The 49,643-nt window shown below is 42.1% G+C and carries 49 protein-coding genes; 45 read left to right on the top strand and 4 right to left on the bottom strand.

The features are described from left to right. The 35 genes from BOD01S_RS23510 to BOD01S_RS04965 all read left to right on the top strand — a co-directional run. Positions 1-221, top strand: a 221-nt coding sequence (locus tag BOD01S_RS23510; RefSeq protein ID WP_218016438.1) for a hypothetical protein, incomplete at its 5' end; no start/stop codon positions are given. Between the two features lie 42 nt (positions 222-263). Next, complete coding sequence (locus BOD01S_RS05130; protein WP_036150843.1) at positions 264-836, top strand: thymidine kinase; 573 nt, start codon at positions 264-266, stop codon at positions 834-836. Between the two features lie 259 nt (positions 837-1,095). After that, complete coding sequence (prfA, locus tag BOD01S_RS05125) at positions 1,096-2,172, top strand: peptide chain release factor 1 (RefSeq protein WP_036150841.1); 1,077 nt, start codon at positions 1,096-1,098, stop codon at positions 2,170-2,172. Next, positions 2,165-3,019: a peptide chain release factor N(5)-glutamine methyltransferase gene (prmC, locus tag BOD01S_RS05120; RefSeq protein WP_036150839.1), complete on the top strand. Its 855-nt coding sequence runs from the start codon at positions 2,165-2,167 to the stop codon at positions 3,017-3,019. The genes prfA and prmC overlap by 8 nt, the downstream gene beginning before the upstream one ends. A gap of 44 nt (positions 3,020-3,063) precedes the next feature. Then, positions 3,064-3,612, top strand: coding sequence for a stage II sporulation protein R (locus tag BOD01S_RS05115; RefSeq protein ID WP_036150836.1), 549 nt, complete (start codon positions 3,064-3,066; stop codon positions 3,610-3,612). 95 nt (positions 3,613-3,707) lie between these two features. Then, on the top strand, positions 3,708-4,739 hold the full coding sequence (locus tag BOD01S_RS05110; protein WP_036150833.1) for an L-threonylcarbamoyladenylate synthase: 1,032 nt from the start codon (positions 3,708-3,710) through the stop codon (positions 4,737-4,739). A gap of 346 nt (positions 4,740-5,085) precedes the next feature. Then, entirely contained in the window at positions 5,086-5,526 is a 441-nt protein-coding gene (locus BOD01S_RS05105; protein ID WP_036150829.1) for a low molecular weight protein arginine phosphatase, read from the top strand. Positions 5,527-5,531: 5 nt separating this feature from the next. Next, positions 5,532-6,824: a methyl-accepting chemotaxis protein gene (locus BOD01S_RS05100; RefSeq protein WP_036150828.1), complete on the top strand. Its 1,293-nt coding sequence runs from the start codon at positions 5,532-5,534 to the stop codon at positions 6,822-6,824. Between the two features lie 360 nt (positions 6,825-7,184). After that, on the top strand, positions 7,185-7,622 hold the full coding sequence (gene rpiB / locus BOD01S_RS05095; protein WP_036150825.1) for a ribose 5-phosphate isomerase B: 438 nt from the start codon (positions 7,185-7,187) through the stop codon (positions 7,620-7,622). 6 nt (positions 7,623-7,628) lie between these two features. Then, positions 7,629-8,174 (top strand): TIGR01440 family protein, encoded by a 546-nt coding sequence (locus BOD01S_RS05090; RefSeq protein WP_036150860.1) that lies wholly within the window; start codon positions 7,629-7,631, stop codon positions 8,172-8,174. A gap of 42 nt (positions 8,175-8,216) precedes the next feature. Then, positions 8,217-9,458 carry a serine hydroxymethyltransferase gene (glyA, locus tag BOD01S_RS05085; RefSeq protein ID WP_036150823.1) on the top strand — a complete coding sequence of 414 codons (1,242 nt, stop codon included), beginning with the start codon at positions 8,217-8,219 and terminating at the stop codon, positions 9,456-9,458. Positions 9,459-9,622: 164 nt separating this feature from the next. Beyond that, on the top strand, positions 9,623-11,779 hold the full coding sequence (locus BOD01S_RS05080; protein WP_052124696.1) for a sensor domain-containing protein: 2,157 nt from the start codon (positions 9,623-9,625) through the stop codon (positions 11,777-11,779). 105 nt (positions 11,780-11,884) lie between these two features. Next, entirely contained in the window at positions 11,885-12,514 is a 630-nt protein-coding gene (gene upp / locus BOD01S_RS05075; RefSeq protein WP_036150820.1) for a uracil phosphoribosyltransferase, read from the top strand. A 167-nt stretch (positions 12,515-12,681) separates the two neighbouring features. Continuing rightward, complete coding sequence (gene wecB / locus BOD01S_RS05070; protein WP_036150818.1) at positions 12,682-13,803, top strand: non-hydrolyzing UDP-N-acetylglucosamine 2-epimerase; 1,122 nt, start codon at positions 12,682-12,684, stop codon at positions 13,801-13,803. Positions 13,804-14,325: 522 nt separating this feature from the next. Next, positions 14,326-14,697 carry an ATP synthase subunit I gene (locus BOD01S_RS05065; protein ID WP_036150815.1) on the top strand — a complete coding sequence of 124 codons (372 nt, stop codon included), beginning with the start codon at positions 14,326-14,328 and terminating at the stop codon, positions 14,695-14,697. Positions 14,698-14,727: 30 nt separating this feature from the next. Further along, on the top strand, positions 14,728-15,450 hold the full coding sequence (atpB, locus tag BOD01S_RS05060) for a F0F1 ATP synthase subunit A (RefSeq protein WP_036150813.1): 723 nt from the start codon (positions 14,728-14,730) through the stop codon (positions 15,448-15,450). A 76-nt stretch (positions 15,451-15,526) separates the two neighbouring features. Then, positions 15,527-15,751, top strand: a complete 225-nt coding sequence (gene atpE / locus BOD01S_RS05055) for a F0F1 ATP synthase subunit C (RefSeq protein WP_036150810.1) — start codon at positions 15,527-15,529, stop codon at positions 15,749-15,751. A gap of 168 nt (positions 15,752-15,919) precedes the next feature. Continuing rightward, positions 15,920-16,441 (top strand): F0F1 ATP synthase subunit B, encoded by a 522-nt coding sequence (gene atpF / locus BOD01S_RS05050; protein ID WP_036150807.1) that lies wholly within the window; start codon positions 15,920-15,922, stop codon positions 16,439-16,441. Continuing rightward, positions 16,438-16,968, top strand: a complete 531-nt coding sequence (locus tag BOD01S_RS05045; RefSeq protein WP_036150804.1) for a F0F1 ATP synthase subunit delta — start codon at positions 16,438-16,440, stop codon at positions 16,966-16,968. The genes atpF and BOD01S_RS05045 overlap by 4 nt, the downstream gene beginning before the upstream one ends. 29 nt (positions 16,969-16,997) lie before the next feature. Further along, positions 16,998-18,506 carry a F0F1 ATP synthase subunit alpha gene (gene atpA, locus BOD01S_RS05040; RefSeq protein ID WP_036150802.1) on the top strand — a complete coding sequence of 503 codons (1,509 nt, stop codon included), beginning with the start codon at positions 16,998-17,000 and terminating at the stop codon, positions 18,504-18,506. A gap of 363 nt (positions 18,507-18,869) precedes the next feature. Next, positions 18,870-19,727, top strand: coding sequence for an ATP synthase F1 subunit gamma (atpG, locus tag BOD01S_RS05035; RefSeq protein WP_036150800.1), 858 nt, complete (start codon positions 18,870-18,872; stop codon positions 19,725-19,727). A gap of 50 nt (positions 19,728-19,777) precedes the next feature. Next, complete coding sequence (atpD, locus tag BOD01S_RS05030) at positions 19,778-21,193, top strand: F0F1 ATP synthase subunit beta (RefSeq protein WP_036150798.1); 1,416 nt, start codon at positions 19,778-19,780, stop codon at positions 21,191-21,193. Positions 21,194-21,217: 24 nt separating this feature from the next. Beyond that, positions 21,218-21,625: a F0F1 ATP synthase subunit epsilon gene (locus BOD01S_RS05025; protein ID WP_036150795.1), complete on the top strand. Its 408-nt coding sequence runs from the start codon at positions 21,218-21,220 to the stop codon at positions 21,623-21,625. 279 nt (positions 21,626-21,904) lie between these two features. After that, a complete protein-coding gene (locus tag BOD01S_RS05020; RefSeq protein ID WP_036150793.1) occupies positions 21,905-22,147 on the top strand; it encodes a DUF1146 family protein in 243 nt (80 codons plus the stop codon). A 351-nt stretch (positions 22,148-22,498) separates the two neighbouring features. Continuing rightward, positions 22,499-23,797, top strand: coding sequence for a UDP-N-acetylglucosamine 1-carboxyvinyltransferase (gene murA, locus BOD01S_RS05015; protein WP_036150790.1), 1,299 nt, complete (start codon positions 22,499-22,501; stop codon positions 23,795-23,797). 321 nt (positions 23,798-24,118) lie between these two features. After that, positions 24,119-24,985 (top strand): stage II sporulation protein D, encoded by an 867-nt coding sequence (gene spoIID, locus BOD01S_RS05010; protein WP_036150854.1) that lies wholly within the window; start codon positions 24,119-24,121, stop codon positions 24,983-24,985. A 66-nt stretch (positions 24,986-25,051) separates the two neighbouring features. Next, on the top strand, positions 25,052-25,696 hold the full coding sequence (locus BOD01S_RS05005; RefSeq protein WP_036150785.1) for a M23 family metallopeptidase: 645 nt from the start codon (positions 25,052-25,054) through the stop codon (positions 25,694-25,696). Positions 25,697-25,885: 189 nt separating this feature from the next. Continuing rightward, the gene (locus BOD01S_RS05000; RefSeq protein WP_036150783.1) at positions 25,886-26,176 is read left to right on the top strand and encodes a sporulation transcriptional regulator SpoIIID; all 291 of its coding nucleotides are present in this window, start codon (positions 25,886-25,888) and stop codon (positions 26,174-26,176) included. Between the two features lie 183 nt (positions 26,177-26,359). Next, the gene (mreB, locus tag BOD01S_RS04995; protein ID WP_036150781.1) at positions 26,360-27,355 is read left to right on the top strand and encodes a rod shape-determining protein; all 996 of its coding nucleotides are present in this window, start codon (positions 26,360-26,362) and stop codon (positions 27,353-27,355) included. A gap of 24 nt (positions 27,356-27,379) precedes the next feature. Further along, on the top strand, positions 27,380-28,219 hold the full coding sequence (locus BOD01S_RS04990) for a flagellar hook-basal body protein (protein ID WP_036150779.1): 840 nt from the start codon (positions 27,380-27,382) through the stop codon (positions 28,217-28,219). Between the two features lie 13 nt (positions 28,220-28,232). Then, positions 28,233-29,063, top strand: a complete 831-nt coding sequence (locus tag BOD01S_RS04985; protein WP_036150777.1) for a flagellar hook-basal body protein — start codon at positions 28,233-28,235, stop codon at positions 29,061-29,063. A gap of 17 nt (positions 29,064-29,080) precedes the next feature. Then, on the top strand, positions 29,081-29,374 hold the full coding sequence (locus BOD01S_RS04980) for a DNA-directed RNA polymerase subunit beta (protein WP_036150775.1): 294 nt from the start codon (positions 29,081-29,083) through the stop codon (positions 29,372-29,374). 103 nt (positions 29,375-29,477) lie between these two features. Then, complete coding sequence (gene fabZ, locus BOD01S_RS04975; protein WP_036150773.1) at positions 29,478-29,912, top strand: 3-hydroxyacyl-ACP dehydratase FabZ; 435 nt, start codon at positions 29,478-29,480, stop codon at positions 29,910-29,912. Positions 29,913-30,011: 99 nt separating this feature from the next. Next, the gene (locus BOD01S_RS04970; RefSeq protein WP_036150771.1) at positions 30,012-30,395 is read left to right on the top strand and encodes a hypothetical protein; all 384 of its coding nucleotides are present in this window, start codon (positions 30,012-30,014) and stop codon (positions 30,393-30,395) included. A 94-nt stretch (positions 30,396-30,489) separates the two neighbouring features. Next, positions 30,490-30,987: a hypothetical protein gene (locus BOD01S_RS04965; protein WP_036150768.1), complete on the top strand. Its 498-nt coding sequence runs from the start codon at positions 30,490-30,492 to the stop codon at positions 30,985-30,987. 44 nt (positions 30,988-31,031) lie between these two features. Here the strand turns inward: BOD01S_RS04965 and BOD01S_RS04960 are convergent, their stop codons facing one another. Further along, positions 31,032-31,460 (bottom strand): YwpF family protein, encoded by a 429-nt coding sequence (locus BOD01S_RS04960; protein WP_036150765.1) that lies wholly within the window; start codon positions 31,458-31,460, stop codon positions 31,032-31,034. Between the two features lie 248 nt (positions 31,461-31,708). Between BOD01S_RS04960 and BOD01S_RS04955 the strand changes: the two genes are divergently transcribed. Beyond that, positions 31,709-32,149, top strand: a complete 441-nt coding sequence (locus BOD01S_RS04955) for a single-stranded DNA-binding protein (protein WP_052124694.1) — start codon at positions 31,709-31,711, stop codon at positions 32,147-32,149. Positions 32,150-32,584: 435 nt separating this feature from the next. Here the strand turns inward: BOD01S_RS04955 and BOD01S_RS04950 are convergent, their stop codons facing one another. Continuing rightward, positions 32,585-35,338 carry a DEAD/DEAH box helicase gene (locus tag BOD01S_RS04950; protein WP_036150762.1) on the bottom strand — a complete coding sequence of 918 codons (2,754 nt, stop codon included), beginning with the start codon at positions 35,336-35,338 and terminating at the stop codon, positions 32,585-32,587. Between the two features lie 17 nt (positions 35,339-35,355). Further along, positions 35,356-36,921: a hypothetical protein gene (locus BOD01S_RS04945; RefSeq protein ID WP_036150760.1), complete on the bottom strand. Its 1,566-nt coding sequence runs from the start codon at positions 36,919-36,921 to the stop codon at positions 35,356-35,358. Positions 36,922-37,258: 337 nt separating this feature from the next. On the opposite strand from BOD01S_RS04945, the gene BOD01S_RS04940 reads away from it, so the two are divergent. The 7 genes from BOD01S_RS04940 to BOD01S_RS23645 all read left to right on the top strand — a co-directional run bounded on the left by BOD01S_RS04940 (position 37,259) and on the right by BOD01S_RS23645 (position 46,987). Next, a complete protein-coding gene (locus BOD01S_RS04940) occupies positions 37,259-37,735 on the top strand; it encodes an IDEAL domain-containing protein (protein WP_036150757.1) in 477 nt (158 codons plus the stop codon). 645 nt (positions 37,736-38,380) lie between these two features. Beyond that, positions 38,381-39,649 (top strand): nucleotide sugar dehydrogenase, encoded by a 1,269-nt coding sequence (locus BOD01S_RS04935; protein WP_036150756.1) that lies wholly within the window; start codon positions 38,381-38,383, stop codon positions 39,647-39,649. Between the two features lie 123 nt (positions 39,650-39,772). Next, positions 39,773-40,492: a WecB/TagA/CpsF family glycosyltransferase gene (locus tag BOD01S_RS04930; protein WP_036150755.1), complete on the top strand. Its 720-nt coding sequence runs from the start codon at positions 39,773-39,775 to the stop codon at positions 40,490-40,492. Between the two features lie 688 nt (positions 40,493-41,180). Next, positions 41,181-44,999 carry an S-layer homology domain-containing protein gene (locus BOD01S_RS04925; RefSeq protein WP_036150754.1) on the top strand — a complete coding sequence of 1,273 codons (3,819 nt, stop codon included), beginning with the start codon at positions 41,181-41,183 and terminating at the stop codon, positions 44,997-44,999. Positions 45,000-45,458: 459 nt separating this feature from the next. Beyond that, positions 45,459-45,587 carry a transposase gene (locus BOD01S_RS22845; RefSeq protein WP_143815071.1) on the top strand — a complete coding sequence of 43 codons (129 nt, stop codon included), beginning with the start codon at positions 45,459-45,461 and terminating at the stop codon, positions 45,585-45,587. A 712-nt stretch (positions 45,588-46,299) separates the two neighbouring features. Next, on the top strand, positions 46,300-46,773 hold the full coding sequence (locus BOD01S_RS04920; RefSeq protein ID WP_052124693.1) for a helix-turn-helix domain-containing protein: 474 nt from the start codon (positions 46,300-46,302) through the stop codon (positions 46,771-46,773). Continuing rightward, on the top strand, positions 46,766-46,987 hold the full coding sequence (locus BOD01S_RS23645; RefSeq protein ID WP_322786762.1) for an ATP-binding protein: 222 nt from the start codon (positions 46,766-46,768) through the stop codon (positions 46,985-46,987). The genes BOD01S_RS04920 and BOD01S_RS23645 overlap by 8 nt, the downstream gene beginning before the upstream one ends. Before the next feature lie 204 nt (positions 46,988-47,191). On the opposite strand, the gene BOD01S_RS23205 is transcribed toward BOD01S_RS23645, so the two are convergent. Continuing rightward, positions 47,192-48,562, bottom strand: a complete 1,371-nt coding sequence (locus BOD01S_RS23205; protein ID WP_036150753.1) for a flagellin N-terminal helical domain-containing protein — start codon at positions 48,560-48,562, stop codon at positions 47,192-47,194. A gap of 325 nt (positions 48,563-48,887) precedes the next feature. Here BOD01S_RS23205 and BOD01S_RS04910 point away from each other — a divergent pair, with 325 nt between their 5' ends. Both BOD01S_RS04910 and BOD01S_RS04905 read left to right on the top strand, forming a co-directional pair. Further along, entirely contained in the window at positions 48,888-49,142 is a 255-nt protein-coding gene (locus tag BOD01S_RS04910) for a DUF1413 domain-containing protein (protein WP_052124692.1), read from the top strand. 12 nt (positions 49,143-49,154) lie between these two features. Continuing rightward, positions 49,155-49,574, top strand: a complete 420-nt coding sequence (locus BOD01S_RS04905; RefSeq protein ID WP_036150752.1) for a hypothetical protein — start codon at positions 49,155-49,157, stop codon at positions 49,572-49,574. Positions 49,575-49,643 lie beyond the last annotated feature (69 nt).

Genomic DNA, 49,643 nt, shown 5'->3' with positions numbered 1-49,643 from the left:
CCGTGCCCGGCAGGTGTTTTTGTTTCAATTTCGCCGGGGAAAGTAAGAAAGATGGATTGCAGAGGAAGGCTTCAAAAAGTATACTATCTGTAGGGGGTATACTCCGACGGATAATAGATTATAAATCAACAATGATGGCCTTGAGACCAACTCAGGGTTTTTTCATTTTATGCATAAAACGGCTTTATTCAATTGATGGGGCACCTTCAGATTATGGATAAAATGAAGGAAGGAAGAGCATCTTAGGAAAGAGGTATATTTATATGGCGCAATTATTTTTCAAGCACGGTGCAATGAACAGTGGAAAGTCTATTGAAATCTTAAAAGTTGCACATAACTACGAGGAACAGGATAAACCGGTTCTTATCTTCACTTCCGGTATCGATACAAGGGATGAGGTAGGGATGGTGTCAAGCCGTATTGGATTGCGCCGGGATGCAATTCCAGTCTTTGACGATACGGATCTGTTTGAGACAGTAAAGGCATATCCTGAAAAGCTATATTGCGTGCTTGTCGATGAAGTTCAGTTTTTGAAGAAAGAGCATGTGATCCAGCTGACACGTATTGTAGATGAATTAAATATCCCGGTTATGGGCTTCGGTCTGAAAAATGATTTCCAAAATGAGTTGTTCGAAGGAAGCCGTTACATGCTCATCTATGCCGATAAAATTGAGGAAATGAAGACGATTTGCTGGTTCTGCCATAAAAAGGCGACGATGAACCTGCGTGTCGATGAACATAAAAAGCCGGTATACACGGGTGACCAAATTCAAATCGGGGGCAATGATACATATTACCCTGTTTGCCGTAAATGCCATAACAACCCGCCGTTGTAAACTGAATACGTGATGAAGCTGAATGTAAGGAGTTGCAGCAGCAGATTATCTTTTTGCTTAAGTATGCCTGCTTCTTTCTTATGAATAATGCTAGCACGAAGGCTGTGAATTCATTATACTAATGTAGGTAGATTGAGAAGAGATAAAGTTGGTTATTTATCGTATTTGTTTGAGTGGGGAAAGGACCCGGTATAGTAAGAGAAGGGAGTTCCCACCTGTCCGGTAAAGAATGAGAGCAAAAATAAGAAGAGGTGAAACTATGTTTGATCGGTTACAAGCGGTTGAAGATCGTTACGAACGTTTAAATGAATTATTAAGTGATCCCGATATCGTGAATGATAGTAAAAAGTTACGTGAATATTCAAAAGAGCAATCAGACATCCAGGAAACAGTCGAGGCTTACCGTGAATATAAAGAGGCAAAACAGCAATTTGCTGATGCACGGGAAATGCTGGAGATTGAAAAAGATCCCGATATGCTGGAAATGGTAAAGGAAGAATTCAATGAATTGAAGGGGCAGATCGAGGAATTGGAAGAACGCCTTCGCATTTTATTACTTCCGAAAGACCCGAACGACAATAAAAACGTAATTATGGAAATCCGGGGTGCGGCAGGCGGTGATGAAGCGAATATCTTCGCAGGGGACCTATTCCGCATGTATACACGCTATGCTGAATCACAAGGCTGGAAAATCGATATTATGGAAGCAACACCGAACGCGGCAGGCGGCTATAAAGAGGTAATCTTTATGATTAACGGTCAAGGTGCTTATTCTAAACTGAAGTTTGAAAATGGCGCACACCGTGTGCAACGTGTACCGGCGACAGAATCGCAAGGTCGTATTCATACATCAACAGCTACGGTAGCCTGTCTGCCAGAGGTACATGTAGAAGAAGTAGAAATTCATGAAAAAGATATCCGTGTAGATACATTTGCTTCTTCTGGTGCAGGTGGTCAATCGGTAAATACAACGATGTCAGCTGTGCGTATGACCCACTTACCTACAGGTGTTGTTGTATCGATGCAGGATGAGCGTTCTCAAATCAAAAACCGCGAAAAGGCGATGAAAATTTTAGTAGCGCGTGTAGCAGAATTACACCGTTCGGAGGCGCAGGCTGAAATCGATTCTACACGTAAATCAGCTGTTGGAACAGGCGACCGTTCTGAACGTATCCGCACATACAATTATCCACAAAACCGTGTAACGGACCACCGCATCGGTTTAACTTTACAAAAGCTTGACCAAATCGTCGAAGGAAAGCTTGACGAAATCATTGATACTCTTATTTTAGAAGAACAGGCTTCTAAATTGGAGAAGTTAAATCAAGATGCATAAAACAGTATGGGAGGCCCTGAACGGGGCTTCTTCTTTTTTGACGGATAAAGGTCGCGATGAAAATGCTGCACGTCTGCTCCTGCAGCATATTTTACAAACAAATTATTCAGGCTTGATGATGCGTGCCCATGATGTATTGGCCGAAGAGCAGCTTGAACTGTTTCAATCGTATGTAGAAGAGCATGCAAAAGGCCGCCCTGTGCAGTACATTACAGGTATGGAGGAATTCTATGGACGCGAGTTTCTTGTGGATGAGTCGGTCCTTATTCCGCGTCCGGAAACTGAGGAGCTGATTGTCTGTGCGGTGAATCATTGCCGGAAGCTTTTTGGAGATAGGCAGTTCAAGCTTGTAGATATTGGGACAGGCAGCGGGGCAATCGCTGTCACAATGAAAAAGGAACTTCCGCAAGCACAGGTGACAGCGACGGATATTTCGCAGGCTGCTTTACAAACTGCTGTGAAAAATGCGGAAAGACTTCAGGCGGAAATTGATTTTCGGTTAGGTGATCTTACAGAGCCTATTCAGGATGAGAAATGGGACGTTGTCTTATCAAATCCTCCCTATATTGCATTTGAAGAAAAGGCGGAAATGTCGGAAGTAGTACTTGATCATGAACCGCACTCTGCCCTTTTTGCAGAGGAAGAGGGGCTGATGCTATATCGTAAGCTGGCGGAGGACTTGCCGAAGTGTATGAATAAACCAGGTTTTATCGCTGTAGAAATCGGCTATAGGCAAGGACCGGCAGTGAAAAAAATGTTTGAAGAGGCGTTTCCGGCAGCGGTTGTGGAAGTCGTGAAAGACATTAATGGAAAAAATCGTATTGTTTTTTGTGAAATAGTAGAATAAAAAAGATCCTCCTTGTCCACAATGCTAGACAAGGAGGGATTTTCATGTTAAATGATTACGAGATTAAGAGAAATGATAAAATACTAGCGGTTCTGAAATTATTGATTAGCGCACTTGGCCTATATATTATTATTAATCTATCACCTAGTTTTGTAGAGCTGCTGGACGAAAGCCGCCCGAGCTATGCGGAGGATGTAGTTGTGCGTGTCATTGCCAACAGCAATACAGAAAAAGACCAGCAGATGAAAAAACAGGTTGTCGCGGATATGCAGGATTTTTTAAAGGAATCTTCTGTTAAGGAGGAAGAATTAGTACCATCCATTCAGACGTTTATTCAGCAGCAATATCCACATGCCCCGATTCAACTAAAATCTGGGGATAACTTAATTCCGCCGAAACTAATCATGCGGACATTTTATCCACAGGTGTCAACGAATTCATTGGTTGTTGTTATCGGAGAGGGCCGTGGGGAGAATTGGTTCTGCTCAGCATTCCCAAGCATCTGTGACAAACCGGAAAAAACAGAAGAAGACGAAGAAAAACAAAAAGTACGTTTTAAATTTATAGAGTGGCTGAAGGAAAAGTTCTTCTAAAGTAGAGAGATTATCGACTTATACACACATTCTGATTACTTATTAACAGATTGTGGATTATTTACAATATTTCTTCTAAATAAAGGGGAGAAAGTATGAAAACAGAAATATTAGTTGTGGATAAGAGTGTGAATAGTAAGAAAACTTATGCACAGGCTGTGGATATGTTAAATGCGGGACAAGTGGTTGCTTTCCCAACTGAAACGGTATACGGACTCGGAGCAGTGGCCACGGATGATACGGCAGTAAAACGGATTTTTGAAGCGAAGGGACGCCCCTCGGACAATCCGTTAATTGTACATATTGGGACAATTGAAGAGTTACATGATTATATAGAAGACATTCCGCCTGTGGCAAAGAAATGTATGGAAGCATTTTGGCCGGGACCGCTTACTCTTGTAATGAAAGCGAAGCCGGGTGTTCTTGCACCGAGCGTAACTGCGGGGTTATCCACAGTAGGAATGCGGATGCCCGATCATCCGGTAGCCCTTGAACTGCTCCGCACATTGCAAAAACCGGTTGCTGCACCAAGCGCAAATCGCAGTGGTAAACCAAGCCCGACAAAGGCTGAACATGTAGCAGAAGATTTGAATGGGATCATTCCGTGTATACTGGACGGAGGTATAACAGGGATCGGTTTAGAATCTACTGTATTGGATGTAACGCTACATCCACCTGTTATTCTTCGGCCTGGCGGAGTCACAAAGGAAATGCTGGAAAATGTAATAGGGCCTGTATTGGAACCGTCACATGAAGAGCAGCGTATCGAATCTACCCCAAAGGCTCCGGGCATGAAATATACCCACTACTCACCTGAGGCACCGGTTTTTCTTATTGAAGAAACGGCCAATATCCGGGCAGCTATAGAAAATCTGCAGCAGCAAGGCCATAAAGTAGCCCTGCTGGCACCGAAAACCTATAAAGAGACAGCAGCGGATTACTTCTTTACATTCGGGGAAGAGAACAATCTGGAACAGATGGGCGCTCATTTATACGATGCCCTTCGCAGCTGTGATAAGACGGATGCCACTATTATTCTTGCGACAGCTACTTCTAAAAAAGGCATGGGCTCTGCTATTATGAACCGGCTTGAAAAAGCAGCCGGTGAAAAATGGTTTACATTATAAAAAGGAACTTCACATGAAAATGTGGAGTTTTTTTGTGTATAAATCATTTTCCTTTGCTGTATACATCTATTGTGGATAAAAATACATCATAAATAAAAGTAAGAAAAAAACAAGAAATTCATATAATGAAATTATTTGTGGCCGATAATAAAAATGTTATTTCAATTATTTGAAGATAGTATCTGCAGGGGAATTTTTGCTGAATAGGTAAAAATGAGGACCTATATCTTACCATTTGGTCACTTTTCTTCTATTCCTAAATTTGATATGCTAAGAAATGAAATAGAGCAAATAGGTCAATTAGTATATAAGTGTCGAAAAAACAACTAAAAATGGAGAGATTGGCATGAATATTTATTTTGTGTGCACAGGAAATACATGCAGAAGTCCTATGGCTGAGGCTATATTAAAAAGTAAAAAAATACCAAACATTCATGTGAAATCAGCAGGCATCTATGCATTGGAAGGGGGCGGAATGTCGGAAAATGCCCGAGCGGTTCTGATGGAAGAAAATATTCATCATGACCATGTCTCAAAACAAATCAACGAGCAGGATATTGAGTGGGCAGATTTAATTCTTACCATGACAAGTGCTCATAAGGAAATGCTCATTCGTACGTATGACCAGGCGAAGAATAAAATCTATACATTAAAGGAATACGTCGCTCCTTACAGCAGTCAGGATGTATTTGACCCGTTTGGCGGTGATATTTCGACTTATAAACAGACATATCAAGAGTTGAAGCGACTAATTGAGCAGTTCGAATCGAAATATAGAGAGGGGTAAGGTTTATGGAAGCAAAGGGGAGGATGTTTAATCTCCGGAGAAAATTGGTGTTATTTGTTGGTGTATTAGCGCTTGTAACGTATTCAACAAGCTTTGTTTTCAACGAATTCATCCAGCCGACTTTTTTTTCGTCGGTAGATCAGAAGCTTTTTGAAATTATTACATATAGTTTAGGGATTACATGGTCATGTATACTGGCAGCAATCTTTAGTATCGTCATTATTAAACCACTGCAGTTATTGGAGAAAACGGCGGTCCGTGTAGCTGAAGGAAAAATTGGCCAGGATGTGGAAATGCCAAAGTCAAATGATGAGATCCGATCTGTAGCTGAAGCTTTCCAGTTGATGCTCGTTAATTTAAGAGGAATGGTAGAAGGAATAGATCGGAATTTCCAAACGACGAACGAAACGATCCATCATCTATCGCAGCAGACAGCAGCCGCCCGCACAGAAGCATCAAATATTGCAAGCACAGTTGGGCAAATATCAAGAGGTGCTGATGCATCCGCGCAAGCCGTCCAGGATACGGCGGAAGCGATTGAAGATGTTCGCATTTTAGCGAATGAAGTAAATGATCTTGCGGTTAATTCTGCCTCGAAATCTCACATTATAATTAAAGATTTATCGCATACGACAACATCTATCCAAAGCCTGGTCGATGGTATCCAGCTTATCGCACAGGGGAATGAACAAGCGCTTGTGAACATCCGGGAGCTTGAAAGAAATGCCGAACAGGTAGAGCATATTATCGGCCTAGTCGGTGATATTGCCGCCCAGACGAATTTGCTTGCTTTAAATGCTTCTATTGAAGCAGCCCGTGCAGGTGAGCATGGGAAAGGCTTCGCGGTCGTTGCCGAAGAGGTACGGAAGCTGGCCGATGAAAGTGCGAGTGCTGTAAAAGGGATTACAGACCTGATTCAAACAATTCAGCAAAATGTTCATATAGTCGTCAAGCAAATGCATGAGCAGGTAGACTTTGCCGTGAAGGAATCAAACAGAGTGTCCGAGACGACTTCTGCTGTACAAGGGATGGAAGAAAGCGTCCATGAAATGGCGGATGCCGTTATTTATATTTCTACCCTGATCGAAAAACAAATGCATAATATTGAAATGACAGCCCGCCAGTCGCATGAAGTCGCGGCAATTGCCGAGCAAACATCAGCAAGTACGGAGGAAGTTAGCTCAGCGACAGAAGAGCAGGCGTATTCGATTGAACAAATTGAAGAGCTATCGCAAAATCTTCAGCAGCAATCCGATGAGCTGTATAAAGTCATTTTGCAGTTTGATCGAACAACTTAACGAGAAAGCTTCTAAACATCCTTTAGTAGGGGTTTAGGAGCTTTTTCTTTTAGTATACTAATTGAAAGCAGGGTTTTTCTGCTATACCAGCAGTAAAAAAAGGAGTTCGTGGTATGGTCCATGGTATTGTAGGGGAGGGAGGCGCTGTAATTAAGGATTATTAGTTTTTTGCGAAAATAGGTGAATAAATATTATTGAAAATACCTGTAATATACCTTAAAAGTGAACGATATATATAATCTTAGCTAAAACATTCGTATTTAGATGAAAAATGGTCATTTGTTTCTAGTAAAATACGTGTCAATCTGCTGTTAGAAATGGTACACTGTACATGAATATATTTGAAAAGAGGGAATCTTAGTGAAAATCGCTATTTCTTCAGACCATGGCGGTAACAACCTCCGCAAAGAGATTATGGCCTTACTCGATGAGTTACACATCAGCTATGAAGATTTTGGTCCAACGTCAAACGATTCAGTTGATTACCCGGATTATGCGAAGCCTGTTGCCGAGAAGGTAGCGGCTGGGGAATTTGACCGCGGCATCCTGATCTGCGGGACGGGAATTGGGGTTTCGATTGCGGCGAATAAAGTGAAGGGAATTCGTTGTGCACTTGTACACGACGTCTTTTCTGCAAAAGCAACACGTAACCATAATGACTCAAATGTTCTGGCGATGGGTGAACGTGTCATCGGTCCGGGTCTTGCAAGAGAGATTGTCATGACTTGGCTGAATGCAGAATTCGAAGGCGGACGCCATACGCGACGTATCGAAAAGATTTCCGAATTGGAGGGGTAATTGCGTATGACTTTACAGCAGGTGAAGCAAGATATTGCCGCATTGTTGCGTGAAGTTGAACAGCAGGTAACCTTTCAGCCGAAGCAGCTATTCGTCGTCGGTTGCTCTACCTCGGAAGTAGCAGGAGAGAGGATCGGGACAGCGGGTGCAATAGAAGTTGCACAGGCTTTATATGACGAGCTAGAACGCTTTGCCAAAAGACATGATCTTTATTTAGTTTTTCAAGGCTGCGAGCATATCAATCGGGCGCTGACGCTTGAGCGGGCTGCCGCAGAAAAATATCATTTGGAGCCTGTTGCTGTAGTTCCAGTCAGAACGGCTGGCGGCTCCATGTCCGCATATGCCTATACAAAAATGGACGAGCCGGTAGTTGTAGAAACTGTCCAAGCGCACGCGGGCATTGATATCGGCCAAACATTAATTGGCATGCATTTAAAAGTGGTAGCAGTTCCAATCCGTACGTCGGTAAAGAAAATTGGAGAAGCGGTTGTTACAGTAGCGAAGACACGGCCAAGGCTCATCGGCGGGACGCGTGCGCAGTACGAGCTGTAGCAAAGAAAGCTGAAATTTAAATTTTAGGGGGATTCACTGATTATGGCATTTGAAAAATTAGCTGCACAGGATAAGGCAGTACTAGATGGGATTTTAGCAGAGAAAAAACGTCAAAACTCGAACATTGAGCTGATTGCATCCGAAAACTTCGTATCGGAAGCTGTAATGGAAGCGCAGGGCTCATATCTTACAAACAAGTATGCAGAGGGTTATCCAGGCAAGCGCTACTACGGCGGCTGTGAATTTGTGGACGTAGTAGAAGATATCGCACGCGACCGCGTTAAGGAATTGTTCGGCGCAGAGTATGCAAACGTGCAGCCTCATTCAGGAGCACAAGCGAATATGGCAGTCTATCATACAGTACTAAAGCCTGGCGATACGGTGCTTGGTATGAATCTTTCCCATGGTGGCCACTTGACGCACGGCTCTCCGGTTAACTTCTCAGGGGAATTGTATAACTTTGTAGAGTACGGTGTAACAGAAGATACACATGTAATCGACTACAATGATGTGCGTGAAAAGGCAGTCGCGAACAAACCGAAGCTAATCGTTGCCGGTGCTTCTGCTTACCCGCGTGAAATTGATTTTGCAAAATTCCGTGAGATTGCTGATGAAGTGGGTGCTTACCTAATGGTGGATATGGCTCATATCGCAGGTCTGGTAGCTGCAGGTGAGCACCAATCACCGGTACCTTATGCTGATTTCGTTACATCTACTACACATAAAACATTACGAGGACCTCGCGGCGGTTTAATTCTTGCTTCTAAAGAATGGGAGCAAAAATTAAATAAAGCGGTATTCCCGGGCATCCAGGGCGGCCCATTAATGCATGTCATCGCTGCAAAAGCGGTAGCATTCGGTGAAGCGCTTCAGCCGGACTTCAAGGATTATGCGAAACAAATTAAGAAGAACGCTAAGGCATTGGCACAAAGCTTGATGGATGAAGGTGTCGAAATTGTTTCGGGCGGTACGGACAACCACTTATTACTATTAAACGTGAAGTCTTTAGGTTTAACAGGAAAAGTGGCAGAGCATCTGTTGGATGAAGTAGCAATTACTACAAATAAAAATACGATTCCATACGATACAGAATCTCCATTTGTCACATCTGGTGTTCGTGTGGGAACAGCAGCTATTACAACACGCGGCTTCAAAGAAGAAGATGCAACAGAGGTAGGGAAAATCATTGCTGCTGTCTTGAAGAATCCGGAAGACGAAGCAGTAAAGGTGCAGGCACGTGAACGTGTCCAAACATTAACAGACAAATTCCCGTTATATGAATAAATTCTTACTAAAGATACTTTCAACTTAGGTTGAAAGTATCTTTTTTAAAAATATAAAATAGTCAATTGTCATTTTTTTTATTGCGTCCGTCTACTAGTTTCAGTAATAATGGAAAAGAATAGATAGTTAGGAATGTTACTGGAAGAAAGGAGGGTCAAAGATTGATGGCTAACTCTCTTTGTTATGAAACGGATACCCTATTTTATATGCTGAAGGATTTAGGAGATAAGTCGGGTCGTAAGTACTTGATCTTAGATGATGCGTTAGCTGTCCTCTATATGAATGATCTCTATACAGAGCTGGCTGGTTTTGAGCTGGAGGATATTTACCGTTTTCCATTCCGTAGTCTCCTGCAGCAAAAAATACTTTACCATGAGATAGAAGAAATAGAGGAAAGGCTGTATAAGGGGAAAGTCACGAAAGCTGAATTGATGCATACTAGGAAAACCGGCATACCATTTTATGCAGGACTGGAATGCCTCCCATTTCAGGATGAACAAAATAAGACAAAGCTTGTGCTTGTTTTCGTAAAGGACGTTACCTATATACAATTGCAGAGCTTTGTTGATCGATTAGAAAAAGAGATGTTCCAGGCTATTCAAAATGAGATTTCCTTTAATGAAAAAATTCAGCTTATCTGTAATGGGATTGACCATTTATTCCATCGGGAATGCTTTACTGCCTTTGTTTGGGAGCATGAGGGGAAATGTCAGATGATTCAATCGAATGTATGGCACCCGGGAAAAACAATCCAATATACGCTTGAACAGTCTGTAGAGCGCACATGCTACGAAAAATTGATCCAGCTTAGACAAGTGGTAGTCTATGATGACTTCAGCCATTTGCATCTGCACCGCCCGCACAAAGATCTTGCATTAGAAAAGGAATTTACGCGTTGCATTTTTCTTCCTGTTGGTAAGAGTGAGGGAGAGAAACTCGGTGTAATGACGATTTACTTTAATGAACAGGATTATAAAAATGCTGTTTACAGTCATTTCTTTGAGAGAATTGTAGATTTAATCATACTTGCCTACTCCTATGAAAAGAAGCAGCAGCAAATTTATTCATTGGCCTATATGAATTTGTCTACCGGCATGGTAAACCTGAACGGGTTTATAGGAAGGTTAAAGGAATTAAAGGAATGGGATGGGGTCATTCATTTAGTGGAGCCGACGGAGTTTTCGCGTATTGTCGAACTATATGGAAGAGACAGCGGCGAGGCGCTGCTCAAGCAGATGTATGAACGCATTCTGGAAAAATGTGAAGAGAAACATATATTAGTCGGGCGTTTTGTCAGTTCCTCCATTATTTTATATATGGAGAAGGACGAGGCAGAGACAAGGCATATGACGGAATTTTTAAAAACGCTGGTGGAGCAGCCATTTATCGTCGAAGGAAGAAGTATTTACATAACGCTAAAAAGCGGGGGTGCCCCTATTCGAACAGGGCAATCTATAAAAGAAGGAATTCGCCATGCGGAAAGTGCACTGTCGGAGGCGAAAGAATCTTTTGGTACAATGGCTAGATTTTACTGTGAAGAAAAGGATGCACAGCTTGAAAAAGAGTTGCTTATTTTAAATCATTTAACAGAAGCGATTAAGCACAAGGAGATTACGGCCTTTTTCCAGCCGAAAGTCGAGCTTCGAAGAGGGCGAATTACAAGTATGGAGGCATTGGCCCGCTGGACTTCCCCAGTACTAGGTCATGTATCGCCTGCAGATTTTATTCCTGTAGCGGAGCGGGCAGGGCTCATACGGGAGATTGACCTGCAGATTATTGAACAGGTACTCAGATGGTTCCAGCGACGTCAATATGAAGGAAAGCACATTGTACCGATTGCCGTTAATATTTCACCCGAGCATTTTTATTACCCTCGCTTTGTGGAGGAATTAGAGCAGCTGATCAAAAAGTATCATGCAGATCCGAATTACTTAATTATCGAAATTACGGAAAGTCTCGGGCTTGTGGATGTGAAGCGTGCACAGGAAATTATAAAGAAGCTGTATATACGCGGATTAAAAACGAGTGTGGATGATTTCGGGATGGGCTACTCTTCTCTCAGCTATCTGCAAAAGCTGCCTTTTTCAGAGCTGAAGATCGATCGCAGCTTTACGTCCCGTATTCACGAGGCAGGAACTTTGGCTATTGTACGGTCTATCATTCAGATTGCCTACAACTTGGAAATTGATGTCGTAGCAGAAGGGGTAGAGACAAAGGAGCAGGCGGATGTATTGTACCAGCTTGGCTGTAAATGTGCCCAGGGCTACCTATTCTATCGGCCGATGTCGTTTAGAGAATTAGAAGAGAGCAATATACTATAGAAGCAATACGAATTTCAACAATAAACTGTGATATATCGAATGTTACAGTTTATTTTTTTGTGCTATACTAATTCAGATAAACAACAGTTAGGAGAGATCCACCTTATGAGTAAAGTATACGTTTTTGATCATCCATTAATTCAGCACAAGTTAACTTATATCCGTGATAAAAATACAGGGACAAAAGAGTTTCGCGAGCTTGTAGACGAAGTAGCAACACTTATGGCATTTGAAATTACACGTGACCTGCCACTGGAAGAAATCGAGATTGATACACCGGTAACAACTTCTAAAACAAAAGTGTTATCTGGGAAAAAGATTGCGATTGTACCGATTTTACGTGCAGGTATCGGTATGGTAGATGGTGTGTTAAAACTAATACCAGCAGCGAAGGTAGGACATATCGGTTTATACCGTGATCCGGAAACATTACAGCCTGTAGAGTATTATGCAAAGCTTCCAGCGGATGTAGAAGAACGTGATTTCATTATTGTGGACCCTATGTTGGCAACAGGCGGCTCAGCTGTTGAAGCAATCAATTCTTTGAAAAAGCGCGGAGCCAAAAATATTAAATTTATGTGTCTGATCGCTGCTCCAGAAGGCGTAAAAGCAATTCAGGATGCGCATGAAGATGTAGATATTTATATCGCTGCGCTAGATGAAAAGCTAAACGACCATGGATATATTGTACCGGGTCTAGGAGATGCCGGCGACCGTTTATTCGGAACAAAATAAGCAGTCTGGACGTATGCTATCTGGACGAAAGGGACAGCAGAGCGAGAGGTCAATCGGCTGATTGCGGGAAACTGCTGTCCGCTATTATAATCGTTAAGAATCATAATTTGAAAAGAGGGATGTTGCAAAAGCGACATCCCGTTTCTCATAAGAAAGGTAGAGACGAAATGACGAACAAGTTAAAGGTAATGACAATTTTCGGTACGCGACCAGAGGCTATTAAAATGGCACCGCTTGTTTTAGAGCTCCAAAAGTATCCGGAAAAGATCGAATCGATTGTGACAGTAACAGCACAGCACCGCCAAATGCTTGACCAAGTGCTGGAAACTTTTAAAATTACACCGGACTATGATTTAAATATTATGAAGGACCGTCAAACGCTCGTCGATGTGGCAACAAGCGCACTGCAGGGGCTTGATGGGGTAATGAAGGAAGCGAAGCCGGATATCGTCCTTGTGCATGGGGATACAGCAACAACTTTCATCGGCAGTCTAGCTGCTTTTTATAACCAGATTGCAATCGGCCATGTAGAGGCAGGGCTGCGGACAGGACAGAAGTATTCTCCGTACCCAGAGGAGATGAATCGGCAGCTGACAGGTGTAATGGCAGATCTGCATTTTGCACCTACAGAAGTCTCAAAGGAAAATTTACTAAAAGAAAACAAGCCTGCAGAAGCAATTTTTGTAACAGGTAATACAGCGATTGATGCATTACAGACGACAGTGAGCGAAGAATACAGCCATCCGGTTCTTGAAAAGATCGGCCAAGACCGTCTTATTTTATTAACAGCACACCGTCGTGAAAACCTTGGTGATCCAATGCGCAATATGTTCCGTGCTATCAACCGCTTATTGGCCGAACATGAGGATGTGCAAGTCATCTATCCTGTTCATATGAATCCGGCTGTGCGCGAAATAGCAAATGATATTCTAGGTGATAATCCGCGTGTGCATTTAATCGAACCGTTAGAGGTATTTGATTTTCATAACTTTGCAGCCCGTTCATTTATGATCCTGACAGATTCGGGCGGTGTGCAAGAGGAAGCGCCATCTTTAGGAAAACCGGTGCTTGTACTGCGTGATACAACGGAGCGTCCAGAAGGAATTGCAGCGGGTACGCTGAAGCTAGCTGGAACGGATGAGGAAACAATTTATAGCCTGGCGAAGGAATTGCTTACGGATGACCAAGCATATGCAGCGATGGCACATGCTTCCAATCCTTACGGTGATGGTCATGCTTCTAAAAGAATTGTGGAAGCATTGATTAATTTTTTAAATAGAAGTAAATAATAGAAGTAAAAAAATTCAAAATATATTCATTATAGTGTAGTAAAGAAAAAATTAGTATGAAATAGCTAAAAAGCGTCTAGGTGAAAAAAGCTTTAAAATCAATTGTGAATTTTCATACACAAATTTGTCAACAATTTGACAAGGACTATGACGAGTCGAAGTTTTTCCCTATAACTAATTGACATCAAATAACCCCTATTGTATGCTTACAAAGGGTAAGAATGATAAGGGTTTCATACAGTCAAAAGGTGTTGAAACACTTGTTATATCAAGTTTCTACTAGATTGACAGTTGAAACCAATAATTGTCAATTTGCAACGTTATACTGCGTCTGGATGAATGTCCATGTAAGCGGATTAGCTACCCAATGATGGGACAAGTTACGACAAAGGTCATAACATGCCAGGCGGCAGCCGCTGCTGAAAGCTATGAAGCTTGTAGTGCATTTACTACGATTTTATTTCACTTGATGGCCACACACAATTCCTTACTCGAAAAAAAGGTTCAGGAGATTAATTGCCAATGCTAGATTTGCATCTCATTTTCGCTATGCAGAAGAAAGCGTTATTTTTTTTGCTCGCTCTATGTGTTTTAGGCTGGGGATTTACGTCCTTTCAGACAATCTTCGCCGGGCTCGCTATAGGGGCATTCTTTGGCACGTATAACTTTTGGATTTTACTTCGACGGATGGAAAAGTTTGACCGTTCCATTAGTGAAGGGACAAAAGCCCCATCATTAGGGACGGCCCTGAGGTTTGGCTCTGGTGTTGCGGCAGTCGCAATTGCAATTTCGTTGCCACAATATTTTCACTTAATTAGCACGGTCATTGGACTAATGATGCCGTACATCTTCCTCTTAATAGAGCGGATTGTCCATCATGTAAAAAACCATTAATGTGCAAAAGAAAGAGAGGTGAATGCAGAAATGGATCATAAAAGTCCTGAGTGGATACTGGACCTTGGCTTTGTAACACTTATTTTTAACAAGTCTACAGTTCTGATGTTATTAGTTGCTGCTGCCATCGTATTCTTAATCGCTTTTATTTCGACACGTCGTTTAGCGCTTAAGCCAACAGGTATGCAAAACTTCATGGAGTGGGTAATGGACTTCGTGAAAGGCATTATCAGCAGTAATATGGACTGGAAGACAGGTGGCCGATTCCACGTGTTAGGAATTACGCTTATCATGTTTGTGGCAGTATCCAACTTGTTAGGTCTACCGTTCTCAATCATTTATAATGATTATCTATGGTGGAAATCTCCAACAGCTGACCCAACAGTTACTATGACATTAGCTGCCATGGTACTTGTATTGACGCACTACTACGGTATAAAGTTACAAGGTACTAGCGAATATACAAAAGGTTTCTTCCGCCCAATGTCATTCATGTTCCCATTAAAGATCATTGAGGAGTTCGCAAACACGCTGACTCTTGGTCTACGTCTTTACGGTAACATCTATGCAGGTGAGATTTTACTTGCGTTAATCGCAGGTTTAGCGACATCTGGTGCAGTAGGCTTCGTCGGTGCAATTATTCCGATGATGGCATGGCAAGGGTTCTCGATTTTCATCGGGTTTATCCAAGCTTTCATTTTCACTATGTTAACGATGGTTTATATGGCGCACAAAGTGAGTCACGACCATTAATTATAAATTCCCACGTTAACCCCGTGGTAATTTGAACCAACTATAAAAACATAATTTCCAAGGAGGATATTTTAAAATGACAGGTTCAATTGGTTTATTAGCAGCAGCAATCGCAATCGGTTTAGGTGCACTTGGTGCAGGTATCGGTAACGGTCTTATCGTTTCACGTACAGTAGAAGGGATCGCTCGCCAACCAGAAGCTCGCGGCGTTCTTCAAACTACAATGTTCATCGGGGTTGCATTAGTTGAGGCCCTTCCTATCATCGCGGTAGTAGTAGCATTCATCGTAATGAACAAATAATTTTGGTCTAGCGAAAAAAATGGCGAAGCAAACCTTCGCCATTCCTTTTGTATGATGTAGAGAGAAACTCTGCTCATTTACTTATGTAGTATTTAACACTGAAAGCAACGTTTTAAACATTATATATTTTTTGACTATTTACAAGCTCTTGAAGGGAGTGAAACAATCGTGGTATTTGTAGATAACCTAGTACTTGGTTCTGGAACAGGCCTGAACACAGGTGATATTCTAGCGACAGTCATCATCTTCGGTGTGTTGATGCTTCTTCTTAAAAAGTTCGCTTGGGGTCCATTAATGGGCGTTATGCAACAACGTGAAGAGTTAGTGGCAAGTGAAATCGATGCAGCTGAAAAAGCACGCAAAGAAACACATGCATTATTAGAGGAGCAAAAAGCTCTTTTAAAAGAAGCTCGTACGGAAGCACAAACAATCGTTGAAGGTGCGAAGAAACAAGCTGATGCAACACGTGAAGAAATCGTATCTGCAGCTCGCAATGAGGCGGCTCGCTTAAAAGAGTCTGCTGTACGTGATATTGAAGCTGAGAAAGAGAAAGCAATCGCTGCTGTACGTGAAGAAGTGGTTTCACTATCAGTTCTTGCTGCATCGAAAGTTCTTGGTAAAGAGATTTCCGAAGCAGATAACAGCGCATTAATTAAAGAAACGATTGCGAAGGCAGGCGAAGCGAAATGAGTCAAGTAGCTAAGCGATATGCTGAAGCATTGTTCCAGTTAGCGCGAAACCAACATGCTCTTGCTGACGTAAGTTCAGACTTGAAGGAGCTGACAAAGGCTTTTGAAACAACGCCGGAGTTGGTGGCATTACTGCAGGCTCCAAAAATCTCGTCTGACATGAAAAAAGCAATGGTATCAAATGTTTTATCTGGCGCTCATCCAGCAGTCGTGAATATGCTTCATTTATTGATCGATAAAAAGCGTATGAACGAAGTTTCCCTGGTAGCGAAAGAATTCCAAGCTTTAGCAGCAGCTGCTCAAGGTGCTGCGGAAGCAACTGTATTTTCAACTCGTACTTTAACTGATGAAGAGCGTGCAGAAATTTCAGCAGCATTCGCAAAGTTAGTAGGAATGGAAAAACTAGAAATTACAAACGTAATCGAGCCATCACTTCTTGGTGGCATTCGTGTACAAATCGGCAACTACATTTATGACAGCACGGTAGCATCTAAGCTAGAGGGTCTTAAGCGTACGTTAGTTGGTTAAATCTTAAGAAATGTGAGAGGTGAACATACATGGGCATCAAAGCTGAAGAAATCAGCAGTCTGATTAAACAGCAGATTGAGAATTACCAATCTGAATTACAAGTAAGCGAAGTTGGTACAGTTATCACAGTTGGTGACGGTATCGCTCGTGCTCATGGCCTCGACAACGCCATGGCTGGAGAGCTTTTAGAGTTCTCAAACGGTGTTATGGGTATGGCACAAAACTTAGAAGAAGGTAACATTGGTATCGTTATTCTAGGTGACTACCTAGGCATCAAAGAAGGCGATGAAGTTCGTCGTACAGGTCGTATTATGGAAGTACCAGTTGGTGAAGAACTAATTGGCCGTGTTGTAAACCCACTTGGTCAGCCAGTGGACGGTCTTGGACCAATCAACACAACAAAATCTCGTCCGATCGAAAGCCCGGCTTTCGGTGTAATGGCACGTAAATCAGTACATGAACCATTACAAACAGGTATCAAAGCGATCGACGCTTTAGTACCAATCGGCCGTGGTCAACGTGAGTTAATCATCGGTGACCGTCAAGTAGGTAAAACATCTGTAGCAATCGATACAATCTTGAACCAACAAGGTGAAAACATGATTTGTATCTACGTAGCTATCGGACAAAAAGAATCTACAGTACGTTCTGTAGTAGAAACTCTACGTAAAAATGGTGCATTAGAATATACAATCGTTGTGACAGCATCTGCTTCTCAACCAGCTCCACTTCTATTCTTAGCTCCATTTGCCGGTGTATCTATGGCAGAAGAGTTCATGCTGCAAGGTAAACACGTATTAATCGTATATGATGATTTATCAAAACAAGCATCTGCTTACCGTGAGCTTTCATTATTATTACGTCGTCCTCCAGGTCGTGAAGCTTACCCTGGTGACGTATTCTACTTACACAGCCGTTTACTTGAGCGTGCTGCGAAGTTAAATGAAACTTACCAAAACGGTTCGATCACAGCATTACCATTCGTAGAAACACAAGCAGGGGATATCTCAGCTTACATTCCTACAAACGTAATCTCGATCACAGATGGTCAGATCTTCTTACAATCTGACTTATTCAACTCAGGTGTACGTCCAGCAATCAACGCCGGTTTATCAGTATCACGTGTAGGTGGTTCTGCACAAATCAAAGCGATGAAAAAAGTAGCTGGTACATTACGTCTAGACTTAGCTGCGTTCCGTGAATTAGAGTCATTCGCTCAATTCGGTTCTGATTTAGATAAAGCAACTTTAGCTAAATTAGAGCGTGGTAAACGTACAGTTGAGGTTCTTAAACAAGATCTGAACAAACCACTTAAAGTAGAAAAACAAGTTGTTATTCTTTACGCTTTAACTCGCGGCTTCTTAGATGATATTCCAGTAGCGGATATCACTCGCTTTGAAGGCGAATTACTAAGCTGGTTAGATTCAAACCACGCTGGCGTTTTAGATCACATCCGTACAACGAAAGACCTTCCAGCAGACGCTGACCTTGCAGAAGCAATCAACGCGTTCAAAAAGACTTTCGCTAAATCTGAATAATCTTTAAAGATATTCGCGCTCGCACACACCCGATGGACGACGAACCCCGCATCCGTGCGGAGTCGTCCCAATGACCAACATCGTGTTGGCCTCAACCACTGGTGGCTCCTGACAAGTGTGCTTGCACACGCAGGAAGGAACCGAAGTGACGTCGAGGGTGTAGCGCGAATATCTGGATATCATTAAATGATAGCAACGCCTGCTTACATCCGAAAAGCGCTGGTGGGTCTTGACAAGTGTGCTTGCACACGCAGGAAGGGGCCGAAGCGACTCGAGGATGTGGCGTTAATATCTGGATATCTAAATATCCCAAGATAAAAGATCAAGTAAGGATATGAAAAAACAAAAGGTGGTGAAATACCAGTGGTAAACTTACGCGAAATTAAAGGTCGTATTAATTCTACAAAGAGTACACAAAAAACGACGAAAGCCATGCAAATGGTTTCATCTTCGAAATTACGCCGTGCAGAATCAAACGCCAAGGCTTATGTTCCTTACATGGAAAAAATCCAGGACGTAGTAGGCGCAATCGCAGCGGGTACGAAAGACAGCGGGCATCCGATGTTAACAACACGTCCTGTTAAGAAAACTGCTTACTTAGTAATTGGTTCTGACCGTGGTTTGGCAGGTGCATACAACTCAAGTATCCTCCGTCAGCTTCAACGCACGATTAACGAGCGTCACAAATCGAAAGATGAGTACGTTATTTTTGCAGTAGGTCGTGTCGTACGTGACTATTTTGTAAAACGTGATCATAATGTAATCGGCAGTGTAGTGGCTCTTCCTGACCAACCGACATTCGCTGATATTAAAGAAATCGCTCGTAATGCTGTTGGTATGTTCATCGATGGTGCATATGATGAACTTTATATGTACTATAACCACTTCGAAAGTGCTATTTCTCAAGTAGTGACGGAGAAAAAGGTTCTTCCATTGACTGATATCGCACCTTCAACTAGCAATGCTGCATATGAATTCGAGCCATCTGGTGAAGCAATTCTGGAAGTATTACTTCCACAATATGCAGAAAGCTTAATCTACGGTGCGTTACTAGACGGAAAAGCGAGTGAACATGCTTCTCGTATGACGGCAATGCGTAATGCAACAGATAATGCATCCGATTTAATTGCGGACTTATCTCTTCAATACAACCGTGCGCGTCAAGCAGCGATTACGCAAGAAATTACAGAAATCGTTGGTGGAGCTGCAGCCTTAGAATAGGCGGCACTCTACTGGCGTCGTATAAGAATACGATAGGAGGGTACACAGTAATGAATAAAGGACAAGTTATTCAAGTAATGGGTCCGGTAGTAGACGTAAAATTCGAAAACGGCCAATTACCAGCAATCTATAACGCTTTAACAGTTATGATTGAACGTCCAAATGAAGCGCCTACTTCTCTAGCTCTAGAAGTTGCGATTCACTTAGGTGACGACTCTGTTCGTACGATTGCCATGTCATCTACTGATGGCTTACAACGTGGAGCAGAAGTTACAAATACAGGAGCGCCAATCTCAGTACCGGTTGGTCAAGCTACATTAGGTCGTGTATTCAACGTACTTGGTGAAGTAATCGACTTAGGGGAAGAGGTTCCAACAACAGTTCGCCGTGATTCAATCCACCGCGAAGCTCCAACATTTGATGAATTATCAACAACAGTTGAAATCCTTGAAACAGGTATCAAAGTAGTAGACTTACTAGCTCCTTATATTAAAGGTGGTAAGATCGGTCTATTCGGTGGTGCCGGTGTAGGTAAAACTGTATTAATCCAAGAATTAATCAACAACATCGCCCAAGAGCACAGCGGTATTTCTGTATTCGCAGGTGTAGGTGAGCGTACTCGTGAAGGTAATGACTTATTCCACGAGATGACTGACTCAGGCGTTATTAAACAAACAGCGATGGTATTCGGTCAAATGAACGAACCACCTGGTGCACGTATGCGTGTTGCTTTAACTGGTTTAACAATGGCGGAATACTTCCGTGATGAAGAAGGTCAAGACGTACTATTATTCATCGATAACATCTTCCGCTTTACACAAGCAGGTTCTGAGGTTTCTGCCCTATTAGGCCGTATGCCTTCTGCGGTAGGTTACCAACCAACGCTTGCTACGGAGATGGGTAAATTACAAGAACGTATCACATCTACAACAAAAGGTTCTGTAACTTCCATCCAAGCGATCTACGTACCAGCCGATGACTATACTGACCCGGCTCCGGCTACAACGTTCGCCCACTTGGACGCAACAACAAACCTTGAGCGTAAACTATCTGAAATGGGTATCTACCCTGCGGTTGACCCATTAGCTTCGACTTCTCGTGCATTATCACCTGAAATCGTTGGGGAAGAGCACTATGCAGTAGCAACTGGTGTTCAACGTACAATCCAACGTTACCGTGAACTGCAAGATATCATCGCCATCCTTGGTATGGACGAGTTATCTGATGAAGATAAGCAAACAGTAGAACGTGCTCGTCGTATTCAATTCTTCTTATCTCAAAACTTCCACGTAGCGGAACAATTCACTGGCCAAAAAGGTTCATACGTTCCAGTTAAAGAAACTGTACGTTCATTCAAGGAAATCCTTGAAGGTAAATACGACCACCTGCCAGAAGATGCTTTCCGTTTAGTTGGTAGCATTAATGAAGTAGTTGAAAAAGCGAAAAGCATGGGCGTAGAGGTTTAATACTAACGGCTAGGAGGAAAACACATGAAGACAGTAACAGTCAATATTGTCACTCCCGACGGCCCAGTATACGATGCTGAAGTAACAATGGTTATCGCTAAAACAACTTCAGGTGAAATTGGTGTCCTTCCAGGCCATATTCCAATGGTCGCTCCACTTGCAATCGGTGCAGTGAAGCTGAAAAAAGAAGGCGGCCAAACTGAGCTTGCGGCTGTAAATGGTGGTTTTATTGAAGTGCGTCCCGACAAGATTTCGATTTTAGCTCCTTCAGCAGAAGTTGCTGAAACAATCGACCTTGCCCGTGCAAAAGCTGCGCTTGCGCGTGCCGAGCAGCGCCTTCAACAAAAACAAGATAACATTGATTTCAAACGTGCAGAATTAGCTTTACAACGCGCACTAAATCGTATCAATGTTCAAGAGGGTAATATCTAATTGCAGAGGAAGCGGGCAGATGTATTTTCTGTCCGCTTTTTTTCAAGAGGTAAGAAATAGCTCTATAGGATAAAAAGGCTTTGCTTTGGCTAAAAGATGTCCTATTGAAATCTTCAAAAGGTGATTAGGTAGTAAATTGACTACAGGTAAGTAAAAGTATTCCTGCAAGGGAAGCAAAAGCTGATCGTGCCATAATCTTGCGGTTTGCCAATGTAATGCTACATAAGATCATAGCTTTTCGCAGCTGAACAGGTACACATTTCTGAAGGAGGAATCGAAATGGATATATATTCCCAACTAGGTCAGCAGGCGATTATCGGGATCATTTCTCATCTATTTTTCATTGCTGTCACATTTTACGCGCTACAGGCGTTACGGCTGGAGCAAGTATTTAAAAAGGGAAAAACTTTTCAGATTCAAATTCTTTATATTTTGCTAAGCATCGCCATCGGTTCAACCGTTTCTAATTTTTTTATTGCCTTCTCCACATGGTCGCAGCAACTGCCGTATTTGTTCCAATGATTGGGCGATTGTGTATGTTGGAGGGGGAAACAAGGTCTTGTTTACCGCTCCAATGCCTATAATTCCCCAAATAATGTGCAAAAAATGTTTCTAAATTAGTAGATAGCGGGTAGGAAAGTAAAGAATCGCGCAATTTTTTGGATTTGTATATAATTCACGATATTACCATGTGTTGAGTATTATAAAAATGTAGCGTATTTCATCAAAATACCGTAAAATAGTGATTTGGGCGCTTGTATTAGGGAGTCCTGCAAGTTAACATGTAAATTGTTTGTATAAATAAGGACTATTAAACTTTTTTAATAAATTGTGTTTTACAGTTTCGTACAATTGTATTCGGAGGGACGAATTGTGGATAAAATTATTGTAACGGGTGGCCGTACATTAAAAGGCAGAGTGAAAGTAGAGGGCGCAAAAAATGCCGTTTTACCCATCTTGGCAGCCTCACTCTTAGCTTCAAATAAAACAAATATCATAAGAGATGTGCCAAATCTGGCTGACGTAAAAACAATCGGTGAAGTACTTAGAAGCTTAAATGCTAAAGTGGAGTATGACGCGGCAAATAACGAAATGATGATCGATGCTTCAGGAACGCTTTCAAGTGAAGCACAGTTCGAATTTGTCAGCAAAATGCGCGCTTCTATATTGGTGATGGGATCGTTACTTGCACGCAACGGCTTTGCCCGTGTAGCACTTCCGGGGGGATGTGCCATTGGCTCTCGTCCAATTGAATTACATTTAAAAGGCTTTGAGGCAATGGGAGCAGAAATTTCATTTGGCCACGGCTATGTAGAAGCGATTGTGAAGGATCGTCTGCGCGGGGCAAAAATTTATTTAGACTTCCCAAGTGTTGGTGCTACGGAAAATATTATGTCGGCAGCGGCGCTCGCTGAAGGTACGACAATTATCGAAAATGCGGCTAAGGAGCCGGAAATTGTCGATCTTGCAAACTTTATTAATGGAATGGGCGGCCGTGTAATCGGTGCCGGTACTGATACAATCCGTATTGAAGGCGTAAAAGAAATGACAGGGACGACACACTATATTATCCCTGACCGTATTGAAGCAGGTACATTTATGGTTGCGGCCGCTATTACACGTGGTGACGTTGTAATAGAAAATGCGGTACCTGAACATATGGCGGCTTTAATCGCCAAAATGCGTGAAATGGGTGTCTCAGTTACAGAGGAAGCGGAAGGTCTTCGTGTATGTGCAAACGGCCCTCTGAAGGCGGTTGATATTAAAACAATGCCTCATCCAGGATTCCCTACAGATATGCAATCCCAGCTCATGGCTTTGATGCTTACAGCAGACGGCACAAGCATCATTACAGAAACAGTATTTGAGAACCGCTTCATGCATGTGGAAGAATTCCGCCGCATGAACGCTACTGCAAAAATTGAAGGCCGTTCTGTATTTATTGAAGGAACGACAGAACTACAGGGAGCGGAAGTAGCTGCGACTGATTTACGTGCTGCTGCCTCATTAATCCTTGCCGGTCTTGTGGCAGAAGGTATGACACGTGTGACAAAACTTCATCACTTGGACCGTGGTTATGTAAACTTCCATGAAAAACTTGCTGCACTAGGCGCAGATATTGAACGCGTATCTGAAGAAGTGACAAAGGAAAAAGAACAAGCAACTGCTTAATCTTACAATATGAACTTTACAGCAATTATATGAATTCATATCATCCGCAGGCATGAAATGCTTGCGGATTTTATATTAAAAGCAGTATGCCTCTCTTTTTTCGCTATTTACTTAAGAGGAGGTAATAAGCTGCAGGCAGCAGGGCCGAGAAGCCATAAAACAGGACGTCAGCTGCTTGGACAAAGGTTCCTTGTCTATCCCTTTTTTGTTGGATTCTCTAATTTACATATATTCAAGCAGGCGAATCTCTAGTGGCAATATGACATAAAAACTTTTAAAGAAGCAGGAATGATTTATTATCCATCCCTCATAGACTGCGATATGAAAAAATATATTCTACCTCTAATCATTGTTGTCCTGCTGTTTATGATTCCATTGCAGTTTAAGAAAAAGACTTCCCCAAAAGAAGAAGTAACAGAGGAGGAATGCGAAGTTTCCATCACCTTTGCCGAATCAAATGAAGCGCTTCCGCTAGAGCAATATTTAGTGGGAGTACTGGCAGGGGAGATGCCGGCAAGCTTCGAACTAGAGGCGTTGAAGGCACAGGCAATTGCGGCGAGGACGTATGCTATTCATCAGACGAATTACGGGACAAGCCCTATCATGCAAACGACAGCTCACCAGGTGTACAAAGAGGAGCTAAATTCGAAATATGAGAAAAAGCTCAAGCGTGCGGTGAAGGAGACGAAAAACCAAATCCTTACTTATAATGGCGAACCGATTACAGCCATGTTTCATGCGGCCTCTAACGGACAGACAGAGACATCGGAAAATTTCAGCGGCACACAAATTGCCTATTTGACAACGGTTTCGTCTCCGGAGGACTATACGGATTCAAAAAGCATTACACTGGCACAGTTTAATCAGGCACTTCAAGGGAATTTCACTTTCGGACAGATCAAGCAGGCTAAAATGACACGAAACAGCACAAACCGTGTCGAGACGATTACGATTGGCAATCGGTCATGGCAGGGACGTGAATTTCGTGAGCTGCTTCAGTTAAAATCAGCAGATTTCTCGATTACCGTTGACCAGCAGGTGCATATTGAAACAAAGGGCTATGGGCACGGTGTCGGTATGAGTCAGTATGGTGCCGAGGCGCTCGCTGCAGGCGGGAAAACTGCCGAAGAAATTGTGCAGTATTATTATCCAAATACAAAACTTGAGCAACTTGCATGTTCAAAGTAAATTTTCCAAATTTTCCTGTTTAGAATCTCCAAATAGTGGTCACACTACCACTTGAGGTGATAAACAATGGGAGAGAACAAACAAACTACATCTCCAAAAACGTGGGTCGATAAACCTTGGTTTTGGCCAGCTGTTTATGCAGTTATTGCGCTTATCATGATTGCGTTTATTGTACTCTATAATGTAATGGCTACGCCGGAGGACACTGATACGCTGCAGCCTGTTTCACAGGAAGACGAAACGGTCATTGAAACAAATGCCCGTGAGGAAACAATGAAGTACCCGTTTGATGAAGCACAACTAAACAATGTGAAGATTATACAGGACTACTATGACGTGACTGCTGATGCAGAAACACGTGAAAATTCACTTCTTGTATTCAATCAAACATATTCGACATCAAGCGGCATTTCACTCGCCATCAACAGTGAACCATTCCAAGTAATGGCGGCATTAAGCGGTAAGGTAAAGGAAGTAAAGCTGGATGCATTTACTGGTAATACAGTAACGCTTGAGCATGAAAACGGCTATACGACAAGCTACTCATCGGTTGGCGACATCCTTGTTAAAGAAGGGGATGCTGTCACACAGGGAGAGCCGATTGCGACAACAATCGAGAATGAATGGAATCCGACAGCCGGTATCCACCTGTATTTTGAAGTATTAAAAGACGGCCAGCATATCAATCCAAGAACGCTATTGGCATTTTAATTCCTTTTTTGCATAATCTCCCGCCTCTACTAGGCAGGGAGATAGATGCATATGCGGCTAATTTTCGGGACTCTTTTAACTGACTGGCAGAAGGCAGGGGCAATGGCGGCTTAGTGGAACTGGAATTTAGTTCTAACGTCCATTCATGCGGCATAAGCTGAACAAACACGCGATTGAAAGGAAGAGAGCGTGCACGAGCATATTCGGCATCGCTGTGTGAAATTAGGGCAGCTGCTATTAGAGACAGGAGAGACTGTTCGCGCCATCGCTAAAATGACAGGGTATTCAAAGAGTACCGTCCATAAAGATCTGACAGAACGCCTTGAGAAGGTTAACGAGGCATTATCGGCAGAGGTCAAGGAAGTACTGGCATACCATAAATCGGTCAGGCATCTTCGTGGAGGAGAGGCGACACGGAAGAAATGGCAGCACAAATTACAATCCGATCAGCAGATCCAAATGGACAAAGAAGCGTTTTGACAAGACTACATCAGTCGTCAAAATGCTTTTTTTATTGACAAATTTAGGTCCTTTATTAACTGATAAAGGAAATGACCGATGATAAATAGTGGTGTAATTCGTCACTTAATATGATAAAATATTCAAGATAAATAGAGATGTACGTGTAGATGTTGGAAAAGCTGGGAAGGAGATTAACAAAACATGTTTTCAAAAGATATTGGCATCGATTTAGGTACGGCGAACGTACTGATCCACGTGAAGGGAAAGGGCATCGTATTGAACGAGCCATCCGTGGTGGCCATTGATAAAAAAACTAATAAGGTGCTGGCAGTCGGTGAGGAGGCGCGCCAGATGGTCGGTCGTACACCGGGCAATATTGTTGCGATCCGGCCGCTAAAGGACGGCGTAATCGCAGATTTCGAGTCAACGGAAGCGATGCTGAAATACTTCCTGAACAAGCTGAATGTGAAAGGCTTTTTATCAAAACCGCGCATTTTAATCTGCTGTCCGACAAATATTACGAGTGTTGAGCAAAAAGCAATCCGGGAAGCAGCGGAAAAATCAGGCGGCAAAAAGGTGTATTTAGAAGAGGAACCAAAAGTGGCAGCAATTGGAGCAGGGATGGACATTTTCCAGCCGAGCGGAAATATGGTAGTAGATATCGGTGGCGGAACGACCGATGTCGCAGTTCTTTCAATGGGTGATATTGTAACGAGTGAGTCGATCAAAGTTGCGGGTGATGTATTTGATAACGACATCTTACAATACATAAAGAAGCAGTATAAACTGCTGATTGGTGAGCGGACATCGGAAACAATCAAAATGACAGTCGGTACTGTTTTTTCAGCGGCGGGCCGCGATGAGGAAATGGATATTCGCGGACGTGATATGGTAACAGGGCTGCCGCGCACGATCACAATCAATTCCAAAGAAATTGAGCAGGCGCTGCGTGAATCTGTAGCGCTTATTATACAGTCGGCAAAAAACGTATTGGAAAAAACACCGCCTGAATTATCGGCGGATATTATTGACCGCGGTGTCATTTTGACAGGCGGCGGTGCACTTCTTCATGGAATCGACCAGCTATTGATGGAAGAACTGAAGGTACCGGTGTTTATAGCAGAAAATCCAATGGACTGTGTTGCGGTTGGGACAGGCATTATGCTGGATAATATTGACCGTGTTGCATCAAAGTAATGAAAAAAATTGAGGTGAACCCCTATGTTTAAAGGATTCTATACAGTTACATCAGGCATGACGACCCAGCAGCGCAAGACGGAAATTTTGACGAGCAATATGGCAAATGCCAATACGCCGGGGTTTAAGGCGGACCAATCTACAATTCGTTCATTCCCGGATATGCTGATGTCGGCTATTACAACAAATGATATCCCGACAAAAAAGGGGCTAAATACAGTAAAGGCGACACCAGTGGGCGCATTGAATGCAGGTGTGTACTTGCAGGAATCCCTATCTAACTATACCCAGGGTTCACTGCTTGAAACAGGTCTTTCGACAGATGTTGCCTTAGTTGATGGCACACTTCCAGTTGATGAGACTTCAGGAAAGCCAGGATCAATTTTCTTCCGCCTGCAACATCCGGACGGCAATGAGGCGTACACGCGGAATGGTAACTTTACGCTGGATGGACAAGGCAATCTTGTAACAGGGATGGGCTTATATGTATTAGACCGGAACGGAGAAAGAATCCAACTGCAAAATGATAATTTTACGATTTCACCAGATGGGATCATTTCTGATGAAAATGGGGTACAAGTAGCACAGCTGGGTGTATCCTTTGCAGCAAATACAGACGTTTTAATGAAGCAGGATAACGGACTATTCCGTATGCTGGAAGGAGAGGCACTTCCATCTGCTTATGAGTCTCAGGGTGTTTCATTTAGTCTTCAACAGAAGTATGTGGAAGGCTCCAATGTGGATGCAGCCCAGTCTATGACAAGTTTACTGTCAGCCTACCGCGCATTTGAGGCAAATCAAAAAGTATTACAGGCATATGATAAGAGTATGGACAAGGCAGTAAACGAAATCGGTAAGGTGTAAGGAGGTTTAACGAATGATTCGTACAATGAATACAGCAGCCAGTACACTAGGGCAAATCCAGCTGCAGCTGGATACAATCAGTAATAATATTGCCAACAGCAATACGCAGGGCTATAAGGCAAAGCAGGCGACTTTCCAGGAGCTGCTCTACCAGCAGCATAATAATGATAAATTAGACAAGACGCTCCGCCAATCACCAGTCGGCATCCGCCAAGGTGTCGGGGCGCATATTAGCCAGATTCAATCAAATGAAGCACAAGGAAGCATCCAACTGACTGGGCGTAATCTGGATTTCGCGATGACAGCAGAAAACCAATATTTCAATGTCGTAATGCAAGACGGCAGCACAGGTTTTACACGTCAAGGGAATTTCTACATGTCTCCCCAGCAGGATGGCACAAACCTTCTAGTCACAGGTGACGGATATCCAGTCCTTTCCGCGAATGGCAACACAATTTCATTTCCACAAGGCGCTACAGAATTTACAATGGCAGAAGCAGGTACATTGAATGTTGCGTATGAAGACGGACAAGTAATTCAATTTGACCTTGCTGTATCACAAATTACAAAGCCGCAAGTAATGGAACAGCTAAATGGCGGTACGTATCTTAGCCTGCCGTCCAATCTAGCAGAGCTTGGCTATGCAGAAGGTGATGTATTAACACAGTTACAAGGACAAACTCGTAATGAGGTTAGTATGCAAATAGGCGCATTGGAAATGTCGAATGTTGATTTATCGAAGGAAATGACTAATTTGATTGCAGCACAGCGGTCTTATCAATACAATTCGCGGGCAATTACGATCGCCGACCAAATGCTCGGTCTTATTAACGGCATCCGATAAAAAGTAGGAGACGAACAATGACGAACGATTTAAACCATCCTCTACCAGAGGAACAACCGAAAAAGAGAAGACAGACAAAACCGGAACCGGTAGAACCGGCCAAAGACAACGGTGACAAACAAAAACGCTGGGTGCGGCTTCGACTTCTGCCGATTTGGCTGCGGATTATCATCGTGTCTGTCCTATTTTTGGCAGTGGCGATTATTGGTGTGATTTTCGGCTATTCGGTTATTGGGGAAGGAAGTGCCGGTGATGCCCTCAAATGGGAAACATGGCAGCATATCCTCGATATTAAAAACGGTAAAGAATAAGGAGTTCGCGCTGTAATCGGCCGGGCTCCGGCTTTAATCGCCAAATGAGGTCACATACGTGGGAGAAATCGGATCATACATAGTTCATGATAGGGGGATTCAAATGTTAAGTGCAGAACAGATTCAAGCCATTTTACCGCACCGCTATCCTTTTCTTTTTGTAGATCGTATTACAGAACTAGAAGAGGGAAAACGAGCTGTCGGTATTAAAAATGTTTCGATCAACGAAGACTTTTTCAACGGTCACTTTCCAGGCTACCCGGTAATGCCGGGCGTGCTGATTGTAGAAGCGCTGGCACAGATAGGCGGAGTGGCTTTGCTGAATGCTGAAGGCAATAAAGGACGTCTAGCATTTTTAACAGGCATCGACAACTGCCGCTTTAAACGCCAAGTTGTACCCGGTGATCAGCTGCGCCTGGAGGTAGAATTCATTAAGCTGCGCGGTCAAATGGGAAAAGGCAAAGGAACTGCTACCGTGAACGGAGAGCTTGTTTGTGAAGCTGAAATTTTATTTGCACTAGGGCCAATTCAGGAGTAATTTGCTTTTATAGAATAAAAAATATAAAATAAGAAGGTTGAAGTTCACGATTTTTAGGACACGTAGGTTTGGCTTTACAACGTAGGAGGTTTTAAATAGATGTATAAAGAACTGTCTTCAGGCGTCAAAATAAGCATTACCCGTTCTATCTCAACGTCTTTTGAGTCGTATTTGGCGAGTATTGGCTGGGATGAAGATAAATTCTCGATGGAAGATTTTGTCGCTAGTTGGCAAAAATATTTTATGGAAAATGCGGCTTGGTTCGATAAAGTGCCGCAGGAAGTATTAATGAGTCATGAATTCCATGAGGAAATGGCGAAAAAAATCGACGAGGTAATCGCAAAGATTTTGAACGAAAAGCCAACAAAAAAACAAATCGAGTCAATCGAAAAAATGCAAAAGCAATTGGGTACGAGCTATACGTTCCATTGCAAGGCGGAAGCCGCTTATGTGGAGCAACTTTTAAAACAACAATTAAAATAGATTCTTAAGTTTAGGATAGTTCCCTCTTTTCCCGGGCACTCTACTGTTGACTACCTTGTAGTTAATCATGAGGCGAGAAAGGAGGGGATTTTTTATGGCAAAGTGGAAATTCGGTTTAGCTGTTGTGTTGATGACAGGTGCATTAGCAGCATGTAACAATAACAATAATGACGACGAAACACCGGCGGAGGATCAAGGTGCAAGCGACATTGTGACACCACATGATGATAATGGCATCAATGGCATCAATAATGATTATAATGGCTCTGAAGGTCTTTATATGAATGATGACAATGCCAATGTCGATACACCGACATCCAACAAAGACTATAACGGCAACAATGGGGCTACCTCTAACGGAGGAAATGATATGAACGGTGCTGGAGGCAACAATGGCCAGACTGGCAATAACGGCACGAATAACAATGGAGGCCCTGATGCCGGTATTAGAGGAAATAACGATAATAACGATAACAACGTTCTTGATGAAGCGGCTACCGATGTAGATGATGCAGCTGATCGAATCGTTGACGATGGGAAAGACATCGTAGAAGATGCGAAGAACCGTGTCGACCGAGATACAACTCGATAAAAAAACAACAAAAGCGCGGCTGCGAAATGGCAGTCACGCTTTTGTTACGTATTTTTCAGTTTCGGGCGTTCCTTCATCCCGCGCTCAAAACGTGTAAGCAGCTCGTCATTCGGAAGACCTTCTGCAATCAGCTCCTGCAGTAATAGCTCTGCATAACGTTTTCGCTGCGCTTTTAATGTCCCTTTGCATAATACCGATACATAGTCGCCGATTTCTACGATTTGGTTCACCACAAGGGAAAACGGTGCCGGCTCATTATCCGGAAACGAAATAACGGCCCTTGCTTCAAACACCTCATGGGAAGCAAGCAACGGATTAAATACCCCCCGGTGCTCATCAGCAATATACAGCTCCAGAATCCAGGAGTTATGGCTGTTTTCCTGATTGATAATAATACCATCCGTTAATGGGATGCTTTGCGTGCTGCCATCTGCTTTAAGCAAATCAAACGCTAGCATTTTAAAGGTTTTCATCCTTCTTCACCCCCATTTTCCTTTTAGGTTATTATACCATACCGAATGGTAGGAAATTCGAAAAATCGGGCAATTTATCAAACATAGGCATATTGGGTATTGTTGGTACAATATGCCTAATTCATTAATTTGGACAGGCTACAAAATATAGATTTAGATAGCGAAAGAATGTCCAAATCTTCATTTCCGCGCTTTGCCACGGTGCCCCCTTCTCCCTTATGATGGCTGTAGTGAAGGGAGGTGAAGATATGAATCAAGTCGGGCTCGTCGGACGATTGACTAAAGATCCGACTCTGCGGCAGCTATCTGATCAAAAAGTAACGGTAAGCTTTGTACTTGCCATTAACCGCAATTTCCGCAACAGCCAGGGCACAGTCGATGCAGACTATTTGTTATGCATCGCATGGGGGAAGCTGGCGGAACGCATTGCAACCTATTGTGGCAAAGGGTCGCTTGTCGGCATCAACGGCCGGCTGCAATCCAGTTCTTATGTGAATAAGGATAATATCAGAGTTTACAATACAGAGGTCGTTGTCGAGGATGTCCGATTTTATGCCTTGAAGCAGCGGGAAGGGCAGCCTGCGATAAAAGCTTCAAACCAGGCAGGACAAGATGAGGTAGATGTAGCAGCGCATTTTGTGCTTCCTTCTGAGGATGAGGAAGCAAATGCAAAACCAGTGACAATTTAACACGCAATTGCAAGAAGGTAAACAGCAAAACGAGTTGCTTTTCGTTACAGCAAGTCAATGTTCAAATCAAATCTGTAAAAACGACTGTACAATGATTGACCCCCACACAAATTAATACCGGCATATTCGCTATCTATGCCGTTATTCTCCTAATTGACAATTGAATAAAGAAAAGAAACCGATAAAGAGCCTTTCATGCGTGCGGCATAAAAGGCTCTCCCTCTTTTTGAGAAAACTTACTTATGTGTTTGTATTGCTTGGATAATCGGTAAAAGGCGCTTTTAAGTTCAAGAATTTCTAGGGAAAAAGTATTGATTCGCGCAATGGGCGGCCCAATTCGCGCAATAGCTCCCTGAATTCGCGCAATACACCTCGAAATCCACGCAATAAAAAAGCCTCCCTCAAAAAAGAGAGGGAAGGCCAAGTATACAAAAACTATTTCAGAACGGCGGTATCGAGTGTCATTAAATCCATCAGCTCGGCATCATCAAGCTCGGTTAACCACTGACTGGATTGGATGAGTTCTTCGGATAGAGCCGATTTAACCGCAATCATTTTATCGATTTTTTCTTCGATTGTCCCAATCGTAATAAATTTATGCACCTGCACAAACTGGGTCTGGCCGATGCGGTAGGCGCGGTCTGTTGCCTGGTTTTCAACAGCCGGGTTCCACCAGCGGTCAGCATGAAGTACATGGTTGGCGGCAGTAAGGTTCAATCCTGTTCCTCCAGCTTTCAATGACAGCAGGAAGATCGGAAATTCTCCACTTTGGAAGCTTTCCACAAGGCGGTCCCGCTGCTGCTTCGGCATACTGCCTGTCAAGAACGGTACATCAATATCATACAGCTCTGAGAAGCAGTGCTGCAGCAGTTGTCCCATACCGATATACTGCGTGAAAATAAGGCACTGCTCACCGTTTTCCACTATTTCTGCGGCAAGCTGGACGATCCGCTTTACCTTTACCGACCGTTCCAGCTCAATGCGTGCTTCCTCAAACGGCTCTTTTAAATAAAGGGCAGGGTGATTACATAACTGCTTCAGCTTGCTCAGCATTTTTAAAATCCGGCCCTTTTTCTCAAAGCCTGTTAACTTTTCGAGCTGGGCAAGTGTATCTTCAATGAACCCTTCATATAGTGCCGCCTGTTCAGCTGTAAGTGGACAGAATTCCTGTGTTTCCTGCTTATCCGGCAGATTCAGCATTAAATCAGGGTCCCGCTTTGTACGCCGCAATAAAAATGGCTTAATTTTCATACGGAGCACATGTTTATGCTTTTCGGAGTCGTCCTTTTCAATCGGCAGGATGAACTGCTCCTGGAACTTACCGAAGCTGCCGAGATAGCCTTTATGCATAAAGTCAAAAATGGCCCATAGCTCGGATAATCTATTTTCTACCGGTGTACCTGTAAGAGCGATATGATGGGCACCCTTTAGCTTCCGGATCGACCGCGACTGCAGCGTCTGCATATTTTTGATGTTCTGGGCTTCATCCAGCACAACTGCTGACCAATCCGTATACTGCAGGAATTCGGCATCCTGCGAAATCGTTCCGTATGTTGAAAGAATGATGTGTGGACGTTCTTTATTTATAAATTGAGCGAACTCTTCATCCTTCAACCGGTTTGCACCGTAATGGGTATGCACTGTCAGCGTTGGGGCAAAGCGGGCAAGCTCCTTCTGCCAGTTGCCAAGAACAGAAGTCGGACAGATGACAATTGTCGGTTCCTCTGTTTTTAGTGTGTCGACCATGTATAAAATATAGGAAATAAGCTGTACCGTTTTCCCGAGTCCCATATCATCTGCAAGGCATGCACCGAACTTTTGCTCACGCATAAAGACGAGCCATTCATAGCCCTGCTGTTGGTACGGGCGCAGCTCTGCGTGAAGATTCGGTGAAGGCGCGATATATGGCAGTCCCTGCTTATGCTGCAGCTGCTCGATATAGCTTTGCAGCGACTTTTGCATTTCAAAAGCAAATAATGGGTCATCACGCTCGGCATCATCCGGGTCTTCAAGCGGCTCCATTAATGTTTCGGGCAGCTCCTGGAATAACAGATCCCGTACCGTCCAGTTTTCTTCTTCTGCCTGGTTCATCAGCTCGCGCATTTCATTCAGCCAATTCGCATCAATGCGGAACCATTCTGTGCCAATCCGGACAAATTCACGCTTTTCCTCGACAAGCTTCCGGAACTGCTCGGCAGACAGCTCCTCGCCGTTCATGGAAAACTGCCAGCGGAACGTTAAAATATCATCGAGCCCGGCTGTTTTTCTTGCCGAAGTATTCCCGGCACTTACCCGTACCTTCATTTTCGACTGCTTCAGCTCCTTCAGCCAGGCCGGCAGAATGATTTCAAAGCCGAGTGCCTGCAGCTTTGCCAGATCATGCTGGAGGAAGTGTCGGACATCTGCATCCGCCAAGCGCAGATGAAGGAAGTAGTTAGGTGACGGTGCATGGTTTTCAAGCGTCAATAGGGCAGTGATTTGATGTTGCAGCTGTTCAATATCCGGGGCGAGATCAGCCCATTTTTCAGGAACAGCCATTTCAATCGGTAGTGTCCGTTTGCGGATTGCAGGCGTCCAGTGCTTCATAGAACCCGGGGCAAGCAGTACTGTTTCAAGCAGCCAGTCCTCCTCATCCTCAAGCGGCTCACTTAAGCGAAGTGCAACCTGGACATTCCCGGCCAATCGTTCTGTTTGCAGCGGCCAGCCGCCGTTTTGGAAATATGGCAGGAGAGCCGGCACGTCATCAAGTGTTAAGCCTGCTTTAGATAATCGCTGTGAGGCAGCCTGTTCAAGCAGGTTAGACTGGTGATTGTTAAAGGTAAGCCCGTCTTCTGTTAGATGGGCATCGTGCCAAAAGTCGCCGGTCTGCCATGCGCTGAGCACTTCTTCGATTTGCCCAAGTATCTCCGCTGATAGGGCATCTGCCGGCTGGAACCGGAGAAGCGGATGCCGGTACCGTGGAGACAGCACATCAAGCAAATCAGCGGCCGGAACGATTAAGTCGCGTTCGTCTGTCTTGGCAGCCAGTCCGTAAAAGTTCGGCTCGTATCTGTAGTAAAGCAATTGTGCCCAGTTTTCTGCAGCATGGATCAGCCCGTCCTCATTTAAGGCAATCAGCGAATAGTAGCCGGGTCGAAACTGTTCAATCTTTAAACGGAGCGTCTTTACAAATGGTGCTGTTTCAATCATTTTGTTTTGTTACTCCTTTAATGTAATTGTGCCTTATCGAGTTCTTCCTGCAGGGCGCGCCGCCGTTTAAACTGTGTCCTTACTGTCTCGATATAATCAGTAAAATAAGTTGTCTTGCCTGCTTTTTTTGCGGCCGATTTCATCTGCTTCCAGATGCGCACTGCCTGCTTATAGTTCATCCGGGATTTCTGCCGGATCTCCTCCATCGCATAATGGTGGTAAAGCGGCAGGGCGGCGGCAGGTTTTTCAGATAGCACCTGCTTCAGGCCGATCGATTCCAAATAAGGAATAGAAGAGGAATACAGCTGGTGAAGCGCCGTCCATTCCTCATACTTTTCTTTTTGCAGCAAATAGTCTGAGTACGGCTGGATGCCGTAGCGGCCGAATGCTCCGTAAAGCAGCAGCTCCTCTGTTTCCGTCAGCTCGATTTCAGCATATAAAAGATTTAGGCTGTTGGTAAATTGCTGTCGCCTGTGTGGCGGAAGCATTTGATGAATATACTGGTGTAAATGGGGCAGCATCGCCTTTAAAATAAGTGCGGCTGTATTTTTTTCTCCTATATTAAAAGCAAAATGGACAATTGCTTCATAAAGTGAAATATGGGCGGCATCAAATTGTGTAAGATGTCTCTCAGTTGCTCTTTCATCTTTTAAAAGTATATAAAAAACAAGCTGTATAATATCAAGCGGGATATCCGGCGGGCTGTCGATCTTTGCCAGTGTGTCCAACTCCTGCGCAGCACGCTTTTTATCATTGAAAATATGCTCCCAGCACAGAAGGAAAAAGTTGATCCGTAAGTGCGGCATGCCCCCCTCCTGCATCAGAAGCTCACGTACGCTTTTCTGCATCGCATCATAAAACGGGTCTGTTGCAAACAGACGGGATTTGCTGCTCAGCTCATGAATCAAATCCTCCGCGTATTCATAGCGCTTATCAATCGCATATTGGAAGTAATCCGACTGAATGGGCGAATCAGTTGCAAGAAAATGCGCCCATAATTTGTTCAGCACGGCAAGCTCGGTATACAGCTTGAAAATCGGCTGCCACTCACGTTCAAGCGGTGTATAGCGGCGGAGCTTTGTAAAGGCATTGTCGAGAATGGACGGCACCAAATAGCTCTCAGTCCGGCGGCCGGCAGGAAGAAGATGTGCCATTACCTCATCCACCATCCGGTCCCAGCTTTCAGGTGTACGCTCTGCAGCCAGCTGATTCAGCTGAACTGACTTTTCCGCCCGCCATTTTGACGCCCAGTCCTGCACAGAACCGTAATACTGGTAAAGACCAAGCAATGTGCCGAGCTGATGCCGGCAAAGCGGCTGCGGGCATGTGCAGCTGGCCTGCTGGAACCGAAAGTCTATCGTCACCTCGGCCGGACGCACATCCTGCACAACAGTAAACAATTTCTCGACAGCTGTATTATAGCGCTCAAATAGAACGGATTTATTGCGTACTGAAAAGACCGCACGACGCACAAGCTCCTCATCTTCCGCTGATGAAGGATGGAGCTCCTGCGTATATTTCTCTAACTCTCTATTAATAAAATCGGCATTGTTCCGTGCAATAGCAGGAATGGAAAGCCCCATAATCTATCTCTCCTAAAAAAGTCGTTCCTTTTATTATAACGTGAATTCAATCCGCACGTAAACGCGGGAGATTGGAAATGGAAAAACAGATGAGGAGGAACTTTCTTTTCATTGAAGTTTGAAACAGTATGAGTATGGGCATAATAAGTAGTAAATAACACAGCAGTTTTTGCAAAAGCAATTGTCACACTACTATGACCCATCAAATTCTATATTCCGATTGATAGTGTATTAAATGACTAGCCATATACGCCTGAAAATCAGGCCAAACAAATACGCAGGGCCAGTATTATTTTAGAGGGCTAAAGAATACGTTAACTACTAGGAGGGTATCGATATGATTACTGTGCAGTTCATGAAGCCGTTTTATACAAAAGTATCGGGAACGAAACTACGTCTTGTGTTTGCTTACCAGTATTTCTCGATTACAAAGGACGATGAAGTGTACCATTTTATTCCGATTGAAGGCAAGGAAATGATCGTCAACCTGAACACAATGCAGGTGGAAAACATGTCGGAGGTATTCGTGTTCCAGCGTGGCAACCGATTTATCCGATTACCGCTATATCAGCTGCTGCTTGTATCCAATGTCCATGAGCACCTCATGCCGATTTTAGAAAACTCTGCAGGAGATATCCAGCCGGTGAAAGCAGAAGCGGATGAGCTGGATACAGAAATTGCCGAGCTGATCCACACACTGGAAGAATCGAACCTGTCCCGTCTGATCGATGTAGCACTTGCTGACCGCAATGAAGAACTATTTTATGACTTAATGACACAAAAGGAAAAATTAAACGGAGGCTATGCAATGTGAGCGGCTCCTCTGCCTGAAAACACCGATGAAAAACATTTCCTCGGTGTTTTCTTATACTACAAAAGAATAGAGGAGTACTTTTTCGCTCTAAAATAACAGAGCGAATGGCGTCCGTAATAGAAAGCATGTGGTTTTCCGAATTATTATAGTAGAAAATATTTGAAAAACAATACTATTCAACCTATACTTTGGTTAGATTCATGTAATTTGGATGAATCTTTCCTCAACCCATATTTGCCTCTTTTTGCTACGGCGGAAAGAGGGCTTTTTTATTTGGGAGAGATAGATTCATGATGGGGTAGAAGGGCAGTTTGTTTTTAGTAAAGGGTGGAGAAGACCCTTTAAGAATATGGATAGAAAAAACAGATCGCAAAGAATACTTGAGCGCTCTCTTTACTCCGAAAAAAGCTTTCCTCCCAGGATTCACCAACGTTTAAAACCAATTCATTTGTCCACTTCCTAAGCTGGATAAAATTTATTTCCCACAATCGGCGCAAAGTTGTATACTATAAGGTAGTTCTTTTAGAGCGGGCTAGTGAAAAAGCTAGTGGAACCTATACAAAAGTTTCAGGAACTAAACTACATTCCTAGACGTTTATAAAATAAGTATCTATTCTTTTTCGAATTTGAAAGGAAGTCAAAGCAATGTCAAAATCAATTTGTGTCGTTGGGCTTGGGTATATCGGTCTTCCAACGGCAGTCATGTTTGCAAATCACGGTGTGAAGGTACACGGCGTTGACGTGAATCCTGCAGCTGTGAAAAGTATTCAAGAAAAGCAATTGCATATCGAGGAAACGGGCTTGCAAGAGCGTTTAAATAAAGCAGTCGATGAAGGGTTCTTGACTGCATCGACGACTCCGCAGGAAGCGGATATCTTCATCATCGCTGTACCGTCTCCGATCAATCCGGACAATACAGCAAACCTTGAGTACGTACGCCAGGCGACAGCATCAATCGTCCCTTACGTAAAGCCGGGCAATCTTGTTATTTTAGAGTCGACAGTACCACCAAAAACAGTTGAACATATTATGCTGCCAGAGCTTGTGAAAACGGGCCTTGAGATTGGCGAAGAGCTATTTGTAGCCCATTCACCAGAGCGCGTTATCCCAGGTCGTGTATTCGAAGAGCTTGTGAACAACGACCGGATCGTCGGTGGTATTAATAAAAAATCTGCCGAGTTGACAAAAGAACTTTACGAAACATTCGTACAAGGTACGATTCATTTAACAGATGCAACAACAGCAGAACTAGTAAAAGTTATGGAAAACACATACCGTGATGTGAACATCGCATTTGCGAATGAACTGGCGAAGCTTGCGGAAAAGTTAGACGTGAATATTTGGGAAGCAATCAAATTCGCGAACTACCACCCACGCGTAAACGTCCACTTCCCAGGTCCAGGGGTAGGCGGTCACTGTATCGCAGTTGACCCATGGTTCTTAGTGGAGCTTGGTGGCGAAACAGCGCAGATCATTCACTTATCACGTAACACAAATGATTCCATGCCTAGCTACACAGCGCAAAAAACGCAAAGCATCCTGAACAAGGCCGGCATTGCAGGTGCAACAGTGGCAGTACTTGGACTAGCATTCAAAGGCAATATTGACGACATGCGTGAAAGCCCGTCAACAATTGTCATTGACGAACTGCAAAAGCTTGGCCTGAATGTCGTATCATTCGATCCGCACATTAAGGAAAACAAGCACCCAACACAAACGCAAAACCTGGAGGAAGCAACGAAAAACGCAGATATCCTCCTATTCTTGACAGATCACAATGAATTCAAGACAATTGATGTCACTTCGATTCAAGCGAAAAACAAAATTGTTTTCGATACGAAAAACTGTCTGGACCGCGGTGCTTGGGAAGCAGCAGGCTTTGAGTTCCACTTACTGGGCGACGCCAAAAACTAAAAACGACAGGAAAGCAGGGTGCATAAGCGCGCTGCTTTTCTTTATGATGGGTAGACTTCTTATAAGAAGATATCTGTATACCAATAATGAAGAGAAATTATATATAGGAAAGAAGGTACCAAGATGAAAGAAACAGTCCTGGGTATCCAGGTAAATACGGAGAACTATGATGAACTGATTCCAAAAGTATTCGAACGCATCGAAACAAAGCAAAAGTCGCTGATCGTTGCGATCAACCCGGAGAAGATCATAAAAGCAAAAGAGGACCCGGCATTAAAAGCACTATTAAACAATGCAGAATTTCAAATTCCAGACGGGATCGGTGTCATTCTCGCTTCCAAAATCCAAAAGGGCCAAATTACATCACGCGTAACAGGCGTAGATATGATGCTTCGACTATGCGAAGAAGCTGCTAAAAGACAGAAGCCGATCTTCCTGTACGGCGGTAAGCCGGGTATTGCAGATAAGGCAGCAGAAAAGCTGCAGGAGCTTTACCCAGGTATCCAGATTGCCGGCACACAGGACGGGTATGAACAGGACAATCAAAAGGTCATTGATAAAATCAATACGGCAAAGCCCGACCTGTTATTTGTCGCCATGGGCTCACCGAAGCAGGAAAACTGGATCAATGCAAACCGAGGTCAATTGCATCCGACTATTTACCAAGGCGTCGGCGGTTCGTTTGATGTATTGGCAGGCAATGTAAAGCGGGCTCCGGAGGCGTTCCAAAAGGTTGGTATGGAATGGTTCTACCGCTTAATTAAAGAACCGCATCGTATCAAACGTCAGATTAAGCTGCCATTATTTCTACTGGAAGTGGCAAAGAATAAGTCATCAAAATAAAGTCCGGAAAATAAAAATCTGTTTAATTATGACATTAAAAATTATTTATGTAATATTTGTAATAATACATTGTTCTTTTTCAAAGGAAGTGCTACACTGTAAATGATAGTAAGATTTCCTCTTATTAGGTATAGATTTAATTTTTCCCTGCAAGGAAACGGTTGGTAGCCCACTTGCCATTCATAAGTGGTTGTGAATGGCACGCAAAAGGCGGATCTGTGAAAAACAGATCCGCCTTTTGTTGTTTTAGGAGTGATTTTTTTGACGAAAGATGTCGATAAATCGCGTCCTATCAATCTTTTTGAAATTTCATTAATAAAGAGGGTAAGAGGTGCATATATGTAAAGGGTGCCTATTTTTATTATGAAAAAGTGTTTGAAAAGTCAAAAAGTATTGCGATTATATGATATTTATTGCAACTATTTGACAAAAAATATGAATTTTACAGAAATCGCTGTCTTTTCATTTTCATTTATGGCATAATGTAAAAGATTCCAAGTTACCCGTTTATATGGAAGATTAATATGTTAATTGGATAAAATATAGTTACTTATGTAACTATTACCAAAAAACAATTGACATACCAAATATATACTTATAAACTTTAGTGTGTACTTAGTTTTTCACACTGATAGTTTTTTAGTGTGGGTAACTAGATTATTATCGATATTCGAGGAGGAAATTTTCAATGGCTAACCAACCAAAGAAATACAAAAAGTTTGTAGCAACTGCTGCAACAGCTACTTTAGTAGCATCAGCGATCGTTCCTGTAGCTTCAGCTGCATCATTTAAAGATGTATCTGAAAACAACGAATTCGCTCCATACATCGACGCATTAACTGAAGCTGGTATCATTAACGGTTACGCTTCAACTAACACTTTCCAACCAGGAGCAGCATTAACACGTGGCCAAGTTGTTAAAATGCTAGGACGCTGGGTTGAGTCTAACGGTGTTGCAATTCCATCTGACTGGAACACAAAAGCTCGTTTCACAGACGTACCAGTAAACTCAAAAGACCAAGAATTAGTTAAGTATGCTGCATTAGTAGCAGACGAAGGCGTATTCGGTGGTGCTGCTGGTAAATTAATGGCAGGTAACAACATCACTCGTCAACAAATGGCTAAAGTACTAAACGGTGCTTACGCTGCTGTTAACGGACAATCTTTAGTAGAAATCGCTGAAGGCGTTGACAACGTTCGTATTCCGGACTTATCAAACGCTCGTGCAGAGTTCGAAGATGCAATCCAAGCGTTAATGGATCTTGAAATCTCTTCAACTTCAAGTGGCAACTTCCGCCCATTAGAAAACGTAACTCGTGCACAATTCGCCAAGTTCTTATATAACACAATTAATTTCGAAGCTTCTGATGTAGCTCCATTCGAAATTAAAGCAATCAACAATACAACTGTTGAAGTAATCTTCCAAGAAGATATCGAAAGCATCGATAAAGTTAAATTTGAGATTGATGGTTTAAAAGTTACAAATGCAGTTGTAAAACAAACTAGCAAACGCACCGCGGTATTAACTACTGAATCACAAAAAGGTGGTACAGAGTATACTGTTAAGGTTGACGGCGAAAAAGCTGGTACATTCGTAGGTATCGCTGCAGTAGTACCTTCAAAAGTAGAATTAGTATCTTCTTCTGTACAAGGTAAATTAGGCCAAGAAGTGAAAGTTCAAGCTAAAGTAACTGTTGCTGAAGGTCAGTCTAAAGCTGGTATTCCAGTAACATTCAACATACCAGGTAACAATAACGATGCTGTTAATCCAACAATTACTGGTGAAGCATATACTGATGAGAATGGTATCGCAACATATACTTATACTCGCTATACAGATAAAACAGATGCAGTAACTGCTTATGCTACTGGTGATCGTTCTAAGTTTGCAGTGGGTTATGTATTCTGGGGCGTTGATACAATCTTAACAGTTGAAGAAGTAACTGCAGGCGCAACAATTAATAATGGTGCGAACAAAACTTATAAAATCACTTATAAAGATCCAAAAACTGGCAAACCGGTAGCTAACAAAAAATTCAATGTTTCTGTCTTAGAAAACATCAATGTAACAGCTGACAAGTTACAAAACGTTTCTGTAAATGGTGTTAAAGTTGCTCAATTAAGCAACAATACGAATACAGAAGTAGCACAAATTACTACTGACTCAAAAGGTGAAGCAACATTCACAGTTTCTGGTACAAATGCAGAAGCAACTCCAGTAGTATTTGAAACACACAGCACAACTACAAATGGTGTAACTACAGATAGTAAAAAATATGATGCTTCAGATTTACAAGCAACGGCTGCTAAAGTTAATTTTGCAGCAGTACAAGCAGAGTACGCTATTGAGTTAACTCGTGATGGTGGCGAAGTTGCTGCAACTGGTGAAGGTAACGGTCGCGAATATAAAGTAGTTGTTAAAGATAAGAATGGTGCAGTAGCGAAAAATGAAACTGTAAACATCGCATTTAACGAAGATCTAGACCGTGTAATTGCAACAAATACAAAAGCTGGTTTTGTAAACCCAGACACTGATAAATTCTATCCAACTAGTGGTAATGGAAATACAAAATCTCAAATTTCTGTTAAAACAGATAGCAAAGGTGAAGCAACATTTATCGTTGCAAGTGATCTTGTGAATGATTATGCAACACCAATCGCATGGATTGATATTAATACTTCAGATGCGAAACAAGGTCAATTAGACCAAGGTGAGCCAACAAAAGTTGCTCCAATTTCTCACTTCCAAGCTGCATATTTAGATGGTTCAGCAATTAAATCATACAAATCAACTGATTTAACTAAAGTTGTAACTAAATTTGATGGTAGTGAAACAGCAGTATTTGCTGCAGAATTAGTAAACCAAAGCGGCAAAAAAATGTCTGGTATTCCAGTGAAGAAAGCAACATATACAATCTTCAATACTGGCGATAACGATATCACTGTAGATGGTGAAGTTATTTCACCAAACCGTAGCTTAACAAAAACATATGAAGCAACGCTTTCTTCGACAGGAACTGTTGTTACACCAGCTCGAAACTTAGAAGTTAAATCAGTTGACGGTAAAACTACTTCTGTACGTGTAATTGCTACAGGTATTGCAGTTAATACAGATGGTAAAGACTATGCATTTACTTCTAAAGAAGCAACTGCTACATTCACAAATTCACAAGAAGTACCAGCTTCATACACTGGTTATGTGAATCAATACAATCCAGCTGACTCAGGTTCAGACAGCAATTCTTTATGGTTTGCTGGTAAAAAACCTGTGAAATATGCAGGTGTATCAGGCAAAACATTTAAGTACTATGGAGCAAATGGTAACGAAGTATTTGGTGAGACTGGTTGGGAAACATTATTAAATCAATATGCGGCTGATGATCAAACTGTAACAGTATCATATAATGTTGATGGTGATACAATTACGTTTAAAGTGATTAATTTAGTTGCTGCTAACCCAGCTGGAAGTGGCATTAAAAAACTTGTACCAACTACGCCAGCGCCGCCAGTTACTGGAGCATTAACATTAAGTCCAAATACTACAGTAGATTTGACTTCTACTCCTGCTAGTAATTTAACAATTTCTTTAGCAGATGCAGATCTTAACTTAAGTGCAACGGCTGTAGACACTGCAACAGTATCTTTAAAAGATAGTGCAAATGCTACATTATCACTTACTTTACTAGAAACTGGCGCTAATACAGGGGTATTCACTACAACTGTTCAAGCTGGTACACTATCTACTTTAGCTGCTGGTACATTAACAGTTACTTACGCAGATGCTAAAAATGCTGCTGGTGTAGCACAAAATATCACTGCCAATGTAACATTAAAGAAAACTACAGGGGTAATTACTTCAGGCACATTTACACAAGGTGTATTACCATCAGTAGCTACAGCTGCTGAATATACTTCTAAATCGATTGCTGCAGATTATACATTTGCAACAGGGGAGCAATTTACTTTAGATATTGACAATGCTGGTCCTCAAGTAATTAACTTAGCAGGTAAAACAGGAGCACAAGGCGTTGCTGATGCTATTAATGCTAAATTTGCAGGCACTGCGACTGTTTCAGGAGACAAAGTAGTAATTAAATCTACTACAACAGGTGCAGCTTCTGAAGTTGAAGTTTCAACATCTGCAGCCCCTCAAGTATTAAATGCAGTAGTAAATGGTACGGCTGCTGTAACAACAGGTACAGCTGCAACACAAGCCTTCACAATTACTAACCAATTATCTGTTGGTGAAAAAGTAGTTATTGATGGTGTTGAATATACTGCTGTAGCATTTGGTACAACAACAACACCAACAACATTTGTAGTAGAAGCGTCTGCTGGTACACTAGCAACTCCTGCTGTTCAAGCAACAAATCTTGCTGCTGCTATCCAATTAAACACTGCTGATAAGTTTAATGCAGCAGATGACAACGCTGGTACAATTACATTGACATCTACTGTAACACCAGTAGGTACTTCAATTGCTACTCCAGTGATTACTGTTAAATAAGCTATTAACTAATAATAGTGAAAGCTCTATGAGGCGGATTTCCCTCATAGAGCTTTTTGTATACGTCCAGCATGTGTATGATCATCTACTGTAGGTTTTATAGTATTTGGTGGATTTTTACACAGTTTGATCGGTAAGCCTGAGTTCAAAAATAAGTACATCTTTGGGCATGAACGACAAATAGCTAGTGATACGCCGGTTGGTATGCTCCCTAGTAGGTAGATAGATTAAAAATCTGTTTATCGAATGGGGAGTTTTTTTATGCCTGAAATATTATTTTTCCAATATAAAATTAGGATGCTATAATAATTGTAAGATTTTTCATTCAATTTTGATGTAAAGAATAAACATAATAACTAATTTTCATATACTTGATTATTGAGAAATAAGTAATAGAAAGGTGAGCTGTGCTTTATGGATTTTAACATGGATTTTCCAGGATTATGAGGAGGTAAAAGAATGCGCCATGTTCTCCATAAACTAAACGATCAATTAACGGAAACAGTTCCATGGTATTTAAGATGGTATCTGTCGATGTCTAAAGATCTAAAAGAAGTATATGGTTTGAAGGAGTTATGTAAAGCCTAGTTTGTATAAGCGAAGATAACAAAAGAAATGAAATTGATTAAAGCAGGACTGAAAGCTTTGTACCGCAAGGGAGGATAAACAGAGAAAAAATAAGCTAAACTTTTAAAAACTAGCAGGTTGAGATTCTCAATAGTTTTAGTTTTGATTATTTAAATGGTTTATTATAAGGAATTAATAATAAATAGAAAGTGTTCAAGCGAAATGTCTATGGCTTCCGTAAGTTTGAATATTTTAAAGGGAAGATTTTATTAAATCCTGTATATAAAAATATCGAGGTTCATTTAGGCTGAGGAGTGATGTGTAAATTCACATCATCTCATATTTGATTTAGAATAAATATTAAATATTATAATAATTGGCATTTTATTCCGACGTGGAGTGAAAGGCTTTTTTTATTTGAAGGAGGGAGTTGGCGGAGAAGCAGAATAAGGTATCGGTCAAAGGTATCATAAGCGTTGATATAGTACTGTAAAGAAGTCCAGATTATTTAGAGAAAGAAAAATCCACTCAACCAAAGATGCTGCAAACAACATTTGTGACTTTGTTGGCCTTAATAATCGAGAGAGGTTCATTGTAATGTGTCCTTTGTGAGTAACGCTGTTAAAACCTACATTAATAACAGTTTTAAATCCCCCATTTATCACGGATAATCTATTTCAAGTAGAGATAGATTAGAAGTGTAGGTATAACGTTATTAGTGGAGGGTTTTTTTATGATTCGAGAATTGAAGCAGAAAGGTTGGACAATCACTACCATCGCAAAAGAAACTGGATTCGACCGCAAAACCATTCGAAAGTATTTACATTCTGATGCAGTACCACAGTCAAAAAAGCGTGTTACAAAAGGAAGCAATTTAGATCCTTACAAACCCTATATTTTGGAGCACATTAAAGAAGGGACAACGAATTGTGTTGTTTTACTAGAAGAAATTCAAAAGCTTGGTTATGAAGGGGGAAGTACAATCTTTCGGGATTTTGTAAGTTCTTATCGAACGGCGCCTAAGGAGCAGGCAAAAGTTCGATTTGAAACAAAACCTGGTCGACAGGCACAAGTAGACTGGGCAGAGAATGTTGCGGAGTTTTTAGTGGATGGTTTGAAGAGACCGTTACATGCATTCTTCGTGATTCTAAGTTATTCAAGAAAACGATATATCGAATTTACTGCCTTAGAGCAAAACGATTCATGAGTTTGATTTCGCCTTTCAGCCTAGTATTAGTGAGCAACGTATAAAAGAGATGTGTACATGTCGCTTCATTGCCAATGGAGAAAACCGGATCATTTTAGGTACAACTGGTGTTGGTAAAACCACATTTAGCCAGGGCCTTTGGTGTAGAAGAGCTAGCCTTTTCCTATCCATCCAAAACAAAGCTCCACACAAAGTTATTCACATACAGAAGTGACGATCTACCTTGAAGAGTTGAATAATCATTTACATAAAAATATTGACAGTCCCCCGAATCGAAAGGATATAACCTTTTGGTTCGATTATAATGACACTTTACTATTTAGTAAGACAGGGTGAACCGTATCATAATAAGGATGGCTTGTTAAAGAAAATAGTACAGCACCGATCCTGTAGTGGATCGGTGCTGTTTGAAATAGGATTATTTTAATATTTCTAGAATTCCTTGGCTCATTTGATTGATTTGAGCCATCATAGATTGTGAGGACTGTAGGAGAATTTGATCTTTCTTTAATGTAGACATTTCTTTTGCCATGTCGGCATCACGTAATTGTGATTCAGCCTTTGTTAAATTTTCTTCTGCATTTTTAACATTGTTGTATGCATGTTCAAATTGATTTTGGTATGTACCGACAGTTGACCTTGCATTTGAAACTTTTTTTATTGCCTCATCAATTTTAGTAATGGCTGCATTTGCATTCACTTGAGTATCAACAGGTAGAGGATCGATTTTTAGTTTCTGTACGGTTACATTGGGAATTGATACTCTAACCGATTGTCCAGTATTACTTCCAACCTGCATCTCCAAATGTAAGAAAAAGTCTTCTTCTTCCTGTCCTTCACCATAAACATTAAGATCAAATACACCAGACCCATTTTCCGGCCAATTCTCATTAGCATTTTCAGGTCTATTATCATAAATATATATTTTCCCACCATCGGCTGCTAACTGTGAAAAGTGATCTACAAAACTTGTTGCATTGCTTGGAGTAGATGGATTATCTGGATCATAAACAAACCCTGCTTGGCCATAGGCAGATTCCATGATTTTATTAACTAAATCTGTCCCGTTTGTGATAGTACTGATATCCACTTCCATCACAGGATTAAAGTCATTTAATCTGGATGTATCCGGATTGCCATTTACAAATTTTATACTATAGGTTTTCGTACAAGTACAACAAGTGTAATTAACCCCTTTTTCTGTTAATTTAGCTACGTCACTTGGTGATGTAATATTACTAAAATCAATAATGGCACTAGCGTAATCTTTTCCTCCAAATGTATACGTATCTGTTATTCCACCACTTGATGTAATTTGTTTAACATATTGTGCTAAAGAACCAGAAGGTATTTGTTGTCCATCTTTATTAGACGTTCCTGCGAGTAAAGCCATACCATTGAATTCTGTATTGGTAGCAATATCGCTTATACCCCTTATTATTTGATCTACTTCTTTTTGTATTAACAGTCTATCTTCATCCGTTAAAGTATCATTTGAAGCTTGTACCGCGAGTTCTCTAAGTCTTTGTAAATTAGGGTCTACGATAGAAGCTAATCCACCATCAGCTGTTTGAATAAGAGAAATCCCATTTTGAATATTTTCTCCAGCTTGAGCTAGTCCGCGAATTTGTGCCCTCATCTTCTCAGAAATACTTAATCCAGCAGCATCATCTGCAGCTTGGTTAATTTGCAAGCCTGAAGAAAGTTTATTTAAAGTGCTATTTAATTCAGTATTTGTGTGGTTGTATCGATTTTGAGTGAATAGTCCTTGATTATATTGAATTCTCATTAAATCGCTCCCTGAATTTCAATTTATACTAAAATAATACCACTAAATTACAATTTAGACCATTTAATAATGTCTAATGGAGTATTTTGTTGTACGACAGTGAATGTAAAGTGGAGGTAGCCATATTTGCAATTCCAGAACTACCTTATCAGCTGGGCGCTTATGTGGGAAAGCATGCTGTAAATTGCCTTTTCAATGGATGGTTTTTAGGGGTTATTTTATGTTTGCTTTTTCGATTTTTTGTGATAACATATAGCTAATAGGTTATAGCTATTAGCTAATAGCTTGTAATTGCAATCACAAAAAATCAGAGAGGGTGATTAAAGTGAGCATTAATTCGACTACTTCGCTAAGTGAATTGCTTGAACATGCAAAGCAATCTTTGAAGGATGTAAGACGTGAGGATGGGGAGTTCGTTGTAAAGGACCTTTTCCGGGGATTCGAGTGGAACCGCATTGGAAGAGGAGACCGGACTAAACTTGGCAGTATGTTCTTATCGTATGTTCAACATGAAGGGGCTTCGTTTATAGAGTCGACCGATAAAACACCGCAAAATCAACAAAAGTATAAATTAAAATAATGGGGGATTAATGTGACAAATTATTGGGCGATGAAAACGTTTAAAGATTGGGCAGAAGAGTTTATTACAAGAAAGGAAATCGGACTGGATGAGGAAGGAGTTGATGCGGACTATTTGGGCTACGATAAAAGCAGTCTGCCGCTTGATAATACCCGGATTCTCCGCAGATTTGATCAGTTCTGTAAATGGGCATCTGTCGGCGACTATGTATTGGTAGGGACTGGCCAAACAACGAAGTTTAACGCAAAGCTTGTCGGCGTTATTACAGGAGATTACCACTTTGATGCTTCACGTCAGTCATATCGCCATATCAGAAAGATTGAAGTCCTGAAGGTATATGATGAGCCTGTCGAGATTGAGAAATGGGGACAGATTCAGCGTATCGAACTTGTAGGCCACCAGGATTTCATCGAAACATTGATTGAATGTTAAGTGTGTTGATTCACTTTCGCAAGCAGCAATGATCCAAGGCTCCTTCATTTGACTGCAAGGGGAATAACA

Source organism: Lysinibacillus odysseyi 34hs-1 = NBRC 100172 (assembly GCF_001591965.1).
In the GTDB taxonomy this organism is placed as follows: domain Bacteria; phylum Bacillota; class Bacilli; order Bacillales_A; family Planococcaceae; genus Lysinibacillus_B; species Lysinibacillus_B odysseyi.
This window is presented reverse-complemented; position numbering and strand designations above follow the sequence as displayed.

Excerpts from the sequence above, each read along its gene's own strand:
- BOD01S_RS05115 (WP_036150836.1), top strand. The coding sequence starts at position 3,064 with ATGTTAAATGATTACGAGATTAAGAGAAATGATAAAATACTAGCGGTT.
- BOD01S_RS04920 (WP_052124693.1), top strand. The coding sequence starts at position 46,300 with ATGATTCGAGAATTGAAGCAGAAAGGTTGGACAATCACTACCATCGCA.
- BOD01S_RS05130 (WP_036150843.1), top strand. The coding sequence starts at position 264 with ATGGCGCAATTATTTTTCAAGCACGGTGCAATGAACAGTGGAAAGTCT.
- BOD01S_RS22845 (WP_143815071.1), top strand. The coding sequence starts at position 45,459 with ATGCGCCATGTTCTCCATAAACTAAACGATCAATTAACGGAAACAGTT.
- BOD01S_RS05025 (WP_036150795.1), top strand. The coding sequence starts at position 21,218 with ATGAAGACAGTAACAGTCAATATTGTCACTCCCGACGGCCCAGTATAC.
- BOD01S_RS05005 (WP_036150785.1), top strand. The coding sequence starts at position 25,052 with ATGGGAGAGAACAAACAAACTACATCTCCAAAAACGTGGGTCGATAAA.
- BOD01S_RS04990 (WP_036150779.1), top strand. The coding sequence starts at position 27,380 with ATGTTTAAAGGATTCTATACAGTTACATCAGGCATGACGACCCAGCAG.
- atpA (WP_036150802.1), top strand. The coding sequence starts at position 16,998 with ATGGGCATCAAAGCTGAAGAAATCAGCAGTCTGATTAAACAGCAGATT.
- atpE (WP_036150810.1), top strand. The coding sequence starts at position 15,527 with ATGACAGGTTCAATTGGTTTATTAGCAGCAGCAATCGCAATCGGTTTA.
- BOD01S_RS05090 (WP_036150860.1), top strand. The coding sequence starts at position 7,629 with ATGACTTTACAGCAGGTGAAGCAAGATATTGCCGCATTGTTGCGTGAA.
- prmC (WP_036150839.1), top strand. The coding sequence starts at position 2,165 with ATGCATAAAACAGTATGGGAGGCCCTGAACGGGGCTTCTTCTTTTTTG.
- BOD01S_RS05045 (WP_036150804.1), top strand. The coding sequence starts at position 16,438 with ATGAGTCAAGTAGCTAAGCGATATGCTGAAGCATTGTTCCAGTTAGCG.
- wecB (WP_036150818.1), top strand. The coding sequence starts at position 12,682 with ATGACGAACAAGTTAAAGGTAATGACAATTTTCGGTACGCGACCAGAG.
- BOD01S_RS04950 (WP_036150762.1), bottom strand. The coding sequence starts at position 35,338 with ATGATTGAAACAGCACCATTTGTAAAGACGCTCCGTTTAAAGATTGAA.
- BOD01S_RS04980 (WP_036150775.1), top strand. The coding sequence starts at position 29,081 with ATGACGAACGATTTAAACCATCCTCTACCAGAGGAACAACCGAAAAAG.
- BOD01S_RS04925 (WP_036150754.1), top strand. The coding sequence starts at position 41,181 with ATGGCTAACCAACCAAAGAAATACAAAAAGTTTGTAGCAACTGCTGCA.
- BOD01S_RS05105 (WP_036150829.1), top strand. The coding sequence starts at position 5,086 with ATGAATATTTATTTTGTGTGCACAGGAAATACATGCAGAAGTCCTATG.
- spoIID (WP_036150854.1), top strand. The coding sequence starts at position 24,119 with ATGAAAAAATATATTCTACCTCTAATCATTGTTGTCCTGCTGTTTATG.
- BOD01S_RS04935 (WP_036150756.1), top strand. The coding sequence starts at position 38,381 with ATGTCAAAATCAATTTGTGTCGTTGGGCTTGGGTATATCGGTCTTCCA.
- BOD01S_RS04970 (WP_036150771.1), top strand. The coding sequence starts at position 30,012 with ATGTATAAAGAACTGTCTTCAGGCGTCAAAATAAGCATTACCCGTTCT.
- mreB (WP_036150781.1), top strand. The coding sequence starts at position 26,360 with ATGTTTTCAAAAGATATTGGCATCGATTTAGGTACGGCGAACGTACTG.
- BOD01S_RS05110 (WP_036150833.1), top strand. The coding sequence starts at position 3,708 with ATGAAAACAGAAATATTAGTTGTGGATAAGAGTGTGAATAGTAAGAAA.
- BOD01S_RS05100 (WP_036150828.1), top strand. The coding sequence starts at position 5,532 with ATGGAAGCAAAGGGGAGGATGTTTAATCTCCGGAGAAAATTGGTGTTA.
- BOD01S_RS04930 (WP_036150755.1), top strand. The coding sequence starts at position 39,773 with ATGAAAGAAACAGTCCTGGGTATCCAGGTAAATACGGAGAACTATGAT.
- BOD01S_RS04955 (WP_052124694.1), top strand. The coding sequence starts at position 31,709 with ATGAATCAAGTCGGGCTCGTCGGACGATTGACTAAAGATCCGACTCTG.
- BOD01S_RS04965 (WP_036150768.1), top strand. The coding sequence starts at position 30,490 with ATGGCAAAGTGGAAATTCGGTTTAGCTGTTGTGTTGATGACAGGTGCA.
- atpB (WP_036150813.1), top strand. The coding sequence starts at position 14,728 with ATGGATCATAAAAGTCCTGAGTGGATACTGGACCTTGGCTTTGTAACA.
- BOD01S_RS04960 (WP_036150765.1), bottom strand. The coding sequence starts at position 31,460 with ATGAAAACCTTTAAAATGCTAGCGTTTGATTTGCTTAAAGCAGATGGC.
- BOD01S_RS04985 (WP_036150777.1), top strand. The coding sequence starts at position 28,233 with ATGATTCGTACAATGAATACAGCAGCCAGTACACTAGGGCAAATCCAG.
- fabZ (WP_036150773.1), top strand. The coding sequence starts at position 29,478 with ATGTTAAGTGCAGAACAGATTCAAGCCATTTTACCGCACCGCTATCCT.
- upp (WP_036150820.1), top strand. The coding sequence starts at position 11,885 with ATGAGTAAAGTATACGTTTTTGATCATCCATTAATTCAGCACAAGTTA.
- BOD01S_RS23205 (WP_036150753.1), bottom strand. The coding sequence starts at position 48,562 with ATGAGAATTCAATATAATCAAGGACTATTCACTCAAAATCGATACAAC.
- BOD01S_RS04945 (WP_036150760.1), bottom strand. The coding sequence starts at position 36,921 with ATGGGGCTTTCCATTCCTGCTATTGCACGGAACAATGCCGATTTTATT.
- glyA (WP_036150823.1), top strand. The coding sequence starts at position 8,217 with ATGGCATTTGAAAAATTAGCTGCACAGGATAAGGCAGTACTAGATGGG.
- BOD01S_RS05020 (WP_036150793.1), top strand. The coding sequence starts at position 21,905 with ATGGATATATATTCCCAACTAGGTCAGCAGGCGATTATCGGGATCATT.
- BOD01S_RS05080 (WP_052124696.1), top strand. The coding sequence starts at position 9,623 with ATGGCTAACTCTCTTTGTTATGAAACGGATACCCTATTTTATATGCTG.
- prfA (WP_036150841.1), top strand. The coding sequence starts at position 1,096 with ATGTTTGATCGGTTACAAGCGGTTGAAGATCGTTACGAACGTTTAAAT.
- atpD (WP_036150798.1), top strand. The coding sequence starts at position 19,778 with ATGAATAAAGGACAAGTTATTCAAGTAATGGGTCCGGTAGTAGACGTA.
- BOD01S_RS04940 (WP_036150757.1), top strand. The coding sequence starts at position 37,259 with ATGATTACTGTGCAGTTCATGAAGCCGTTTTATACAAAAGTATCGGGA.
- BOD01S_RS05065 (WP_036150815.1), top strand. The coding sequence starts at position 14,326 with ATGCTAGATTTGCATCTCATTTTCGCTATGCAGAAGAAAGCGTTATTT.